55 protein-coding genes and 1 pseudogene (2 of these 56 running past the window's edge) are annotated in these 56,138 nt (G+C 71.4%); 22 read left to right on the forward strand and 34 right to left on the reverse strand.

All coding sequences use genetic code 11. The features are described 5' to 3' along the window. The 3 genes from AB0O48_RS31775 to AB0O48_RS31785 all read right to left on the reverse strand — a co-directional run. Window positions 1-430, reverse strand: partial view of a glutaredoxin domain-containing protein gene (locus AB0O48_RS31775; protein WP_365069596.1) — the 5' portion only. 17 nt of this gene lie to the left of the window's left edge; the window shows 430 of its 447 coding nt (coding positions 1-430); the start codon lies at window positions 428-430; its stop codon lies off the left edge, out of view. A 6-nt stretch (window positions 431-436) separates the two neighbouring features. Beyond that, a complete protein-coding gene (locus AB0O48_RS31780; RefSeq protein WP_365069598.1) occupies window positions 437-1,732 on the reverse strand; it encodes a GAF domain-containing protein in 1,296 nt (431 codons plus the stop codon). A gap of 146 nt (window positions 1,733-1,878) precedes the next feature. Then, complete coding sequence (locus AB0O48_RS31785; protein WP_365069600.1) at window positions 1,879-2,343, reverse strand: hypothetical protein; 465 nt, start codon at window positions 2,341-2,343, stop codon at window positions 1,879-1,881. A 239-nt stretch (window positions 2,344-2,582) separates the two neighbouring features. Between AB0O48_RS31785 and AB0O48_RS31790 the strand changes: the two genes are divergently transcribed. The 3 genes from AB0O48_RS31790 to AB0O48_RS31800 all read left to right on the forward strand — a co-directional run bounded on the left by AB0O48_RS31790 (window position 2,583) and on the right by AB0O48_RS31800 (window position 5,504). Continuing rightward, a complete protein-coding gene (locus tag AB0O48_RS31790; RefSeq protein WP_365069602.1) occupies window positions 2,583-3,995 on the forward strand; it encodes a hypothetical protein in 1,413 nt (470 codons plus the stop codon). A 201-nt stretch (window positions 3,996-4,196) separates the two neighbouring features. Next, window positions 4,197-4,802, forward strand: coding sequence for a response regulator transcription factor (locus tag AB0O48_RS31795; protein WP_357255462.1), 606 nt, complete (start codon window positions 4,197-4,199; stop codon window positions 4,800-4,802). Between the two features lie 117 nt (window positions 4,803-4,919). After that, window positions 4,920-5,504 (forward strand): response regulator transcription factor, encoded by a 585-nt coding sequence (locus AB0O48_RS31800; RefSeq protein WP_357255464.1) that lies wholly within the window; start codon window positions 4,920-4,922, stop codon window positions 5,502-5,504. Between the two features lie 26 nt (window positions 5,505-5,530). Here AB0O48_RS31800 and AB0O48_RS31805 read toward each other — a convergent pair whose 3' ends face one another. The 4 genes from AB0O48_RS31805 to lanKC all read right to left on the reverse strand — a co-directional run bounded on the left by AB0O48_RS31805 (window position 5,531) and on the right by lanKC (window position 11,801). Next, window positions 5,531-7,306 (reverse strand): ATP-binding cassette domain-containing protein, encoded by a 1,776-nt coding sequence (locus AB0O48_RS31805; protein ID WP_365069605.1) that lies wholly within the window; start codon window positions 7,304-7,306, stop codon window positions 5,531-5,533. Next, a complete protein-coding gene (locus AB0O48_RS31810; protein WP_365069606.1) occupies window positions 7,303-9,027 on the reverse strand; it encodes an ABC transporter ATP-binding protein in 1,725 nt (574 codons plus the stop codon). Before AB0O48_RS31810 ends, AB0O48_RS31805 begins: the two co-directional genes overlap by 4 nt. A gap of 72 nt (window positions 9,028-9,099) precedes the next feature. Next, window positions 9,100-9,219: a SapB/AmfS family lanthipeptide gene (locus AB0O48_RS31815; protein ID WP_013734295.1), complete on the reverse strand. Its 120-nt coding sequence runs from the start codon at window positions 9,217-9,219 to the stop codon at window positions 9,100-9,102. A 5-nt stretch (window positions 9,220-9,224) separates the two neighbouring features. Further along, window positions 9,225-11,801: a class III lanthionine synthetase LanKC gene (gene lanKC, locus AB0O48_RS31820; protein ID WP_365069608.1), complete on the reverse strand. Its 2,577-nt coding sequence runs from the start codon at window positions 11,799-11,801 to the stop codon at window positions 9,225-9,227. A gap of 240 nt (window positions 11,802-12,041) precedes the next feature. Here lanKC and AB0O48_RS31825 point away from each other — a divergent pair, with 240 nt between their 5' ends. The 3 genes from AB0O48_RS31825 to AB0O48_RS31835 all read left to right on the forward strand — a co-directional run bounded on the left by AB0O48_RS31825 (window position 12,042) and on the right by AB0O48_RS31835 (window position 15,573). Next, complete coding sequence (locus AB0O48_RS31825; RefSeq protein WP_357571192.1) at window positions 12,042-12,362, forward strand: helix-turn-helix domain-containing protein; 321 nt, start codon at window positions 12,042-12,044, stop codon at window positions 12,360-12,362. A 122-nt stretch (window positions 12,363-12,484) separates the two neighbouring features. Further along, window positions 12,485-13,492, forward strand: coding sequence for a zinc-dependent alcohol dehydrogenase family protein (locus tag AB0O48_RS31830; RefSeq protein WP_365069611.1), 1,008 nt, complete (start codon window positions 12,485-12,487; stop codon window positions 13,490-13,492). Window positions 13,493-13,827: 335 nt separating this feature from the next. Continuing rightward, window positions 13,828-15,573 (forward strand): RICIN domain-containing protein, encoded by a 1,746-nt coding sequence (locus tag AB0O48_RS31835; protein WP_365069613.1) that lies wholly within the window; start codon window positions 13,828-13,830, stop codon window positions 15,571-15,573. 68 nt (window positions 15,574-15,641) lie between these two features. Here AB0O48_RS31835 and AB0O48_RS31840 read toward each other — a convergent pair whose 3' ends face one another. The 4 genes from AB0O48_RS31840 to AB0O48_RS31855 all read right to left on the reverse strand — a co-directional run bounded on the left by AB0O48_RS31840 (window position 15,642) and on the right by AB0O48_RS31855 (window position 19,883). Then, window positions 15,642-17,096 carry an alkaline phosphatase PhoX gene (locus tag AB0O48_RS31840; RefSeq protein ID WP_357255128.1) on the reverse strand — a complete coding sequence of 485 codons (1,455 nt, stop codon included), beginning with the start codon at window positions 17,094-17,096 and terminating at the stop codon, window positions 15,642-15,644. Window positions 17,097-17,227: 131 nt separating this feature from the next. Continuing rightward, window positions 17,228-18,346: a Gfo/Idh/MocA family oxidoreductase gene (locus AB0O48_RS31845; RefSeq protein WP_357571196.1), complete on the reverse strand. Its 1,119-nt coding sequence runs from the start codon at window positions 18,344-18,346 to the stop codon at window positions 17,228-17,230. Further along, on the reverse strand, window positions 18,316-19,026 hold the full coding sequence (locus tag AB0O48_RS31850; RefSeq protein ID WP_357571336.1) for a ThuA domain-containing protein: 711 nt from the start codon (window positions 19,024-19,026) through the stop codon (window positions 18,316-18,318). The genes AB0O48_RS31845 and AB0O48_RS31850 overlap by 31 nt, the downstream gene beginning before the upstream one ends. 170 nt (window positions 19,027-19,196) lie before the next feature. Beyond that, window positions 19,197-19,883 carry a class I SAM-dependent methyltransferase gene (locus tag AB0O48_RS31855; protein WP_357571197.1) on the reverse strand — a complete coding sequence of 229 codons (687 nt, stop codon included), beginning with the start codon at window positions 19,881-19,883 and terminating at the stop codon, window positions 19,197-19,199. A gap of 162 nt (window positions 19,884-20,045) precedes the next feature. Here AB0O48_RS31855 and AB0O48_RS31860 point away from each other — a divergent pair, with 162 nt between their 5' ends. Further along, complete coding sequence (locus AB0O48_RS31860; RefSeq protein ID WP_357255136.1) at window positions 20,046-20,675, forward strand: TetR/AcrR family transcriptional regulator; 630 nt, start codon at window positions 20,046-20,048, stop codon at window positions 20,673-20,675. A 27-nt stretch (window positions 20,676-20,702) separates the two neighbouring features. Here AB0O48_RS31860 and AB0O48_RS31865 read toward each other — a convergent pair whose 3' ends face one another. Next, window positions 20,703-22,295 (reverse strand): mucoidy inhibitor MuiA family protein, encoded by a 1,593-nt coding sequence (locus AB0O48_RS31865; RefSeq protein ID WP_357255139.1) that lies wholly within the window; start codon window positions 22,293-22,295, stop codon window positions 20,703-20,705. Window positions 22,296-22,422: 127 nt separating this feature from the next. On the opposite strand from AB0O48_RS31865, the gene AB0O48_RS31870 reads away from it, so the two are divergent. Both AB0O48_RS31870 and AB0O48_RS31875 read left to right on the forward strand, forming a co-directional pair. Then, the gene (locus AB0O48_RS31870; protein ID WP_365069617.1) at window positions 22,423-23,106 is read left to right on the forward strand and encodes a GAD-like domain-containing protein; all 684 of its coding nucleotides are present in this window, start codon (window positions 22,423-22,425) and stop codon (window positions 23,104-23,106) included. Further along, window positions 23,103-23,387, forward strand: a complete 285-nt coding sequence (locus AB0O48_RS31875) for a hypothetical protein (protein WP_357255145.1) — start codon at window positions 23,103-23,105, stop codon at window positions 23,385-23,387. The genes AB0O48_RS31870 and AB0O48_RS31875 overlap by 4 nt, the downstream gene beginning before the upstream one ends. 84 nt (window positions 23,388-23,471) lie before the next feature. Here AB0O48_RS31875 and AB0O48_RS31880 read toward each other — a convergent pair whose 3' ends face one another. Genes AB0O48_RS31880 through AB0O48_RS31890 form a run of 3 tightly spaced genes read right to left on the reverse strand, consistent with a single transcriptional unit; the run spans window position 23,472 to window position 28,022 of the window. After that, window positions 23,472-24,965, reverse strand: a complete 1,494-nt coding sequence (locus AB0O48_RS31880) for an RICIN domain-containing protein (RefSeq protein WP_357571198.1) — start codon at window positions 24,963-24,965, stop codon at window positions 23,472-23,474. Window positions 24,966-25,016: 51 nt separating this feature from the next. Next, on the reverse strand, window positions 25,017-26,456 hold the full coding sequence (locus tag AB0O48_RS31885; protein ID WP_357571199.1) for a glycoside hydrolase family 43 protein: 1,440 nt from the start codon (window positions 26,454-26,456) through the stop codon (window positions 25,017-25,019). Window positions 26,457-26,492: 36 nt separating this feature from the next. Further along, window positions 26,493-28,022, reverse strand: coding sequence for a family 43 glycosylhydrolase (locus AB0O48_RS31890; RefSeq protein ID WP_357255155.1), 1,530 nt, complete (start codon window positions 28,020-28,022; stop codon window positions 26,493-26,495). A 197-nt stretch (window positions 28,023-28,219) separates the two neighbouring features. On the opposite strand from AB0O48_RS31890, the gene AB0O48_RS31895 reads away from it, so the two are divergent. Beyond that, window positions 28,220-28,702, forward strand: coding sequence for a hypothetical protein (locus AB0O48_RS31895; RefSeq protein WP_357255158.1), 483 nt, complete (start codon window positions 28,220-28,222; stop codon window positions 28,700-28,702). Between the two features lie 60 nt (window positions 28,703-28,762). Here AB0O48_RS31895 and AB0O48_RS31900 read toward each other — a convergent pair whose 3' ends face one another. The 3 genes from AB0O48_RS31900 to AB0O48_RS31910 all read right to left on the reverse strand — a co-directional run bounded on the left by AB0O48_RS31900 (window position 28,763) and on the right by AB0O48_RS31910 (window position 31,428). Next, window positions 28,763-29,638 (reverse strand): endonuclease/exonuclease/phosphatase family protein, encoded by an 876-nt coding sequence (locus tag AB0O48_RS31900; protein WP_365069622.1) that lies wholly within the window; start codon window positions 29,636-29,638, stop codon window positions 28,763-28,765. Window positions 29,639-29,818: 180 nt separating this feature from the next. Then, complete coding sequence (locus AB0O48_RS31905) at window positions 29,819-30,364, reverse strand: SUKH-4 family immunity protein (RefSeq protein WP_357255164.1); 546 nt, start codon at window positions 30,362-30,364, stop codon at window positions 29,819-29,821. Between the two features lie 149 nt (window positions 30,365-30,513). After that, on the reverse strand, window positions 30,514-31,428 hold the full coding sequence (locus AB0O48_RS31910) for a phosphotransferase (protein WP_357255167.1): 915 nt from the start codon (window positions 31,426-31,428) through the stop codon (window positions 30,514-30,516). Between the two features lie 180 nt (window positions 31,429-31,608). Here AB0O48_RS31910 and AB0O48_RS31915 point away from each other — a divergent pair, with 180 nt between their 5' ends. After that, the gene (locus AB0O48_RS31915; RefSeq protein ID WP_357255170.1) at window positions 31,609-32,361 is read left to right on the forward strand and encodes a hypothetical protein; all 753 of its coding nucleotides are present in this window, start codon (window positions 31,609-31,611) and stop codon (window positions 32,359-32,361) included. A 9-nt stretch (window positions 32,362-32,370) separates the two neighbouring features. Here AB0O48_RS31915 and AB0O48_RS31920 read toward each other — a convergent pair whose 3' ends face one another. Next, window positions 32,371-33,387 (reverse strand): ATP-binding protein, encoded by a 1,017-nt coding sequence (locus AB0O48_RS31920; protein ID WP_357255173.1) that lies wholly within the window; start codon window positions 33,385-33,387, stop codon window positions 32,371-32,373. After that, complete coding sequence (locus AB0O48_RS31925) at window positions 33,380-34,075, reverse strand: response regulator transcription factor (RefSeq protein ID WP_357255311.1); 696 nt, start codon at window positions 34,073-34,075, stop codon at window positions 33,380-33,382. Before AB0O48_RS31925 ends, AB0O48_RS31920 begins: the two co-directional genes overlap by 8 nt. A gap of 149 nt (window positions 34,076-34,224) precedes the next feature. Between AB0O48_RS31925 and AB0O48_RS31930 the strand changes: the two genes are divergently transcribed. Next, window positions 34,225-35,304: an NAD-dependent epimerase/dehydratase family protein gene (locus tag AB0O48_RS31930; protein ID WP_357255176.1), complete on the forward strand. Its 1,080-nt coding sequence runs from the start codon at window positions 34,225-34,227 to the stop codon at window positions 35,302-35,304. Here AB0O48_RS31930 and AB0O48_RS31935 read toward each other — a convergent pair. Then, window positions 35,276-36,631, reverse strand: a complete 1,356-nt coding sequence (locus AB0O48_RS31935) for a hypothetical protein (protein ID WP_357255179.1) — start codon at window positions 36,629-36,631, stop codon at window positions 35,276-35,278. The two genes, AB0O48_RS31930 and AB0O48_RS31935, sit on opposite strands and share 29 nt — an antisense overlap. 147 nt (window positions 36,632-36,778) lie before the next feature. Between AB0O48_RS31935 and AB0O48_RS31940 the strand changes: the two genes are divergently transcribed. From AB0O48_RS31940 to AB0O48_RS31970, 7 genes are all read left to right on the forward strand, one after another. Next, entirely contained in the window at window positions 36,779-37,456 is a 678-nt protein-coding gene (locus AB0O48_RS31940) for a glycosyltransferase family 2 protein (protein ID WP_357255181.1), read from the forward strand. Next, entirely contained in the window at window positions 37,453-38,133 is a 681-nt protein-coding gene (locus AB0O48_RS31945) for a DUF2064 domain-containing protein (protein WP_357255183.1), read from the forward strand. The genes AB0O48_RS31940 and AB0O48_RS31945 overlap by 4 nt, the downstream gene beginning before the upstream one ends. 95 nt (window positions 38,134-38,228) lie before the next feature. Then, window positions 38,229-38,843 carry a methyltransferase domain-containing protein gene (locus AB0O48_RS31950; RefSeq protein ID WP_365069689.1) on the forward strand — a complete coding sequence of 205 codons (615 nt, stop codon included), beginning with the start codon at window positions 38,229-38,231 and terminating at the stop codon, window positions 38,841-38,843. Then, entirely contained in the window at window positions 38,840-39,988 is a 1,149-nt protein-coding gene (locus AB0O48_RS31955; protein WP_357255186.1) for a molybdopterin-dependent oxidoreductase, read from the forward strand. The genes AB0O48_RS31950 and AB0O48_RS31955 overlap by 4 nt, the downstream gene beginning before the upstream one ends. Continuing rightward, complete coding sequence (locus AB0O48_RS31960; RefSeq protein WP_357255190.1) at window positions 39,985-40,398, forward strand: hypothetical protein; 414 nt, start codon at window positions 39,985-39,987, stop codon at window positions 40,396-40,398. Before AB0O48_RS31955 ends, AB0O48_RS31960 begins: the two co-directional genes overlap by 4 nt. A gap of 31 nt (window positions 40,399-40,429) precedes the next feature. After that, entirely contained in the window at window positions 40,430-41,272 is an 843-nt protein-coding gene (locus tag AB0O48_RS31965) for an S-methyl-5'-thioadenosine phosphorylase (protein WP_357255192.1), read from the forward strand. Between the two features lie 95 nt (window positions 41,273-41,367). Beyond that, entirely contained in the window at window positions 41,368-41,979 is a 612-nt protein-coding gene (locus AB0O48_RS31970; RefSeq protein ID WP_357255194.1) for a DM13 domain-containing protein, read from the forward strand. Window positions 41,980-41,988: 9 nt separating this feature from the next. On the opposite strand, the gene AB0O48_RS31975 is transcribed toward AB0O48_RS31970, so the two are convergent. Beyond that, window positions 41,989-42,591, reverse strand: a complete 603-nt coding sequence (locus AB0O48_RS31975; protein ID WP_357255197.1) for a histidine phosphatase family protein — start codon at window positions 42,589-42,591, stop codon at window positions 41,989-41,991. Window positions 42,592-42,600: 9 nt separating this feature from the next. After that, a complete protein-coding gene (locus AB0O48_RS31980) occupies window positions 42,601-43,245 on the reverse strand; it encodes a transcriptional regulator (RefSeq protein WP_357255198.1) in 645 nt (214 codons plus the stop codon). Window positions 43,246-43,332: 87 nt separating this feature from the next. On the opposite strand from AB0O48_RS31980, the gene AB0O48_RS31985 reads away from it, so the two are divergent. Then, complete coding sequence (locus AB0O48_RS31985; protein ID WP_365069628.1) at window positions 43,333-44,463, forward strand: PEP/pyruvate-binding domain-containing protein; 1,131 nt, start codon at window positions 43,333-43,335, stop codon at window positions 44,461-44,463. Between the two features lie 41 nt (window positions 44,464-44,504). On the opposite strand, the gene AB0O48_RS31990 is transcribed toward AB0O48_RS31985, so the two are convergent. The 9 genes from AB0O48_RS31990 to AB0O48_RS32030 form a co-directional block, all read right to left on the reverse strand. Next, entirely contained in the window at window positions 44,505-44,882 is a 378-nt protein-coding gene (locus tag AB0O48_RS31990; protein WP_365069630.1) for an AtzH-like domain-containing protein, read from the reverse strand. Window positions 44,883-44,962: 80 nt separating this feature from the next. Further along, entirely contained in the window at window positions 44,963-46,591 is a 1,629-nt protein-coding gene (locus tag AB0O48_RS31995) for a regulator (RefSeq protein WP_365069632.1), read from the reverse strand. A 12-nt stretch (window positions 46,592-46,603) separates the two neighbouring features. Then, entirely contained in the window at window positions 46,604-47,296 is a 693-nt protein-coding gene (locus AB0O48_RS32000) for a cysteine hydrolase (protein WP_365069634.1), read from the reverse strand. A 9-nt stretch (window positions 47,297-47,305) separates the two neighbouring features. Then, a complete protein-coding gene (locus tag AB0O48_RS32005) occupies window positions 47,306-47,995 on the reverse strand; it encodes an isochorismatase family cysteine hydrolase (protein ID WP_365069636.1) in 690 nt (229 codons plus the stop codon). A 39-nt stretch (window positions 47,996-48,034) separates the two neighbouring features. After that, window positions 48,035-49,837: an allophanate hydrolase gene (gene atzF, locus AB0O48_RS32010; protein ID WP_365069638.1), complete on the reverse strand. Its 1,803-nt coding sequence runs from the start codon at window positions 49,835-49,837 to the stop codon at window positions 48,035-48,037. Window positions 49,838-49,918: 81 nt separating this feature from the next. Next, window positions 49,919-50,584, reverse strand: coding sequence for a GntR family transcriptional regulator (locus tag AB0O48_RS32015; protein ID WP_365069640.1), 666 nt, complete (start codon window positions 50,582-50,584; stop codon window positions 49,919-49,921). A 153-nt stretch (window positions 50,585-50,737) separates the two neighbouring features. Continuing rightward, window positions 50,738-51,997 (reverse strand): SpoIIE family protein phosphatase, encoded by a 1,260-nt coding sequence (locus AB0O48_RS32020; protein WP_357255220.1) that lies wholly within the window; start codon window positions 51,995-51,997, stop codon window positions 50,738-50,740. Next, the gene (locus tag AB0O48_RS32025) at window positions 51,994-52,824 is read right to left on the reverse strand and encodes an alpha/beta hydrolase (RefSeq protein ID WP_357571213.1); all 831 of its coding nucleotides are present in this window, start codon (window positions 52,822-52,824) and stop codon (window positions 51,994-51,996) included. Before AB0O48_RS32025 ends, AB0O48_RS32020 begins: the two co-directional genes overlap by 4 nt. Window positions 52,825-53,059: 235 nt before the next feature. Next, window positions 53,060-53,296: a hypothetical protein gene (locus AB0O48_RS32030; RefSeq protein ID WP_357255225.1), complete on the reverse strand. Its 237-nt coding sequence runs from the start codon at window positions 53,294-53,296 to the stop codon at window positions 53,060-53,062. 631 nt (window positions 53,297-53,927) lie between these two features. Between AB0O48_RS32030 and AB0O48_RS32035 the strand changes: the two genes are divergently transcribed. After that, complete coding sequence (locus AB0O48_RS32035; RefSeq protein ID WP_357255317.1) at window positions 53,928-55,235, forward strand: ricin-type beta-trefoil lectin domain protein; 1,308 nt, start codon at window positions 53,928-53,930, stop codon at window positions 55,233-55,235. Between the two features lie 92 nt (window positions 55,236-55,327). Continuing rightward, window positions 55,328-55,858 carry a GNAT family N-acetyltransferase gene (locus AB0O48_RS32040; RefSeq protein WP_365069643.1) on the forward strand — a complete coding sequence of 177 codons (531 nt, stop codon included), beginning with the start codon at window positions 55,328-55,330 and terminating at the stop codon, window positions 55,856-55,858. A 38-nt stretch (window positions 55,859-55,896) separates the two neighbouring features. Here AB0O48_RS32040 and AB0O48_RS32045 read toward each other — a convergent pair. Next, a pseudogene (locus tag AB0O48_RS32045) lies at window positions 55,897-56,031 on the reverse strand (class I SAM-dependent methyltransferase); the annotation flags it as partial. Between the two features lie 73 nt (window positions 56,032-56,104). Then, a protein-coding gene (locus AB0O48_RS32050) for a class I SAM-dependent methyltransferase (RefSeq protein WP_365069645.1) crosses the window boundary here: on the reverse strand, window positions 56,105-56,138 show its end. Its footprint extends 761 nt past the window's final position; only the last 34 of its 795 coding nucleotides appear in the window; the start codon falls outside the window, past its right edge — the gene reads right to left on this strand; its stop codon occupies window positions 56,105-56,107.

A 56,138-nucleotide genomic window follows, 5' to 3' on the forward strand; every position in this document is an offset into this window, starting at 1 on the left:
GCTCGCGGAGCCAGGCCCGGTCGGGGTTCACCACAGCCTGATCACCGAGTACGACAGTGGGCACCGTCTCGTTGCCACCGGCTACCGCCCGGACCGCGGCAGCACCCGCCGGGTACCGCCAGATGTCCACCCAGTGCGCCCGCCCGGCGAGCCGGCCAAGCGCGAACCGGAGCTGGAGGCAGTAACGACACCCGGGGCGCCAGTACACGATCGGCCGCCCGTCCGCCGCGCTGGCCCGTTGCGCCTCGGCGGCATCCACCGAGCGGGGAAAGGCCCACGGCGACAGCACCAGTGCCAACGCCAGGAAGATCACCAGCTCGACGCCGCCGACGGCGGGCAGACCGTCGGCCAGTTGTGTCACCAGGACCAGCACGCCGCACGCCGCCATCACGATCGCCAGGATCCACCGCCGCAGCCAGGGTGAGAACATACTCGTCTAGCGCTTGAGGTACGCCGCCAGGCCGCCGAGCTCCTCGCTGGCGATGAACACCGACCGTACGTTGAGGATGGCCTCCTCGACGTGGGCGGAGCAGCCCCACGCCGCGTCGCCCCACGAATCGGCGATTTTGATCTCGGCCGGGGCGGTGCATCCCAGGGCGCCACCGAGCTCGCAGTGCTCTGGGTGCGGCATGGCCGCCTGCGTGGCCGCCGCCGCGCGCATCCGGGCGGCGAGTTCCGCGGCGACGCTCGCGCGCTGCTCGGCCTCGGCGCGCAGCTCCCGTTCCACGCGTACCACCTTGGCCAGCTCGTCATGGGCGGACCTGGCACGTGCTTCGGCGGCTCGGCGCGCCTGCTCGCTGTGGTGACACTCGATGGCCAGGGCGGCGGTGCCGGCGAAGACCCGGGCAAGGGCGAGGTCGGAGTCCTGCGGGGCGCGCGGGGTGCGGTGGTACATGGCGAAGGTGCCCAGGAGGCCGCCGTCGCGGGCCAGGATCGGCGTGGACCAGCAGGCCGACAGACCAGCCTGCTCGGCCAGGTGCCGGAAGTCGTCCCAGAACGGGTCGGTGCTGATGTCGGTGACGATCACCGGCTCCCGCCGGTGGGCGGCCGTGCCACAGGACCCGACGCCCTCGCCGGTGGCGATCCCGTCGATGGCCTCGTTGTAGAAGTCGGGAAGGCTGGGTGCGGCACCGTGGCGCAGGTGCCGGCCGTCGGGATCGGCGAGGAGAACCGAGACGAGCACCTCCTGCGGTGCGAGATTCTCGATACAGCGGGCCATCCCGTCGAGCACCTCGGTCAGGGGTGCCTGCCGGGCGATCTGCTCCACCAGGGCGCGGTGTTCGGCCATCAACCGCTGGGCCTGCTTGACCTGGGTGGTCTCCACGCCGAGCACCCGGATCCCGGAGACCTGACCGGAGACGTCCCGGCGCGGCTCGTAGGTGAAGTCGAAGAACGCCTCCCGCGCCTGCGGGCCGGTGCCCAGCAGGATCCGGGCGTCACTGCCGGTGTAGGGCTCACCCGTGCGGTAGACCTGGTCCAGCAGCCCGATGAAGCCCTGACCGGCCAGCTCGGGCATCAGGTCCACGAGCGCGACGCCGGTGCGAGCCCGTTCCTCGCCGATGGCCGCGAAGAACGCCGGGTTCGCCGTCTCCACCAGATGCTCCGGCCCCGCCAGCGAGGCGAAGACGGCGGTGGACTGCCCGAACAACGCCCGCAGATCCTCGTCCGCCCCTCCCTGCTCGGAACCCGCCGGATCCGCAGCCCTGGGCAGTTGGCCTGGTACCGCCGTCACGTCGTGGTCCGCCTCTCGTCCGGGTTACGGGAATGACTCGGTGGTGCGTCGCTCGGTGTACCTGTGCTGACCGTACGCGCGGAGGGTGGCTGAGGCCGCCGACGCAGCGTACCGGCGGGACGGACCGGCGGCGAACGCACGCAGGTTCAGGACCTCCGGCGGCCGTAGGAGACGGTTGTCCCCACCAGCAGCACGGCCCCCAGGAAGAAGTAGGTGTTGATTCCGAGGCCGGCCCAGAACTCGCCGGTGGAGATGTCGTCGGCGCCGACGAAGCCGCCGCGACGGATACCGGTGACCATCAGCAGGTTCTCGACCATCCCGGGAACACCCCGGAGCACGAGCAGGATGCTGCCGGCCAGGAGCGGCGGCAGGAGGAGCCACCGGGGAAGGTGGCGAGCCCAGGGACGGACGGTGGCGTGGACGACGACCGCCCCGACGGCCGACACCGAGATGAGTACGACGTTGAAGATCACGTAGGCCCGCAGACTCCACGGTCCGCCACCGGTCGGATCGTCACCGGGATAGAACACCAGGACCACATGGGACACGACGAAGAAGATCAACCAGGCGAGGGCGCCGTACGCCCAACGCGGATCCTTGCAGGCGGGCATACCAGCACCATCGTCGCGCCGGCCCGACGACGCCTCCCTCCTTCGGGGGGCATTCCTCCCACGGCTGAGTGAGGCGCGGCAGTGTCCACACGCCCAACGTCCACGCGCTCAACTCGGTTCCGAGGCGAGGCACTCGGTGCGGAGACGCATGGCCGACAGAACGAGAATCAGCGGATGCAGATACGTGAGCGCATCGCTACCATGGGTCAGCAATCCAGAGGGAAGGGGGTCGTGGCCGCGTGCGAAGTCCCGTCAACGGAACCGCACCGACGTCCGCGCCGGGCGGCCCGTCCGCGCCGCCTACGGCCGACCGACTGCGCCGGCTCGTCCGCCGGACGGTGCTGTTCGCGGCTGCCGTCGGGGCCGGTTTCCTCCTGGCCGCGCTGTTCCAGGGGCCGGCCGCCGCCGACGGGATGCGCAGCGGCTCCGGCGCCGAGCCTCGTCTGGAGATCGGCGGTCTGGTCGAGCCGGTCACGCGGCTCACGGAGGCGGCACGCCCCGACCAGGACCGCCAGCGGGCCGCGGGTGCCGACCACCGCCGCAGCGGTGCCCCCGACGCCCCGGTGACCAGAGCCATCGGTGATCTCGTCGCCCCCCGCGACACGACACCCGCGCCGAGGGCTCCACGGTCGACGGTGTCCGTGCCGCTCCCCCGGGTCGACACCTCCGGCGCAGCGGAGCGCGAAAGCCTCCGGCCCGCCTCCTCGGCTCGCGCGGATCATCGTCCCGCTCGCCGCGTTCCGGCGGCGCGGCCACCCGCTGACCCAGTACGGCAGGCGGCCCGCGCCGTGCCCGAACTGCCCGCGATGCCCAGACCAGCCGACACGCCGGCGGCGGACCTGACCACCGCCCCGCTACCGCACGTCGCGGACACCGTGCACGGTGCGGTGCCGCGCGTCGCGGAGATCGTGCACGCCCCACTGCCGCACGTCGCGGACACCGTGCACGACGCGGTGCCGCGCGTCGCGGAGATCGTGCACGCTCCGATCCCGCACGTCACCGACGTCGTGCACGACACGCTGCCGCGCGTCACGGGCATCGTGCACGCCCCCCTCCCGCACGTCGCGGACCTCGTGACCGCCGCGCTGCCGCACGTCATCGGAGTGGTGAGCGCAGTGCCGATTCCGCCCGTCGTCACGGCGCTCTGCCAGGTCACGGATGCCGCCCTGGCGCCCGCTCGCGACGCGATGGTCGTTCCGGCGGCGCCTCCGCCGCCCAGTCCCCCACGGCTCGGGCCGGCCGCCGAGCCGCTGGCCGCCCCGGCACCCGCGCCGGCCGTACCGACGCCACCGGCGCAACAGGCGGAACCGGCGGCGTCGGCGGAACCGGCGTTGGCACCGGCACACGCCGCCGCGGCGGCGGCCACGGCCGCGTCACCGTGGCTGTCCGTCGTCGAGCCCGCGCACGCCAGGGCCTCGACGGGACATCCCGCCGCGCGCCCGGATCCGGTGACCGTGGACGTCGACCTTCCGGGTCGACCCGTCACGCCCGCTGACCAGGACGCCGCCGGTGCCGACGACGGATCGCCGCCCGGGCCGGGACTGGTCCGACCGGCCGACCGGCAGGCGTACCCGCGCGCCGGGCAACTCCGCGACCTCGTGCCACTTCTCGTCGAGAGCCGCGCTCCGGCACCGATCGCCCGCCCCGGCTGAGGCGGGTCGACCGACCCGGGGTGGCTGGCCCGCACGGCCGTCACACCCTCCGGTCTGGTCGACCAGTGCCCGTGCCCGTCCGTCGTACGGGTGCCACGGGCCATGCCTATCCGTCCGTCGCCCACGACCGCCCTGACCCAACCCGTGCATGTTCCGGGATCGGTGGCCGGTGTGACGCGTACCTGAGATCGGAGAAACGTGGTGATCCACGTTGTCGTCGCCGAGGACATGGGTTTGCTGCGCGGTGCGCTCTGCGCCGCGCTGTCAGGTGAGGAGGACATGAAGGTGGTGGCCGACGTCGACGGCGTCGGCGAACTGTTGACCGTGGTGCGGCGGTGCCAGCCCCAGGTGGTGGTGCTGGCGCTGACGCCGGAGCTGTCCGACCCGGTGGAGGTGGTGGCGCGGATCTGCGCCGATGTGCCGCATGCCGCAGTGCTGGCGATGAGCCCCCGGTGGAGCCCGACGCTTGTGGAGGCGGCGCTGGCGGCAGGCGCGCGCGGCCTGGTCGGGAAGGACAGCTCCCTGGCGGAGCTGGTACGGGCGATCCGTGCGCTGGCGGCCGGGGAACGGGCGATCGACCCGGCCGCGGCGGTGGCGGTGCTGAGCCCACCGGAGATTCCGTTGACACCCCGGGAGATGGACGTGCTGCGGATGGCCGCCGAGGGGCTGCCCCTGAAGGAGATCGCCGCCCGCCTCTACCTGGCCCACGGAACGGTGCGCAACCACCTGTCGGTGATCCTGCGCAAGACGGGGACCCGCAACCGGTTGGAGGCGGTGTGGCGCGCACGGTGTAACGGCTGGTTGTAGCCGTACGGGCGGGTCCGGCGGAAAGGTCCGGGCCCGCCCCCTCGCCGTGCGGACCCACCGGATGCGTGTTTGAATATTGACGTTGAGTGATCACCATCGGAGTGCGGGAAGGTCATCGTGATCCGTACCCTGCTCGCCTTGGACGGTGCCCTGGTGCTGGGCGCGCTGTCGTTCGTCCTCGCCGCCGAGGACGACATCGATGTCGTGGCGGAGGTCGGCCGGGGCGACGCGGTCTCCGCGGCCGTCCACGCCCAACGCCCAGACGTGGTGGTGGCCGACCTCGACGTCGTCGAGGCGGTCGAGCCGAGCCGACTCGGCCCGTGCCCCGTCCTGGTGCTTGCCCACCCACAGCGGGCGCGGCGGCTGCGCGGCATGCTCTGCCCCAGCCGGACGGTCGGCATCCTGCCCAGCGACGCCGGCCCGCAGCGGGTCATCGACGGGATCCGCCGGCTGGCCCGCCGCGAGCCGGTGCTCGACGCTGATCTCGTCGTCGCGGCGCTGCGCTCGGACGGCCCGCTGACCAGCCGTGAGACCGAGGTGCTCACGCTGACGGCGGCGGGGGCGCCGGTCGCGGAGGTGGCGGTGTCGCTCGGGCTCAGCCGGGGCACCGTCCGCAACCATCTCGGTCGGATCGCCCGCAAGGTGGGCGCGCGCACCCGGGTGGAGGCCGTGCGGATGGCCGGCGAGGCGGGCTGGATCTGAGCGGTGCCGTCGGCTCGGCCGGGGCTTCAGCCCCGCCGTGCCGGTGCCGTCCGGGGCGGCAGCACCGGATCGTCCCAGCAGCCGACGAGCGCCCGGTAGGTGGCCGAACGGGCCAGCAACTCCCGGTGCGTCCCGAGCACGGGCTCGTCGCCGTCGAGGACCAACACCCGGTCGGCCCGCAGCGCGGAACTGATCCGGTGCGCGATCACCACGAGGCTGCCGGGCCGCCGGGCGAAGGCACTCTCGACCGTCGCCTCCAACGCCGGGTCCAGGTGGCCGGTCGCCTCGTCGAGGATCACCAGCGGGGCGGGTGCCAGCCAGGCCCGGACCGCCGCGATGAGCTGCCGCTCCCCGGCGGAGAGCACGGCCGGCGTGACCGGCCCGCCCAGCCCGCCCAGGCGGGTCGCCAGCGGGCGCGCGCCGAGGGCGTCGAGGGTGACCTCCAGCGTCCGGTCGTCGACGTCTGGCCGTAGGTAGCGGAGGTTGTCGGCGAGACTGCCGGTGAAGACGTACGCCTCCTGGGGCACCAGCACCCGCAGGCCGGCCAGCACGTCCGGCTCAGCGTCGGTGACCGCCACACCGGCCAGGTGGATGGTGCCGGTGTGCGGCGGTACCAGTCCCGCCACCAGGGCGGCCAGTGTGGACTTTCCCGCGCCGCTCGGTCCCACCACGGCGAGGTGCTCCCCGTCGGCCACCGTCAGCGAGAAGTCGCGGACGACCGGACGGGCGCGCGGGCCGTAGCCGAAGGTCAGCCCCCGGACCTCGACGGCCGGCGAGCAGCCGACCGGGCCGGTGGACGGGCAGCGGGGCGTCCGGCTGGCGGGGCCGGGCCGGCGGGGGCCGGCGGGGGCCGGACCGGCGCGCAGGATGTTCTCCAGGGTGACCACGTACCGCAGCCCGCCGCCGCCGAGGCCCTGCACGAGGGTGTGCAGGGCCGGTTGCAGCCCGGTGGAGACGTAGATCAGCGCACCCAGCACCGCGCCCGCGGTCAACCCGCGCTCGACCAGCCACGGAGCAGCCGCGAGCAGCACCACGAGCGGCACCCACCCGCCGATGCCGAGGCTGAGGCTGCGGATCGCGGCCATCCGGGCGAGGGTGCGTTCGGCCGCGGCCTGCGCCGACACCAGGCGTTCCACATCGGCCGTCACGCGTGTCTGAGCGCCACAGGCCAGCACGTCGCGGTGACCGGCAAGCGCCGTCGCGGCCGACTGGCCGAGCTGCTCGCCGGCGCGGACGTACGCGCGCTGGTGCGCGGCCATCGCCGGCAGCGCGGCGAGGAACACGGCCAGTCCGGCGACCATCGGCGCGGCGGCCAGCACCGCCACCACCGGTGCCAGGGCGAGGAGGCCGAGCAGGGCCGCGCCGGCGGAGAAGAGAAAGCCACGGGTCACCATCAGCAGACCGGCGAAGGTGTCGCGGACGATTTCCATCTGGTGGGTCAGTCGGGTCACGGCGGCGCTGTCCGGGCGACCACCCGCCCGGGTGGCGTCGCGAATCGATCCCCGGACCACCTGGGCGGCCACCTCGTCGCGGAAGGGCTCGACCACGGCGCCGAGGAACCGGTACGTCCGACCGGTCGCCACCGCGCCGACCAGCACGGCCACGGCGAGGGCCGCCAACCACGCCAGGCCGTCGAGGAGACGTCCGGCCAGGAAGCCGTCGTCGACGGCGCGGGCGACCAGGAGGCCGGCGAGCAGGGCGGGCAGCGACTCGACGAGCGACCAGCCGCAGAGCCGGGCGAGATCGCGCCGGCGGGCCCGCAGCGCGAGCCAGGTCACCCGCCGTACGCCGGGTCGGTTCACGAGACACCGCCGGCCGGTTGGAAGACAGCCCGGTAGTCCGGGTCGGCCCAGAGCCGCAGGTGCGGCGCCAGTCCGCGCAGCCGACCGCCGTCCAGCCAGGCGACGAGGTCGGCCGCCGCGGCCACCGCCGGCCGGTGGGTGACGACCAGTCGGGTACGCGAGCCGACCCACCCGATCACCGCCTCGGTGATCAGGTGTTCGGTCGCGGTGTCCAGGCTGGACGTCGCGTCGTCCAGGATGAGCAGCCGCTCGGCGGCGAACGCCCGAGCCAGGCCGAGGCGCTGGGCCTCACCGCCGGAGAGCGGTGTGTCCACGAGCGGGGTGCGGTAGCCGTCGGGCAGCCGTTCGATCACGTCGGCGACCGCCGCCAGGTGGGTCGCCCGGAGGACCGCCGGTGTGGCCGGGCTCCGGTCGGGCGGCACCGCCGAGTCGGCGGGCAGCGCCAACCCGATCGCGTCGTGGACTGTCGTGCCGACGAGCACCGGCCGGTCGAAGGCGTAGCCGACGGCTCGGCGCAGCGCCGAGGGGTCGAGGTCGCGCAGCGGCACCCCGTCGAGTTGTACTTCACCTCCGTCGGGGTCGTGCAGCCGTCCCGCCACGGCGGCCAGGGTCGACTTGCCGGCGCCGGACGCGCCGACGACGGCCACCGTCGCGCCGGCCGGTACGTCCAGGTCGATGCCGTCCAGGATCGGTCGGCCGTCGTCGGCGTACACGCGCACCCCGCGCAGTCTCAGGGCGCCGCCGCCGGGTGGTAGGGGCCGGTCGCCGGCCGGCGCGATCGGCTGTTGCAGCAGCTCGGCGACCCGGTGTGCTCCCGCACGGCTGCGCACCAGGTGGTTCAGGGTGGCGAGCACTCCGCCGAGCCCGGCGCCCATGGCCGCGTAGCGGACGGCGGCGACCAGTTGGCCCGGGGTGAGCCAGCCGGCGGTCAGGGCGTACCCGCCGACCGCGACGACGCTCAGGTGCACCAGCGGTGCCACGGCGGAGGTGCGCGCACTGGCCCGGGCCAGCAGGTCCCAACCGCGCCGGCCGTGCCGGCCCAGCTCCGGCAGGGCCGCGAGCACCCGGTCCTCCTCGCGGTGGGTGGTGGCGGCGGCGGCGATGGTCCGGGCACCGGTCAGCGACTCCAGCAGTCGGCCGGCGATGCTCCCGAGAACCCGTTGGTACCCGGCGGTCGCGGCCGAGGCGTCGGTCACGAAGGCGCGCATGAGGACGGCGAGCAGCACGAGACCGGCGAGCAGGGTGATCCCGAGGACCGGTTCCATGATGGCGAGCGCGACGACGCTGCCGAGCGGTGGAAGCACCGCCACGACGGCCAGCACCAGGGCGTTGCCGGCCTGCCCCGCGTCGGCGGCCTGGCCGACCAGCCGGCCGACGAGATCACCCACCGGGTGGCGGCGGGTGGCGCGGACGTCCAACGCGAACACGTGCCGCAGCAGCTGCCGGCGCAGCCCGGCGGTGGCGCGTGCCGCGCCGAATCCGCTGGCCAGATCCGTGAGGGTGTCGACGCCGATGAGGACGACAACCAGGCCACCGGCGGTCACCGCCCACCAGCCGGAGCCCCCGCCGAGGGCGGCGTCGACGGCGTGGCCGAGGACCGCGGGTAACGCCAGTTCGGCAGCCGCGCCGAGCAGCGCGACCGCCGCGAGTGCGCCGGTCCAGCCGCCGCCGGCCCCGGCCGTCCGCCGGAGCAGTCGATCCCCCGAGGCGAACGTCGGCATCGGACCTCCCCGGGTACGCGGTTGCCCTGGGTGGGCACGTCTGCCCACCCAGGGCCTCGCTTGTGCGGCGGATCAGTTGCAGGTCGTGACGGAGAGCGAGCTGTCGCCGCAGAGCAGCAGGCTCGCCCGGCTACCGCCACCCGTGCGGTCGGCCGGAGCCATCTCCAGGCCCTGGAGGTCCAGAAGCGCCATGTCGTTCACCTCCCTTCCTTCTGTTCGCCGATCAGGTCGCCCCCGCTGTTGCGGGGGAGTCTCGTCGCGCCCGGTAGGGGCGCGAGGAAGGGCAGCACCGGCCGCCGGTCGTGCTGTGCGCAGGCCAGCGCGAAGAGCACGCCGGTGGTGCCGGTGCCGAAGTCCATGGAGAGCCGCAGCAACTGCTCACCGGGGAACGCGATCCCGTCCCGGTACGGCAGCGCGTGCCAGGTCAGCCGATCCAGTTGCGCGCCGAGTTCCCGGCGGTCGGCGTCGTCGGTCGAGGCGGCGAGGTAGGCGATGATGCCGGCGCGACCGGCGAAGAGCCCGGACTGCGCGTAGAACGGTGAGCGCGCCGCGCGGCGGATCCCCGCGCTCGCCTCGGCGAACCGGTCGTCGGCGCGGTGCCGCAGGTACTGATCGAGGACCAGCCCGATACCGACGCTGCCGTGCGCCAGGTACGGCATGGTCCGCCAGCCCTCGTTGACCTCCAGGGCACCGTCCGGGCGCAGCACACACCGACGCAGGTCCTGGCGCAGCGCCGTGGCGGCGTGCTCCAGCAGCTCCTCGTCGCCGCTGAGTTCGTAGAGCCGCACCAGCATCAGGGCCGGTCCGGTCCGGCCGCGCAGCAGCCCGGCGTACGGGTTGCGTCCGCCGCTGATGTCGGGTCCCGGGTCGTCGGCCAGTTGCCCGATCACCCGTTCGGCGACCCGCCACGCGGCGTCGCGCACCGACACCTCCCCGGTCCGCGCGGCCGCGTCGGCCAGGTTGAGCGCGATCCCGGACAGTCCGCTCGCCAGGCTGTGGTCGAGCCCGTCCAGGGGCTCGCGTAGACAGATGTCGAGCACGTCCAGCGCGTCCTGCCGGCGCCCGAGGTGTTCGAGCGCGTAGGCGACGCCGTGCAGTCCGTCGTAGAAGCCGCAGCGGGTGCCGGACGGCGGCGCCGTCGCCCGCCGCACCAGCCAGTTCTCGTGCTCGGGCCACCGCCCGGCACCGCTGTGGTCCAGCGCGTAGAGCACTCCCGCCGCCCCGTGGGCGAGGTTGAGGCCGCCACTGCGGAACTGTTCGATGTCACCGGGGAAGAGCCGGTCGTCGCGCTCGGGAGTGGCGCTGGCCAGGATGGCCGTCGCCAGCTTCTCCCGCGGGACGGACGCGTGGTGTGCATCCGCGGCCCGGGGACCACCGGTGATCTCCTCGACCGCGGGGTCGAGGAAGGACCTCGGCACCGGGAAGTTCGCGGTGATGATGTCGGCCAGGTGCGTCACCTTCGCCGGTGCGAGCCGGACCAACTGGGTCAGGGGCAGGAACAGCGCCAGCCGTAGGCACGCCAGGGCGTACCTGTCGACCGCCGGCCCGGTCCGGTCCCGGGGGGCCGCGAAGCCCTGGTTGCGCAGCCCGGGTCGGCTGTGCCCGGCGATCGGGGCCGCCACCTCGAAGTCGACGAGGGCGACCCGGTCGTCCGGGCGGATCATGATGTTGAACAGGTGCAGGTCCCCGTAGACCAGGCCGCGCTCGTGGATGGCCGCGACGACCGACTCGACCTGTTCGTAGGTCTGCCGGGCCCAATCCGCGTACGCCGCCCGGTCGTCGTCGGTCGCGTCGGCGTCGATGAGCGGGTACCTGTCGACGAGCACCTTGTTCAGCGGTCGGCCCTCGATGAACTCGAGTGCGAGGAACCGGTGCTCGCCCAGGACGAACTCGTCGTGCACCCGGGGCACCTGCGGGAGGTCCGCGAGGTGCCGCAGGGCGTCCGCCTCGCGGGCCAGCCGGGCGACGGCGTCGGTGCCGTCCGCGTCCAGGCCGGCGTGCGGCCGAGCCTCCTTCAGCACCACCTCGGTGTCGGTACGCAGGTCCCGGCCCACGTACAGCCCACCGCCGTTGGAAAAGTGGATCACACGCTCGATCCGGTACGGCACCTGGTCGGTGCTGGTGCCGCTGCGGGCCGCCAGGTGCGGGCCGAGGAAGTCGGGCAGGGTGACCCAGGACGGCACGTGGAAGACCGGATCCCGGCGGTCCGGCACCAGCGTGCCGGACTCGTCCTCGATCGCCGGCACCACCTGACCGTCGGGCGAGTGGCAGTAGCGGGCGGCGAAGCCGCCGTAGCGCACGTGGACCGGGCCGTTGCCGTAGCGGAGGTCACTGAGGATGTACGGCCCGGTCTCGCCGGTGAGCAGTTCGTCGAGTTCCTTGCAGGTCAGCTCCAGCTCCGCGTCGTCGCGGGGGTAGACCGTGACGAACTTGCCACTGGCGGCCCGGGCGGCGTACTTGGAGTTGCGCAGCAGCAGCGTGCGGGGTCCACGCAGGAACTTGAAGGACAGGCCCCGGGGGACGCAGTAGTCCCAGACGGTGTCCAGCACCCGCTCGGCGTTCGCCAGACCCGCCGACACGTGGATCTTCCAACCCTGCTGCGGCAGCGAGCCGCCGTCCGGCGCGTAGATCAGCCAGTCGTCGAGCGGCTCGCGGCGCCAGCCGGTGGGCAGCGGCCGTTCGGCGGCCGGGAAGACGGGCTGCGCGACGGCGCTGCCGAGCGAGTCGTAGAACAGCGGATCCGCGGCGCAGTAGCTGTCGTAGCGTTCGTCCACTGTCCCCACCGTCCCTTCGACTCGGCCGGCTGATGTTCCGGCGTTGCATCGAGTCTCGTCCACGGGACGTGGTGGATCCCAGTGCGCATAGTCACGACGTTCGATGTGGGGTGCACGGGTACCCAGTGACAATAGTCAGGGTCACCGGGACTACTTTGATCAGCGTCGTACGATGGGTGGATTGCGATACACCCGTTGCAAGGAGCTGCCGTGCCCCGCCCTCGTAGTGCCGTCCGGACCGTGGCGCACCCCGACGTGTCCGAGGTCTCCTTGCAGCAGGTCATGGAGGCGCTGGCGGATCCGGTGCGGCGAGCCGTGGTGTCCCAGCTGGCCGACCGGGGTGCGGACATGACCTGCGGGTCGTTCGAGACGCCCGTGTCGGTTTCGACGCTGACGCACCATTTCAACACCCTGCGCGAGGCCGGCGTGATCCGCCAGTACTACGTGGGGACGGCCAAGATGAACGCGCTGCGAGCGGACGAGATCGAGCGCCGCTTCCCCGGCCTGCTTGCCGCGGTGGTGGCCGCCGCCGGCAGCGAGGCGCGGACCGATCCGGCCTGAGCCACGACGTCTACTCCGACGATGGTCGAAGTTTGACCATCATCGAACCTCGGAGTAGCGTACGGGACGCCATCGAGGCTCGGTGGCGTTTCCGTGACCCCTAGCGCAAGGACTCCTGCACCGTGGCGAAACTCGTACAGTTCGACCGGCTCGGCGGTCCCGAGGCTCTGACCCTGCGCGACGTCGAGGTGGCCGCTCCGGGCACGGGCGAGGTCCGGATCCGCGTCGACGCCATCGGTCTGAACCGGGCCGAGATCATGTACCGCGAGGGCGTCTACTTCGACAAGCCCGTGTTCCCCTCCACGCTCGGCTACGAGGCCGCCGGGGTGATCGAGGCGGTCGGCGCGGACGTGGACCACCTCGCCGAGGGCGACACGGTCGCGGTCGTACCGGCGTTCCTGCAGAGCAGGTACGGCACGTACGGCACCCACGTCATCGTCCCGGCCTCGGCTGTCGTACCCCGCTCCGCCCACGTCGACCCGGTCCATGCGGCAGCCACGTGGATGGCCTACATCACCGCCTACGGGGCCCTCGTCGAGTCCGGCAAGGTGCGCCCCGGCGACCACGTGCTGATCACCGCCGCCTCCAGCAGCGTCGGCCTGGCCGCCATCCAGATCACCCGCCACCTCGGTGCGATCCCGGTCGCCACCACGCGTCGCTCCGACAAGAAGCAGCGCCTGCTGGACGCCGGTGCGGTCCACGTCATCGTCACCGACGACGAGGACCTCCCCGCCCGGCTCAAGGAGATCACCGGCGGCGAGGGCGTCCGCCTGGCCTTCGACCCGATCGCCGGCCCCGGCGTCGAGACCATCGCCCTGGGCATCGCTCCCGGCGGCTTCCTGGTGGTCTACGGAGCACTCGACCAGCGCCCCACGCCGCTGCCCAACGCACAGTCCTACCCCGCGCTGACCAGCAGCACCTACACCCTCTTCGAGATCACCATGAACCCGGAGCGCCTGCGTCGGGCCGTCGCGTTCGTCAACGCCGGCATCGCCTCGGGTTCCCTCACCCCGGTCGTCGACCGCACGTTCGACCTCGGCGACATCGCCGAGGCCCACCGCTACCTGGAGGCCAACGGCCAGGTCGGCAAGGTCGTCGTCACCGTCACGCACGACGACGTAACCGGCTGAGGCCGCCGGCAAGCGAGAGTACGCGCCGCCGCGCCACCACCCGCCGAACCCGAGGATGCCCGCCAACCTCGTCGGCACCGGTGGCGCGGCGGCACTGTTCTATCCGCCACGCAGAGTGCCCATCCGCTCACTGAGCTGCTCGTTCTTGACCCTTGGCGACGACAGAACTTAGACTCCCGTGATTGTTAACGTTAACAGTTACGTCACTCGATCGTAATCGACAGGTCATCGCCACCGGGGTCCCCGTCAACCCCGGTGACGACGCGACAGACCGGTGCCGACCGGGCCGAGGGGACCGCGAAGGCGCGTACCACCACCAGCCAGGAGGACGAGACATGACGCACGAGCAGAACGAGCCGGTGAGCGGCGAACGGAAATTGCTGAGCCGCCGAACCGTCCTGACGACGATGGGGGCCGTACCGGTCGCCGCGGTCGCCGCGGTCGCGGTGCCCACGGCGGCCTTCGCCGCACCGGCGAGCATCAATCCGTCCGCCACCCGGCAGACGATCCGGGGCTTCGGCGCCATGGCCCACGCCGCCTGGATCGGCGACCTGACGGCCGCCCAGCGGGACACGGCCTTCGGCACCGGCCAGGGTCAGTTGGGGTTCTCCCTGCTGCGGATCCCCGTCAACGAGAACCAGGCGGACTGGAGCGCCGATCTGGCGACGGCGCAACGCGCGGTCGCGCTCGGAGCAACGGTCTTCGCCTCCCCGTGGAACCCCCCGGCCAGCATGATCGAGACCTTCACCCGCGGCAGCCAGACCAACGCCCGGCGCCTGCGGTACAGCTCGTACGCCGCCTACGCCACGCACCTGAACAACTTCACCACGCACCTGCGCAACAACGGGGTGAACCTGTACGCCATCTCGGTCCAGAACGAGCCCGATTACGCGGCCGAGTGGACGTGGTGGACCAGCACCGAGATGCTCCGGTTCCTGCGGGAGAACGCCGGCTCGATCAGCACCAGGGTCATCGCGCCGGAGTCCTTCCAGTACGTGAAGTCCGTGTCGGACCCGATCCTCAACGACTCCACGGCGCTGGCCAACGTGGACATCATCGGCGCACACCTCTACGGCACCTCGTACTCGAACTTCGCGTACCCCCTGTTCAAGCAGAAGGGGGCGGGCAAAGAACTCTGGATGACCGAGGTCTACTACCCCAACAGCAACACGAACTCGGGCGACGCCTGGCCCGAGGCACTCGACGTGGGCGAGCACATCCACCGCGCCATGGTCGACGCCGAGTTCCAGGCGTACGTCTGGTGGTATCTGCGGCGCAGCTACGGCCCCATGCGCGAGGACGGCCAGATCAGCAAGCGCGGGGCCATGATGGCGCACTTCGCCAGGTTCGTCCGTCCCGGCTACCAGCGGATCGACGCGACGGCGAACCCGACGTCGAACGTCTATGTCTCGGCGTACCGCGGCGGTAACACCGTCGTGATCGTCGCCGTCAACAAGAACACCTCGGCGGTGAGCCAGCAGTTCACCCTGTCCAACACCACCGCGTCCGGCAGCGTCTCGAACTGGCTGACCGACGGGAGCAGGACCGTCGCGCCCCAGGGCGCGCTCACCATGTCGAACGGCTCGCTCACCGTCACACTTCCCGCCCGCAGCGTGATGACGTTCGTGACCACCGTGAGCGGCGGCACCACCCCGGTGGGAGACACCTACAAGCTGGTCAACGTCGACACCGGTGTGGTTCTCGGCGTACAGAACATGTCCACGGCCGACGGCGGTCTGGCGGTGGTGTGGGGCGACACCGGCACCGCCGACCACAACTGGGTCCGGGTCACCGACGGCAACGCGTTCCGGTTCCGCAACGTCAACAGCGGCAAGGTCCTCGGCGTGGAGAACATGTCCACCGCCGACAACGCCCGCGTCATGCAGTGGAGCGACAACGGCACCGCTGACCACCGGTGGACGCTGGTGGCCAACAGCGACGGTTCCTACCGGATCCGCAACGTCAACAGCGGCAAGGTGCTCGCCATCCTCAACGGCTCCAGCACCTGGGGCACCCAGGCCGTCCAGTACACCGACAACGGCAGCACCCGGAACAACTGGCGGCTGGTCCAGGTCGGCTGACGGTCCAGCGCTCGGCTGCGGTGGGGATCAGACTGATCACCTGATCCCCACCGGCCGGTCCCCCTCGGTCAGCCCAGGTACTTCTCCCACGGGCCGGTGATCGCCAGGGTGAGGCCCGGGTCCTGCATGTTGACGAAGAGCACCCGGCCGTCGGCCGTGAAGGTCGGCCCGCAGAACTCGGAATCGTTGAGCTGGTTGCGGGCGATCGCGTACGTCGGTCCACCCGGGGTCGTACTGAGCACGTGGGAGGCCCCGGTACCGTCCTCGGCGAGCACCAGACTGCCCCACGGGGTGACGGAGACGTTGTCCGGGCCGTCGAAGGTGAGGTCGTTGTACTTGACCGGGGTGCCCTCCTCCGACGCCGTCTGGTGCGGGAAGTACGTCACCAGCTGGATGGTCTGGGCCTTGAAGTTGTAGAACCAGACCATGCCGTCGTGCGGCGCGGCGTCGGCCGGCAGGTCACCCTCGTCCCAGGCGTAGGAGTTGACCACGTACACGCCCTCGTCGGTGCTCCACACACCCTCGAACTTGCGTCCCCGGGTGACCTGACCGTCGGCGAACTGCTCGCGCACGGACGTGTGCCGCGCGTCGCGGTCCGGCACCTCGATCCACCGTACGGGGAAGGGGCGGCCCAACTGGGCGGAGGTCAGGTAGGCGACGTCCGGCAGCACCGAGCCGTCGTCCAGGATGATCTGCATGGCGGCGAGGACACCCGCGTTCGGTGCGAGGCGGGTGAGCACGCCAGGACCGAGCTTGACGCCTCGTGGCGCCGACCAGCGGTAGAAGAGGCCGTTGGGCTCGTCGGCGTCCTCGGAGAGGTAGATGGCGGTGCGGTCCTTGTCGACAGCCAGGGCCTCGTGCGAGTAGCGACCCAGACACTTGATCGGCTTCGGGTCCGCGCTGCCGTCGGCCCAGACCTCGAAGACGTACCCGTGGTCCTTCTGGTAGACGCCGGACCGGTCGCCCTCTTCCCACTCGTCGCCGGCCCGGTCCTCGGTCTCCTCGCAGGTGAGCCAGGTGCCCCAGGGGGTCGGCCCGCCGGCGCAGTTGGAGATGGTGCCGGAGAGGGCGACGAACTCACCCAGGTTGCGGCCCGCACGGTCCGTCCTGATCACGGTGCAGCCGCCGGCGTCGACGGCGCCCGCGTCGTACACCGTGCCCTTGACGTGCGGTACGCCGAACTCGGCGCCCGGGTCGATCTCGTGGTTCTGGATCAGGGTGTACCGGCCCTGGCCGGCGTCGTAGACGGCCATGCCGTCATGGTCCGACGGCGTCACGCCCTGACCACGGTCGAGCCGGGTGACGCCGGTCCGGGTCACCACGGTGTAGCTGAAGCCCTTCGGCAGGGCCAGGATCCCCTTCGGGTCGTCCACGAGCGGCGGGAAGGGCGTCGGAACGCCCTTGACCGGCGGGTGCGGCCGCCCCGGGCTGGCCTGCGCGAGGGACGGCAGCCCACCGGCGACGGCAAGGCCCACGCCGGCGGCGGCGCCGCCCGCGAGGAAGGTACGACGGGAGGAAGGCACTCGAATCAGCTCCTGGTCAGGGTACGTGCGACGGCTGACAGCACACTCCGACGGGCGGTCACCGACACGTCGCCTGAGGGTTCGAGAGGTGACATCGAAGTGAAGAATCAGGTCCGTTCACCGTCGCGCCGTCAGTGCGTGGTTGCGTGGTACCCCTTCCAGTCCTCGACGAGGGTGAGCGGAACGGGTGTGGGCCGCTCCACCGCCGTCGTCAACTCGATCCGGCGGCCCTCGGCTGCCGCCCGGAGCAGGGCGGTCATCGTCTCCAGCACGTGTAGTGCCATGTCGCCGCCGGCCCGTGCCGGGCGTTTCCCGTCGGCCGTGATCAGGTCGATCAGGCCGATGCCCCGGGACGACTCCAGGTAACCGGCCCGCGGTGGGAGGACCCGCCAGTCGTCGTCGCCGAGCGCGCGGAGGCGGACCTCTCCGTCGAAGTAGTTCGGGTCGGGTACGGCGAGCGTGCCGGTCTCCCCCCGTACCTCGATCGGTGCGGCGGTCGTCGCGACCCCGTCGAAGCTCGTGGTGATGGTGGAGAGAGCGCCGTTGGCGTGTTCGAGCACGCCGGTGACATGGGTGTCCACCTCCACCGGAATTCGCTGGCCGGTCCGTGGACCCGAGCCGATGACGCGCTCGGCGCGTAGGCGGCTGGCGGCTCCGACCACCGCGCGCACCGGTCCGAGCAGGTGGATGAGCGCCGAGAGGTAGTACGGACCCATGTCCAGCAACGGTCCGCCGCCCGGGGCGTAGTAGAAGTCGGGGTTGGGATGCCAGCGCTCGTGCCCCGCGGTGACCATGACGGCCGATGCGGACATCGGGCGTCCGATGAGTCCGTCGTCGATCGCCGCCCGCGCCGTCTGCGTGCCCGTGCCCAGGACGGTGTCCGGCGCGCACCCGACCCGCACGCCAGCCGACGCGGCCCGGTCGATGATCGTGCGGCCGTCCGGGAACGTCACGGCGAGTGGCTTCTCGACGTAGACGTTCTTGCCGGCGTCGATGGCGCCCAGCGAGATGTCGGCGTGCGCCGCGGGGATCGTCAGGTTGAGCACCGTCCGCACGTCCGGGCGGGCGAGCAGGCGTTCGACGCTCATCGCCTCGGCCCCGGGGATCGTGGCGGCCACCGCGGCCGACCGGGAGGCGTCGAGGTCGGCAAGGGCGGCGATCCGCACCGCGGGGTGGTGGGCGAGGGTGTCCAGGTAGGCGCGGGAGATGACCCCGAGACCTACGATGCCGACGCCGTGCGGGTCGCCCACACCATCCCCCTCTCGATGACGGTACGCACACTCGCGTGCTCCAGCACGTCCAGGCTGTGTCCGGGGGTCGTCACGACAATGCGCCCGGCACCCCAGCGCCGGGTCCAGATCGCCGGTGACGTGACCGGTCGGTGCCACGGATGCCACGCCTGCGTGGGGTGGGTCGTGACGGCCAGGACGTCGATCAGGTCGTCGTGCAGCACCCAGTACTGTTCGGTGACCAGGTCGAAGTCCTCGACACCCGCGGTGATCGGATGCTCCCGGCCGAGGTCGGTGACGCGCACCGTGTGCGGTAGGAAGTTGTCCTCCGCGCCACCCTGCCGCTCGCACGGCTCCTTGCCCGGATGCGTCGCGAACTGGCCACCCACCAGGTGCAGGTATTCCGAGGACGCGCGGAACGAGTCCACGATGCCGCCGTGCCAGCCGGTGAAACCCGTACCGGCGCTGACCGCCGCGCTCAGGCCCGCCGCCTCGGCCGAGGTGATCTGCGACATCGTCATGCACTGCACGACGAGGTCGGTGTCGGCCATCTCGGCGGCATCGGCGTAGATCTCCGTCGACTCCTCGACGCGGACGGCATAGCCGCTACGCTCGAGGAACGGGATGAACAACTCGGTCGCCTCGACCGGCTGGTGTCCCTCCCACCCGCCCCGAACCACAAGTGCCCTGCGCTGCGCCACCCTCGCTCCCTCCCACGGTCCGCCGCCACCGGGCTGGCCGGTCCCGACCCCGGCGACGTACCGCCGATACCCGTGCTTGTCGGGCACCGAAACCGTACTCCTGGTGGAGTCTACGGATTGACAGGTGACGAACCGTCCTACCGCGACGGTGGAGGCGAGGCCTGCCGTGGTCAGCCCAGGGCGGCGGCTGGCCTGGTCGCGACGTAGTGGAGGCCCGTGGCCCGGATCCCGTCGGCGTTGATGGCCGCCTGTTCGTCGGCTTCGCTGACGGGGTGCAGGTCGGGGAAGAAGTACGGTGCGTGGGTGCGCAGCCTGGTGTGGAAGCGGGCCTGGAGCGCCCGGCAGATCGCGTCGCCGCGGTGCAGGCCCTCTCGCCCGGCCCAGCCTTCCAGGTAGTCGTCCCAGGGTTGCCCGGAGGCGAGCCACTGCTCGTGGTGGCTGTGCAGCCAGCCGCGCTCGCCGCTGTCGGGCAGCCGGTCGAAGCTCCAGCGCGCGGTCGCCTCGTCGAACCTCTCGTAGGCCCACTCGACGACGATGAGTACGCCGCCCGGCGTGAGCGCCTCGGCGGCCCGAGCCAGGACCTCGTCCAGGTCGGTGACGTGGTGCAGCGAGGTACAGGCGACGATCACGTCGACCGGCTCGCTCAGCTGGTGCTTCTCGAATTCCGTCCGGTGGTATCCGGGTCCGGACGGCGCCACCGGGTCCACGCCCACGGCGGCGAAACCGTGCTCCCGCATCGCGGGGACGAAGCCACCTTCCGGGCCGCATCCGATCTCCAGCACCCGGGCTGGTGCCGGTGGCAGGTGGGCGCGTACGAACGCCCAGCGGGCATCGAGCCAACGCTGCTTGGCGGTCATCGGGTCAGCCGTCCTCGGCGATCAGCTCGCCCTGTTCCGCGGTGACATCGCGGGCGACGGCGAAGGCGACGGCGGTGAACCGGGTGGTCCGGATGAGAGACATTGCTGCACCCTTCGATAGAGTTCGTTATTAGAGTCAGGCTCTAGTGATACAGTGCAGTCATGCCACTGGTCAAGAGCGCCGGCAAGAAGGGCGAGAAGTCCCGGCAGACTCGGCGACGCATCCTGCAGGCTGCGTACGAGCTGTTCGTCGATCAGGGCTACGGGGCCACCACGCTCCAGGGCATCGCGGAGCGGGCCGGTGTCGCCGTGCAGACCATCTACTTCGCGTTCGGCAACAAGCCGTCGCTGCTCAAGGAGCTGGTCGACGTCACCATCGCCGGTGACGACGAGCCGATTCCCACGATGCAGCGGGCCTGGTTCCGCGACGCTCTGGCGGCTGACACCGCCGAGGCGCAGTTGCGGGCACATGTGAGCGGCACCTGCGAGGTGCTTCAGCGGGTGGCACCGATCATGGATGTGCTGCGCGCTGCCGGAGCACAGGACCCAAGCCTGGCCGGGATGTGGCAGCAGGACACCGATCCGCGCCTCGAAGTCCAAACCGCAGCCGCGCGCAGCCTCATCGCCAAGCCCGGCGCCACGGCAGACCTGACCGTCGAACACGCCGCCGACCTGCTCTACGGCCTGCTGAGCCCAGAGCTGTACCTGCTGTTCATCCGCGACCGAGGCTGGACCCCCGACCGCTGGGAGCAGTGGGTGTACGACACCCTGCACGTGCAGCTCTGCCGTTGACGCGGCAGCGGAGGCACCACGCGGCGCCTACTCGCGCCAGCCGGTCAGCTCCACGCCCTTGGCCAGCTCCACCCGGAAGCCGATGGTGATCTCACCACTGGCGCCGGGCGCGAGCGACAGCCGCCAGGCCAACTCCCCCAGCTCCGTACGCTCCGCCGGCGGCGGCACCAGGTTCGTCTCCCGCACCACCACCGCCTCGTCGCGGGACACCGGCAACTGGTCGCGCACCTCGACCGTCGCCGTCCGCGGTGTGTGGTTGGCGACGGTGATCCGGTAGTCCACCTCCCGCCGCCGCGTCGACCCGAGCGTGGCCTTGGTCTCCGAGCGCCGGTGCAGCTTGCGCTCCACCCGCAGCCGGTCGTCGACCCCGAGCCCCAGCTCGATCTCCTCGCCCGGCGCCCACATCGGCAGCGGGGTGGCCGAGACGAAATCGGCGCCGTGGAACACCGCCGCCGCACCGGGCAGCATCGTGTGCTCGGAGGTGTTGCGTACCGTGGCCCGCAGGTGCGCCTCGGCGACGCGGACCGGCACGGTCACGTGGTCCAGCCGGGCGGGCATGTCCAGCACGGCGATGGTGGCTCGGTGCGCGCTGCCGTCGGCCGGCACCGCTGCCGGCCGGGCCGGCCGATAGGTGGCCGCGCTGACGCCCTGCTCGACCTGGGCGACGCTCTCCTTCAGGCGGGGCGGGAGCGCCCCGGGCCGGGCCGGGCCTCCGCCCGGTACCGGCACCGGCATCCCGACCGGCGCCGGGGGCGGCGCCCCGACCGGCCCGGCCGCCGTCACGGGCCAGGCTGGCGCCGGCTGGAGCCGGTCGAGATACCAGGGCGACAGTTCGGGTACGACTGTCGTCGCGGCCGGCCGGGCGGTCGAGAGCTGGAGCTCGCACTCCGGCCAGTCCTCTCCGGTGTTCTGGCTGACCAGCCCGAACCAGGTGACGGTCACGGTGTCCTCGACCAGCCGCAGGTCATAGGAGGGCCGCCACACCGCACCGTCGACCAGGTAGGTCAGCTCCAACTCCACCTCCGCGTCGTCGGCCGTCACCAGGACCGTCACCTCGGCGGCCAACCGGTCCGGCGTCCGCTTGCCGCGCGCGCCGTTCAGATCGCGCTCGACCGCGGCCACCTCCGCGGCCAGGTCGGTGCGCCGCCGGGACAGCCCGCGCCGCCGGCCGCGTGACTCGGCGAGCTGACCGGCCACCGAGTCGGTGAAGGCCGCCACGTCGGTCGGCGCCGCGTCGCCGGAGGCCAACGCCCGGGCGTACGTGCCACCGGCGCGCTCGGCCAACCGGATGAGGAACTCCCCGCGCTGCTCTTCGATGCCGGCCGCGTCCTCGACCTCGGCCAACTGGTCGGTCAGCTCGCGCTGTCGTTGTTCGAGGGTGACGATCTGCGCGTCGGCGCTACGGGCCTGCCGCCAGGTTTTCAGGTCCACACCGAGTACCGTGGCCGCGCCCCGACCACCGACCCGAATGGAGTCGCGCCGCAGGCCGATTGGGAGTGGCGCGACGCGTACACGGTGCTCTCCGGCGGTCAGCCGATGGCTGCCCCGACGGGTGACCCGGGCCCGGTCGGGGTAGACGGTGACGCCGACGATGGGTGCGTCGATCTCGGTGCTTTCCACGTCGCGAGGGTAGTCCACGCGTACCGCGCAGGCGCTCCCTCGCAGCACCGACGGCGGCAGCGGCGGACCTCTAGGCTGCCGTTGTGCTCATGGACGATCGGGTGGCGGCGGCCCGCATCAACGTCCAATGGTGAAGGGCGAAGCGATGGCGCAGCATGAAGTGGCGGAGTTGGCGGGGAATTGGGGACGTCCCACCTACTCCGCTCCGGTCCCCGCTGGTCGGCTGGCTCAGTTCGCAGGCGTTGTGCCCGACCTGCTGCTGGCATGTTGGCGCCACTACGGATTCGCCGGCTTCGGTAACGGATTGTTCTGGTTGTGTGATCCCGAGGTGTGGCAGCCGGCGATCGACGCGTGGACAGACGACCTCGTCCTGCCGAGAGAAGACCGATGGATCGCGGTGAGCCGCAGCGCGTTCGGCGATGTGCAGGTGTGGGGTCAGCAGACGGGTTCGCGGTTGACGATCACCGCCCAGCACGGGTGGGTGATCCATACGGATCGGTCGGGCCGCGTGCTGTCAGACGATGGCCGCGATGACCGGCTCTACGCTCTGTTGATGTGCCAGGACCGCCGCAGTGTTGACCTGCACGGTGCCGATGGGAAGCCGCTGTTCGATCGGATCCTCGCACTGCGTGGCCCGGTGGGACCCGACACCATCTACGGCTTTGTCCCGGCCCTGGGTCTCGGCGGGGCGCTGCGTCCCGACCGGGCGGAGATCGTCGACGGACCCGTGCATCTGGAGCTGCTCGCCGAGCTCTCCGAGCGTCGCGTCGTCGACAACGACGACCTCCTGCAGATGTGGATCGGCCAGTGACCGACCCGGGCGCTGCCGGCGATGCGGCGGTGTGGCGGGCGGTGCGGGCCACCGACACGGGCCTGAATGGACGTGCCGCGCGCCTGCTGACCAGTGAGCCGACCGACGACGCGGGATGGCCGGCCGACCTGCCAGCCGGTGTGACGGAAGTGGTCATCGTCGAGGACACTCCCAGCCCGACAGCCACCCTGAAGGTGCAGACCAGCGGGGACGCCACGCCGAAGATCGCGCGGATCAGGTTCGACCAGCTCGCCGTACGCGCCACACCCGTGCAACGGTGACCGCGACGCCGATGCGGCCCGTACACCTCGTGTTCCGAGGTGTACGGGCCGCACCGTGGGTTCGTGACGACGTCGGGCCGACCGTCAGACGGCCGTGCGGGACCACTGCTGGTTGGTGCCGGTGTTGCAGGTGTACTGCTTGAGGACGACACCGTCCGCGGTCGACGCGGCCGGCACGTCCACGCACTTGTTGCTGTGTCGTGCCCGGAGCTGGAAGTAGTTGCCGTTCGTCACCATCTGGAACTGCTGGTTGGTGCCGTTGCCGCAGGTGTACTGGACCAGTTCGGCACCGTCGGCGGTCGACGCGCTCACCACGTCGAGGCACTTTCCGCTGAGCCGGCTGACGATGCGCCAGTAACCGCTGCCGGCGTCCTGGAACTGCCACTGCTGCCAGGCGTTGCCACCGTAGGTGTTCTGACTGACGCGCGCGCCGTTGTCGGTGTTCGGTGACTGGACGTTCAGGGCCTTGCCGCTGTGCCGCACGTCGACCCGGTAGAACGTCCCCGTCGACGGCGGAGGCGTCGTCGGGTCGCCGCCACCGATGGTGTCGCCCCACGCGTACCGGATCCGGTCCGCGCCGGAGGTGTTGCGGACGGTCAGGTTGAGGTCGGTGCCGCTGCCGGTGAGGGCGAACATCGAGTACCAGTCGTAGCCGATGGTGCCGGTCTTGCCGCCGAGGGCGGGCCAGTAGGTGCCGCCCATCTGGTTGTCCCGCATGACCTGGGCCATGGCGCGGATGTAGCGCACGAAGTTGTCGGTGCTGCCCGCGTCGGCGTAGTTGCGACCGTCGTTCATGGGGCCACCGAACTCGGTCGCGACCGCGCGCGAGGCGCAGTTGCCGAGGCGGGCCTGGATGTGGCTGCGGAAGCCGTCGTAGGTCATCGCGCCGTAGAAGAAGGTGTAGTAGTGGAAGGACAGCAGCGTCGAGTTGAAGCGGCTGTCGTTGCAGATGTCGCGCAGGTCCTGGCTGAAGCCGGTGCCGCCGATCAGCACCCGGCCGGGCACCGCCGACGTGTGGTAGCTGAGCCAGTTCGCGGCGACGTTGCGCCACTCCGTCGAGCTGTAACCGTGCGGCTCGTTCATCGGCTCGAAGTAGACGTTGGCGTTCGAGCCGTACGTGTTGGTCACCGTGGACCACATGGTGTTCCAGGCGGCGAGATTCGTGATCCTGCCGCCGGAGGCGGCGGCGTCCTCCCAGTAGGCGAGGATGACCTTGAAGCCGCGGGCGGTGGCGGCGTCGATGGCGCCTCGGTAGGCCTCCCACCAGGCAGTACCCACCGTATGGGTGTTGATGGGCAGCCGGACGGTGTTGACGCCCATGGTGGACGCCATGTCGTCGTAGATGGCATTGGCCTTGGCCCGCACCGTCGCGTTGCTGTCGGACATGCTCAGACCCTGCACGACGAGCGGGCTGGTCTTGAAGTTGTCACCCAACATGGCCCAGTTCATGCCGCGGAACTGGTTGGTGGCGGCGGCAGCGGGCGACGACGCGACGACGACCACGCCGCCGACCATCGCCGTCACGGCGGCCACCAGGGCGATCAACGTCCGGCGCATCGACCGGCTGATCCGTTTCATGTGTTGTCCAATCACTAGATCGTGCCTCTCCAGGCTCGACAGCTCGAGGGGTTAGCTGGTCACGCGGAAGGTCGCGTCGGCACGGCTCTGCGCGTCGGAGATCGGGTCGAGCCGGAGCAGGTAGGCGTAGTGCCGGAGGTAGCGGTCCGGGTGGCTGTAGGACTGGAACGACGTCCACGAGGAGTTGGCCAGACCGGCGACCTGCCGGAAGGTGGCGTCGGCGGCGAAGGTGGCGGTGCCGTCGTTGGCTTCCAGTCGGAAGTCGAACCCGTAGTGGCGCAGGTAGTAGCCCGGGTAGTTGACCGACTGGATGGAGACCGTGCCGGAGCCGGCCAGGCCGGGCACGACCCGCCACTGGCCGTCCTGGGCCGGGCTGACGTTCGGGTCGATGCGGACGTCGTAGTCGTAGTGCCGCACGTACCGGTCCTGGAAGTTGTACGACTGGATCCGGTTGACGGCGGTGACGGGCCAACGGGCGAGCACCCGGTTCTGTTCGGCGGCGGTCAGGTTGAGGATCGTGCCGTGCCGCTTCTTGGTGCCACCCATGGCGTACGAGCCGGACGCGGGCAGCCGGTAACTGCTCGGGCTCGACGGGTTGGTGGTCAGGACGGGCAGGTAGCCGCGCCCGGAGGAGTACTGGTCGAGGTAGAGCACCCACTCGTCGCGGTTGTTGTACTTCAGCCACATCGGGCCCTCGACCTGGGCGCCGGTCAGCCCGATGCCGGACAGGTTCCCGAGGTTCGTCCAGGTGCCGAGGATGGAGTTGCTGCCCTCGATGGCGATCTGGCCGTCCCGCGAGGCCCGCACGTACCGGTAGGCGCCGACGCCGGCCGGCACCTCGACGATCTGGGTGTCGATGATCTCCTGGTTGCCGGGTCGGTTGATGTAGACCTGCGGCGTGGTGATGCTGCGGAAGTTCGTCGTGCGCGCGGCGTAGATGCGGTGCTTGGTCGCCCCGTTGATCGGGACGTTCGTCGCCCAGTAGAGGACGTAGTCGCCGGTCTCCGGGTTCCAGATCGCCTCCGGCGCCCAGGCGTTGCGTCCGTCCGGGATCGCGCCGGCCACGTTCAGCAACCACGGCGTGGACCAGTTGACCAGATCGGTGGACTCCCACACGACGAGGTTGCGGCTGCCGTTGTTGATCGCGGCCGACCAGTCCTGACCACAGCCGATGCACAGGTCGGTGGCGATGATCCAGTACCGGTCACCGTTGGGTGAGCGGACCAGGGCGGGATCGCGGACGCCGCGGGTGCCGACTGTGGAACGCAGGACGAGCCCGCCGTTGTTGAGGTCGGTCCAGCGCAGGCCATCGGTGCTGTGGGCGAGGTAGATCTGCTGGGCGGTCGACGACTCGCCGGTGAAGTGCGCCATCAGGTAACCGACGGTCGGGTCGAGTGCGGACGCCTCCTTCGGTGTCGCCGCCGACCAGGTGGTGAACAGCAGGCACGCGGCCACCGCGACCGCGCCGAGCCGCGCGAGGACTCTCGACATGTGTCTTTCTCCTTCGCGGAGGGGCATCCGGGTCAGCTAGAGGGTCGGTACGACGGGACGGATGGTGCCGTCGGCGTTGAACTCCATCCGGTCGATGGCAGTCTCCCGGTTGGTGCCGTTGCCGGCCGGAACAGCGAACCGGTGGTAGGCGATGTACCAGGTGTCGCTACCGGGCGCCCGGACCACGGAGTGGTGGCCGGTGCCCTTGATGCCGACGTCGAGCCGCTTCTGCAACACCACGCCGCGCCTGGTCCACGGGCCGAGGGGCGACGGGCCGGTGGCGTACGCGACCCGGTAGTCCTCACTGCGCGTGTCGTTCTCCGACCACATGAAGTAGTACTGGCCGTTGCGCTTGAACACGAACGGCGCCTCGTTGTAGCCCGACGGCGTGCTGACCCGTACCTGCGCGGCGTCGAAGGAGGTCAGGTCCGTGTTCAGCCGCACGGCCCGCGCGACGCCCTGACCCCAGTACAGGTAGGACTGCCCGTCGTCGTCGGTGAACACCATCGGGTCGATCGCCTGCCCACCGGAGAACTGGTCGCTGCGGACGAGCGGCCGACCCAGCGCGTCGCGGAACGGCCCGGTGGGGCTGTCGGCCACGGCCACACCGAGGTGTTTGGCGGTGTTGCCGCTGGCCGCGCCGCCGCTGAAGTACAGGTAGTAGCGGCCGTTGGCGCTGGCCACCGCCGGCGCCCAGGCCGAGTTGTCCGCCCAGGACACGTCCGGGCCGTGGTCCAGGACCACGCCGTGGTCGGTCCAGTTGACCAGGTCGGTGGAGGAGAACGCCTTGTGGTAGGTGCCGGCCCAGCTCGCGTAGCCGTCGGTGGTCGGGTAGAGGTAGTAGCGGCCGTTGAAGACGGCGAGGTGCGGGTCGGCGAAGAGGCCCGGGATGACCGGTCCCTTGGTGGTCCTGGGCGCCCACGGCGCGACGAGACGGAAGGAACTGTCCGCCCGGAACGCGGCCGTGTCCTGGTAGGCGTCGAGCCAGAGTGCGAAGTCACGGTGCCGGATCCGCCGGGTCGGATAGTTGTACGAGGCGAGCGCCACCGAGCCGGAGACCGAGCCGTCGACCGCGCAGAAGGTGGCGTCGGCCCGGAACCCCGCGTCACCGGCGTTGGGGTCGATCCGGAGACGGTAGTCGCGGTGTCGCAGGAACAGGCCCGTCTTGGTCTGGAACGAGTAGCAGGCAGGCGAGGCCAGGCCGTTGACCACGGTGAAGGTGGCATCGAGCTTGACCTGGTTGGCGCTGCTGGAGGTCACCGGATCGAGCTGCCCGAGGTAGTCGATGTGCCGCACGTACCGTCCGGTCTGGTTGACCGCCTCCAGCGAGACGGCGCCGGTCGGCAACGTGGCGGCCTGCGCCGGTCCGTCGGCGACCACCACGAGAGTGGCGGCGGCCACGGCGGCGAGCGCCAGGAACCGGAGGCGGACGTAGCCGTTGGCCCCGTAGCGCAGCCGCCACCGGTGGTCGGCTCTGCCGGTGTCGGCCCAGCGCGGGGTGGCCGCACCGTCCGGCGCCGACGCCGGCCCGCTGGTCGATGCCGCGGACGTTCGCCTGGGAATCACGGTGACGACTCCTCCTCCGGGCGGCCATCGATGTTAGCGTTAACAAGATCAACTCGCCACGCGGTACAGGAGCAATGTGTTCTGCTCGTTAAGTTCGCGTTGCGGACCAGTGTTAGCGATCGCATCAACGGGTGTCAAGGATCGAAGAAGTTCGCTCACCTTGATCGCGCCGCCACGGCCGGCGCTATCGTTCTGGCATGGTGCTCACGTCATCCGATGCCATCGGTGCCGCCTTCCTCGCCGCCGAGCCGGCCCACGGCGTCGACCTCAGCCTGTTCGGACAGTTCACCGGCTCCTGGGCGCTGGACTGCACCGAGTACGACCCCGACGGGTCCTCCACCGTTCGACGAGGCGAGTGGCACTTCGGGTACGCCTTGGGCGGCCGGGCCACCACCGATGTCTGGATCCTGCCGGGTGTCGAACACGGCGTCAGCGTGCGATTCCCCGACCCCGCTGCCGGCGCGGGGGTCTGGCGCTCGACGTGGGTGGGACCGGGACGGCGGCGGACGCACACCTTCCTCGCCTCTCGCGTCGGCGAGCAGATCGTGCTCGACGGCGGCGACCTGCGCTGGACCTTCTCCGACATCGAGTCAGACGAGTTCCGCTGGCGCAACGAGGCACGCCAGCCCGACGGCACGTGGCGGCTCGACCAGACGTTCCGGGTGTGGCGGCAGGCCTGACCTGACCAACAGTAGGCACAGACCGCTGCGGAGGCCGATGGTCGGCCGAAGGCGGACGCGTCAGTTCTGGATGGAGAACGTCGCGACGACGCCGTTGTGGTCGGACCTGGTGGCACCGACGATGTCGTAATCGGTCATCCACATCACCTGGTGACCGGGTAGCCGCTTCCAGAAGTAGACGTGGTCGATGTGCCGATTGCCGTGTGTCCCGGTGCCCTTCTCGCCGTAGAGGTTGTAGTTGGAGCGCAGATTCGGCAGCTCGTTGGCCTCGAAGACCTGCCACGGGAACTTCGCGTACCCGTAGCTCCGGTCGGCGCTGAAGTCGACGTTGAGGTCACCGCTCACGATGACCTGGCCCTCGTCCTGCTTGTCCACCGCCAGGTCCTTGAGGCCTTGGAACTGCGCCTCGGCGCACCTGGTGCGCGGCAGGTCCTCCGGTCGGCCAGCGTTCTCGATGCTGGCCACCGCGTGGGCGTTGATGTGGGTCACGTTGCGGCCACTGGCCTTGTGCCGGTATTTGACCCAGTTGTTGTACCGCGCGGGCGGCACCTCGCCCGGGCCGTTGGTGTCACAGACGAAAATCGACCCCTTGTCGAGTACGTCGAACACGCTCTTCCTGGCGATCAACGCCTCGCCAGCCTGGTTGGTCCCGCCCGGCGCGTACAACCACCAGCCGTTGTCGGCGGCCCAGCTCTCCAGGAACGCCGTGCGGGCACCGACCTCGTTGAGACCGACGAGGTCCGCCTTGGACGCGATCAGGTTCAGGTCGTACACGAAGTCGGCCTGGCTCAGCCCGTAGTAGATGTTCAGCGTCGCCGCCTTGAAGCCCACGCTCGCGGCAACCGCAGGGGTTGCCGGCAGCAGAGCCGCCACCAACGCGACCGCAACCGCGAGAGCGCCCAGTGCGCGGGCCGGCCAGTCCGTTGTCCTGCGCATCGATGTCCCTCCGCACAAGCCGCCGTCGGTGGCGGCCAACGAACCCTATCGACCCAAGTCGACGCGGTGCCGAACGTCCGGTAACGAAGGATCGACAGACCTGGGTCGATCGACGACCATGCTCCGCAGCGATGTCGAGTCGACCCGGCCGCGCGGGAAGCAGATCACCTCGTGCCGCGGTCAGTCGTCCGTGTCCTCGTCCTCGTCGTCGCCGGGCGTGGTCAGGCCCTGCTCGTCGAGGAAGCCCCACCAATCGTCGTTGTCGGAGCCGACCTCGCCGTACCCGGCCCCGAAGACGTAGTAGGCGAGGAACGAGTCGAGGTCCGGCGCGACTTCGAGGAACGTCTCACGCATGAACCACTCGTCGGTGGTCTCCGCCGGCAAGTACCAGACCGCGCCGGTATCGCGTCGGATCAGCAGCGGCTCGTCACTCAGCGTGCCGAAGACCAGCCACTCGCCCGGTTCGTCCGCGACGCCGGTGAACTCGGGCATCAGCTCGATGTAGTACTGGACGTCGCCGAGCAGGTCAGTTCCGCGAAGGTCGAACGAGCCGGCCCGGAGGCCGTTGGTGGTCTCCAACAGCTCCCGGACCGACCGCGGCAGAGCTGCGGGAATCTGGTCGGCCGGAGCGCCGTCGTAGATCTCGGCCCACACCAGCGTCGCCGGCTGGTCCGCCTCCAGGTCGGTGCGCAGCTCCGCGATGAGCTCCCGCAGGTCGGGGTTCAAGCCATTACCTCCATTCGGATCGGCGCGCCATCGGGCAGCTTCTTGATCTGTTGCCAGCTTTGCCGGCCGACATCCCGTGTGTTCCACCGAGAGGGTGGTCAGATCCGGCATCCGGTCCGGCTGAACCTGGTTAGCGTTCAGAGCTGGGGTCAGCGGCTCTGCTGGAACCAGGCGGCGACCAACTCCAGCGGGCGGCGGCGGCCGGTGAAGATGGTGACCGTGTCACGGAGGTCGTAGGTCTGGCGGGCATCCGTGGGCGTGGTTACGAGGCGGTTGAGCATCGCGGGGGCTAACCAGAAGTACTTCGCGGCGCCGGTGAGTTGGATGGCGCGGCGGACGGTGGCGGCGTCCACCGCGCCAGCGAGGCCGCGAAGGTAACCGGTGGTGACCAGTTCGACGACCTCGTCGATCAGGACCAGGTCGACCAGGCCGTCGAAGAACGTGTCGAGGATGAGGTTGGCGGCGTCCTCGCCGAGTGGACCGGGACCGACGAAGCTCCAGTCCAGCAGCACCGGCCCCGAGTCGTCGACGATCAGGTTCGTCGGCCACACGTCGTGGTGGCAGAGGGTGCGGGGCAGCTCATCCGTGGCCCGCAGCACGTCGTACCGGCGTAGCCAAAGCTCTCGGAGGCTGGCCCGGAGGTCGTGCGGCCAGGCGGAGGCCGCGGTGGGATGGTCCCAGGGAATCGGTTCGGTGACGGGGCGGGTCGTGGTGTAGTCGCGCAGCCAGTCGCGGGACAACCATGGCTCGGTGGGGCGCCGGCCCAGCCAGAACGCGTGCCCAGCGCCGAGCCGCTCGGCGAAGTCGCCCAGCGTCGCGGGCGTTGCCGCGGTGCCGGGCACACCGTCGACGTGCTCCAGCCACAGCGCGACCGACCCGTCGGGCCGGTCCGTCCACTCCAGCAGGGCCGGAGCGCGGATGCCCGCCGCCGAATAGGCAGTCTTCGCCAGCCCATCGCGGTAGGCCAGGGCTTCTCGCTGCCAGTAGTTCCAGTGGCCCTGGTCGGTGCTCGCCGCCCAGTGCGCGGGCACCCCGTTCCGGCCCGGCGGTGCCGCGATCTTCAAGATTGTTCTCCGGCCATCGCGGTTCACCCGCCAAATACCACCGGTCGCCCCGTTGAGCGAGTTATGGGTCAGCAGTTCGGCCTCCGACTGCCGCCCTATGAGGTCACCAGGCGGGTTCATCGGCCCATCCTAGGTACCGCCCGTTCATCGGCGGTGAGCACGGACGGCTACGGTGCTGCGATGGCGGTGTGGGAGCTGTGGCGGCAGGATGACAACGGTAACCGGGTCCAGATAAGCGCTTTCGCTGATCGGGTTGAGGCGCTGGCCAACGCCCTGGCGTTGGAATCTGGGGTGGTGCACAAGCAGACCTACTGGCTCCACGGGCCGCCCGAGCCGGTCTGCCGCACGAACCGCGACCTCTATCGACGCCTTGTCCGAGAAGGCGAGGGGATGAACGCCGCCGGACACGGTTTGGACAGGTTCCTGCGCGGCTGGTGGCAGGTTGCCCGGCCGCTGTCAGGTCAGGTCCGGCTGGACCTGGACACGGTTGCCGCGATGGTCACGGCGGCCGGCATGGTCGAGCCGGCGCCGTTGCAGGCCTCCTGGCGATCCGCCGAGTTCCGCTACACACACGAGCCGACCACGTATGCCCACTGGGAAGCCATCGTCCTGTCGCAGATCGCGGACCTGGCCGACTTCGCCGACCAAGGTCCCCTCGACAAGTACGCCTATTTCGGCATTGCCGCGCCCCGTCCCGCCGGATGTGTACGAGCCCTGAGCACCACCTGGTACAACTTCGATCCGAAGGGTTACCTGGAATGCGGGATGGCCGGGGCGCTGGGCGGCTGGAGCGAGGACGACGGCATACGACAGCCGCTTCCTGGCCCACACCCGGAGTTCGTGGACGAACGGGAGCCAGGCGATCAGGCCATCGATTTCCTCGGCTGGGACGATCTGGCAGAGCTGGCCCGATGTGGGCAGCAGTACGAGTAGCAAACCACGTCAGGCGGTGGCCAGGCGAACCATGAACTGGCAGCCCTCCGGGGTGTTGCGCACCTCCACCCGACCGCCGTGCGCCTCCACCAGGCCGTGGACGATGGCCAGGCCGAGCCCTCCGGACGCCCCACCGTCGCCGGGGCCGGGCGTGCGGGCCGGCTCGCCACGGAACGCGATGTCGAACAGTCGGGGAAGGTCGGCCGGGGGGATGCCGCCGCAGGTGTCGGCGACCGACAGCCAGGCGTGGTCCTCGTCGTGGCCGGCCTCGATGCGTACGGTGCCGTCCTCCGGGGTGTAACGGACCGCGTTGAGCAGCAGGTTGGCGACGACCCGGGCCAGCTCCGGCTCGCTCGCGGCCACCGTCGGCCAGCCCGACTCGCTGGCGATCAGCTTGATCCGGCGGGCGTCGGCCAACGGGGTGGTACTGGCCAGCGCGTCCGACACCACCTCGCCGAGCGGCACCGCGGTCAGCGACAACCGCAGCGCTCCCGCGTTGATCCGGGACAACTCGAACAGGTCGTCGACGAGTCGGGTCATCCGGTCGGTCTCCAGGCGGATCCGGCGGTGGTACTCGTCGACGGTGTCCGGATCGCGGACCACCCGGTCCTCCAGCGCCTCCGCCATGGCCCGCAACCCGGCGAGCGGGGTACGCAGGTCGTGGGAGACCCAGGCGACCAGGTCGCGTCGCCCCTTCTCCAGGTGCCGTTCCCGTTCCCGCGCCTGGTCGCGCCAGACCGCCGCGCGGGCCAGTCGACGGCCGAAGTGCCCGCCGACGGCGAGGCTGACCACCCCTGCCGCCGAGACGGTGATCAGCACCACCTCGAGGTCGTGTGCGGAGAGGAACATCGCCTCCGCGACCGCCAGCACCCCCACGGCGACGGCAACCACCGTGGTGGCGAGCAGCACGCTGAGGTGCACGGTGATCGAGCTGCGCCGAAGCGCACGCAGCAGCAGCGCGCCGGCGAGCCCGATGCCCAGTGCCGCGCCGAGGGCGATCGCGAAGATCAGCAGTAGGTCACGCATCGGCTGGCTCGTACCGGTAGCCGACGCCCCAGACGGTCACGATCCGCCGCGGATCGGCCGGGTTGTCCTCGATCTTCTCGCGCAGCCGGCGTACGTGCACGGTCACCGTGGAGTGGTCCCCGAAGTTCCAGCCCCAGACCTGCTCCAGGAGTTCGGCCCGGCTGAACACCCGGGACGGATGCCGCATGAGGTGGACGAGCAGGTCGAATTCGCGCAACGTCAGCACCAGGTCGGCATCGGCGAGGCGGGCGGTCCGGGAGGTGGTCTGCACCACCAGGCTGCCGTCGAGAAGCGCCTCCGGCCGCTCGGGTGGCGGCCCGCTGGCGGCGCGCCGGAGCACCGACCGGACCCGGAGCACCAGTTCCCGGGGGGAGAAGGGCTTGGTCAGGTAGTCGTCCGCGCCGAGTTGCAGCCCGAGGATCCGGTCGGACTCGTCACCCCGCGCGGTCAGCATGATGATCGGGATGCCGTCCGGCCGGGCGCGCAGCTCCCGGCACACCTGTAGGCCGTTGATCCGGGGCAGCATCAGGTCGAGCACGACCAGGTGCGGCACCTGGCGCGCCACCGCCGCCAGCGCCGCTGCCCCGTCCGCGGCGTGGCTGACCTGGAATCCGTCGTGTTCGAGGTAGCGACAGATGACGTCACTGACGGTCTGGTCGTCGTCGACCACCAGCACCCGCTGTGTCACGAACGTCCCCCGCTCCGGCCCGTCGACCTGTCCATCCGCCCAGCGTAGCCAGGCGGTGGGCGCCGACCGCACCGGCGAAACCTAACGAGGTTCTTACGGCTGCGCGGGCCGGCCGGTACGGGCGTACGCGGGGTCCTACGGTGACCGGAATGCGGATACTTGTCACCGGTGCTGCCGGGTTCATCGGCTCCCACGTCGCCGACCTGCTCGGCGAGGAGGGGCACGAGGTGGTGGCCGTCGACGCGCTCCTGCCGGAGGCGCACGGTGCGACGGCACCGCCCTGGGCGCAGCGACACGACCTCGTGGTCGGCGACGTGCGCGACCATGAGCTGCTGACCCGGCTGCTCGCCGGGGTCGACGCGGTCTGCCATCAGGCGGCCATGGTCGGCCACGGCGTCGACCCGGCCGACGCCCCCCGCTACGCCGCCCACAACGACCTCGGCACGGCCACCCTCCTCGCGGCGATGCACGCCACCGGCGTACGCCGGCTGGTGTTGGCCAGCTCGATGGTGGTCTACGGCGAGGGCCGCTACCACTGCCCGGTCCACGGAATCGTCCGGCCGGCCGGTCGCCGTGCCGCCGACCTGGCCGAGGGCCGGTACGAGCCGATCTGCCCCCGGTGCGACCTGACGCTCTCCCCCGGTCTCGTGCCCGAGGACGCGCCGCTGGAACCGCACAGCACGTACGCCGCCACGAAGCTGGCCCAGGAACACCTCGCCGGCGCCTGGGCCCGGCAGACCGGCGGATCGGTCTGGGCGCTGCGGTACCACAACGTCTACGGGCCGAGGATGCCCCGCGACACTCCGTACGCCGGGGTGGCGTCGATCTTCCGGTCGGCGCTGGCCGCCGGACAACCGCCGCGGGTCCTGGAGGACGGTCGGCAGCGGCGCGACTTCGTCCACGTGACCGACGTCGCCGCGGCCAACCTGCTGGCCCTGACGACACCGGCGCCGGAGCCTCTGGTCCCGGTCAACGTCTGCTCGGGTGAACCGCACACCGTCGGTGAGCTGGCCCACGAGCTGGCTTCGGCGATGGGCGGACCCCTGCCGGTCATCGTCGGCGGCGGGCGGGTGGCCGACGTCCGGCACGTCGTGGCCGATCCGGCCCGCGCCGCCCGGCTGCTGGGTTTCACCGCCCGAGTCGGTTTCGCCGCCGGCGTCACCGACTTCACCACCGCGGTGATGCGGGAGCCGGCGTCGGTCAGGACACCGTCCACAGTAGGTGGTTGACGGCGAGAGCCGTGCCGGCCTGGGCCGCCAGCCACCACCGTCGGTGTCCGGGGGGCAGGTGCGCGGTGGCGACCAGCAGCCAGACGGCGAACGGTAACCAGATCCGCTCCACCTCGGCCTTGCTGAGCCCGGACAGGTCCGCCGCGAGCACGGCCACCGCCGCCGCGACGGGCAACCACACGGTGGGGCCGGCGCTGACGATCCGCTGGCGCAGGGCCGTCGGGAGCGGTGGTCGGATCGACACGGCGGCCACCGCCCGGCGCAGCGCCGGCCCGAGCACCGGCCCGGCCGAGAGCAGCAGGGCGGCGAGGTTCGCCCAGATCCAGTAGCCGTACGGGCGTTCCGCCGCCCAGCCCTGGTAGTAACGACGCGCCACCAGGTGGTAGCCGTCCAGCCACCAGAAACCGGCGACGCTGAACCCGGCGACAACGACCGCCACCGCCGTCGCCGCGACCAGGAGCACGCCGAGGCGGTCCCGCGCCCGCAGCAGCACCACGGTCACCACGAGGACCCCGACCAGGACGAACCCGTACGACAGGTAGAGCGCGAATCCGAGCAGCAGCCCGCCGAGTACGGCCCCGGGTCGGCCACCCACCACCAGCAGCGCCAGTCCGGCGGCGATCACCGCCGCGAAGATCCCGTCGGCGGACGCGCCCACCCAGACCGCCCCCGGGAAGAGGACCAGGAACGGCCACACCGCCCGAGCGGCATCCTCGGCCCCGAGCGCCCGCAGCGTCACCGGCACCGACACGGCGACCGTGGCGCCGAGCACCACACACGCGAGCCCGGCGGCGGTACCGCCGCCCAGGCCGATCCGCTCCAGGACGACGAAGAACAGCAACGCTCCCGGTGGATGACCGGCGGCGTGGGTGGACCACGAGTCGGGCTGGAAATCGAGGATCCGATCGGCGTAGCCGGCCACCATCGCACCGACATCCGTCACCCGGGGTACCTCGTGCAGGTACTCGGCCTGCACGGTGAGCCGCTCGGTCAACCCGGCGGACCAGCCGTCCACCAGGGCCAGCGACAACGTCCAGAGCACCGCGCCGAGGTAGCCGACGACCAGCAGCAGTGGCCACCGCGCGGTGGCCCCCCAGCGGGTACCCCGCCAGACGAACAGCGCCGCGACGAGGAGTGCGGCGGGAGTGCCGGGACCCAGATGGGGCTGCCACGCGGCGTAGAGCGGGGCGGCGTCCGCGTGGAGCTGCACGCCCCGATGGTTGAGCAGTGCGCCGACGGTGACGGCGACGACGAGCAGGGCAATCTCGGCGCCGATGACGATCAGGTCGGCGGACCGGGGTCGTCCCGGCCGGGTCATCATGGTCATGGTGACGGCCGACGATACGACCTCCGGCCAGGGATCCGACGGCGCGACGGCGCGACGTCAGGGACTCGTAAGATCCCCTGCCGCGTAAGCGATTCGTAAGGAGCGACGGCGGTCCGGACGGACCGTGGCGGGCCTAGCGTCGCCGGTATGCACACAACGATCGACGTGGTGCTGCCCTGCCTGGACGAGGCGGCCGCACTGCCTGCCGTCCTGAGCGGGCTGCCACCCGGCTACCGGGCCATCGTGGTCGACAACGGCTCGACCGACGGTTCGCCTGCCGTCGCGGCCGAGTACGGGGCGCGTGTCGTCCACGAGCCGAGACGCGGGTACGGCGCGGCGGTGCACACCGGCCTGCTGGCGGCGGACGCGGAGCTGGTCTGCGTCCTCGACGCGGACGGCTCGTTCGACCCGGCCGAGTTGCCCAGGCTCGTCGCGGCGGTGCTCGACGGTCGGGCGGATCTCGCCGTCGGGAGGCGTCGACCGGTCTCGGCGCAGGCCTGGCCGTGGCACGCCCGGATGGGAAACGCGCTGGTGGCCGCGCTGCTGCGGCGGCGCGGCGTGCCGGTGTACGACATCAGCCCGATCCGGGTGGCCCGGCACGCGGCGCTCCTGGGACTCGGCGTTGAGGACCGCGCGTTCGGTTACCCCCTGGAGTTGCTGCTGCGCGCCACCGAGGCGGGCTGGCGGATCCTCGAGCTGGACGTCGCGTACGCGCCCCGGGCCGCCGGCACCAGGTCGAAGGTCTCCGGTTCGGTCCGGGGCACGGTACGGGCGAGCCGGGACTTCGCCGGAGTCCTGCGCGCCGGCGTCGGCGGTGGCCGGTGAACGTCCTGCTCCTGGTCGCGAAGGCACCGGTCGCGGGACTGGCCAAGACGCGCCTGTGTCCTCCGGCGAGTCCCGCCCAGGCGGCCCGGGTCGCGGCGGCGGCGCTGTTGGACACCCTCGCGGCGGTACGCGCCACCGCCGCGACGATTCCCGTGCTGGCCCACACCGGTCGGTTCGCCGATGCCGAGTGCGGCGCGGAGCTGACCGCAGCGCTGGCGGGCTGGCACCTCGTCGCACAGCGCGGCGCCACGTTCGCCGACCGTCTCGCGAACGCGCACGCCGACACCGCCACGGCCTTCCCCGGCCGACCGGTGCTACAGATCGGCATGGACACCCCGCAGGTCCGGCCGGCCCTGCTCACCACCGCCCTGGAATTGCTCGCCGCGCACGGAGCCGTGTTCGGGCCGGCGCTCGACGGCGGCTGGTGGGCACTCGGGTTACGCGACCCGGCGTACGCGGGCGTGTTGCGCGACGTGCCCATGTCCACCGACGACACCGGTCGCCGTACCCTCGCCGCTCTCCGGGAGCACGGCGTACGCCCGGCGATCCTGCCCGGGCAACAGGATGTCGACGACTGGCCCAGCGCGCTGGCGGTCGCGGCCGACCTGCCCGGCACGCGTTTCGCGGCTGCCGTCGAGTCGGTGGGCGGCCACCTGGTGAACGGACGCCTCCGGTGAGTTCGACGATGATCCTCGACGGTTTCGCCGTGGCGCTGGGCGGGCTCGGCGGGTGGTCCGCCGACCAGGATGCCCGCGGTACGCCGGTCGCCCCGATGCCTCCGGCCCCGTCCGAGCACTGGCTGGTGCACACCGACGGACGACGCGACCTGTTGCCGGTTCGGCGCTGGCACGGTCCTCCCGAACCGGCGATCGAGTCGCTCGCCGCGCGCTGCGACGGGCCGACGATCGACCTCGGCTGCGGCCCCGGCCGACTGACCAGGGCACTCGCCCAGCGCGGTCTCGTCGCCCTGGGGGTGGACATCTCCGCCGAGGCGGTACGGCTGACCCAGGGCCGGGGTGTGGTCGCCCTGCGACGCGACGTCTTCGACCCCCTGCCCGGCGAGGGGCGGTGGGCTCACGCCCTGCTCGTCGACGGCAACATCGGCATCGGCGGTGACCCGGTCCGGCTGCTGCGTCGGTGCGCGGCCCTGCTCGCGGCCGACGGGACGCTGCTGGTCGAGGTGGAACCCCCGGGAGCCGGGCTGTGGCAGGGACAGGCGTACGTGCTGTCCGGGGCGTCCGGCGACGGGGTACGTCAGGGGCCGACGTTTCCCTGGGCGCGGGTCGGTGCGGACGTGCTGGCCGGTACCGCCGCCGCTGCCGGCCTACGGGTGGCGGACCGTCTCCGGTTCGGCACACGCTGGTTCGCCGAGTTGGTCCGCCAATGATCCGCCAGCCCCGCGTCCCCACCCCCGAGGACTTCACCGCGCCGTCGCACTCACCGCTGGTCGCCGCCCGGCTCGGCCTCTGGCTCGGGGTGGCGTTCGGGCTGTGTTTCGGCACCGGGCTGCTCAGCCACTACCTCCAGCACCCGCCCGGTTGGTTCACCTGGCCGACCCGACCGGTCAACCTCTACCGGATCACCCAGGGCGTCCATGTGCTCTCCGGCATCGCGGCGATCCCGTTGCTGCTGGCCAAACTGTGGAGCGTCTACCCGCGGCTGTTCGTCCGGCCGCCCCTGCGCCAGCCGATCCGGTTGTCCGCCCACGCCCTCGAACGGATCTCCGTCCTCGTCCTGGTCTGCGCGGCGTTCTTCGAACTGGTCACCGGCCTGTTCAACGTCGCCCAGTCGTACCCCTGGGGGTTCTTCTTCCCGACCGCGCACTACGCGGTCGCCTGGCTGGTGGTGGGCGCGTTGCTGCTGCACGTCGCGGTGAAGCTCCCGATCGCCCGCGCGGCACTGGGCACGCCGCTGCGGCCCAGCGCCGGTGGGCGAGACGATCGGGACTCGTCCGGACGTCGCGCGTTCCTGCGTACCTCGGCGGGTGTCGCCGGAATCGCCGTGCTGGCCACCGCCGGCGTCACCGTCCCGTGGTTGCGTCGGGTGTCCCCGCTGGCGTGGCGGTCCGCGTCCGGACCGCAGGGCGTGCCGATCAACCGGACGGCCGCCGCCGCGCGCATCGCCGTTCCACCCGACTGGCGGCTGGAGATCGTCTGGCCGGGCGGGCGGTACGCCCTGTCCCTGGCCGACCTGGCGGCCCTGCCGCAGCGCACGGCCGAACTGCCGATCGCCTGCGTCGAGGGCTGGAGCGCCTCCGCCCACTGGACCGGTGTGCCCGTCGTCCACCTGCTCCGCCGGGCCGGCGCACCCACCGGCCGACCGGTTCGCGTCACCTCCCTGGAGACCGACGGCCTGTACGCCGCGAGCACCCTCCCCGCGGCCCACGCCAGCGACCCGCTGACCCTGCTCGCACTGCGGATCAACGGCGAGGAGCTGTCGCCGGACCACGGGTACCCCTGCCGTCTCATCGCGCCGAGCCGACCGGGTGTGCTCCAGACCAAGTGGGTGGCCCGGCTGGAGGTGTTGCGGTGAGAACCGTCCGACTGCTCCTGCTCGTGCTCGGCACCGCCGCGGCGGCGTACGGCGGTTGGCTGCTCCTCCCCCAGCTCGCCACCACCCTGCCGTGGCTGCTCGGCGGTCCGCTGCTGCACGACATCCTGGTGGCACCACTTGTCGGACTTGTCGGGCTGGCCCTGGGCCGACTGGTGACCGACCGGTTCCGCCGGGCCTGGATCGGCGCGGGCCTGCTGGCCAGCGCCACGTTGCTGCTGATCGCGGTGCCCCTGCTGTGGCGACCGCCATCGGCGCCTCCGAACCCCGGCCTGCCGGACCGTGACTACCCACTGGGGCTCGCGGCCGGGCTGGCCGTCGTCTGGGGCGTCATCGTGCTCGTGCTGGTCGTCACCACGATCGTCGGCCGGCGCGGCGCCAACCGTTCCTGAGTCCCCCACCCGCCTCCGAGGAGACGTGCACATGTCAGAAGGCAACGCCCGCCCGCCGATCGGCGTGATCGGCGGGTCGGGTTTCTACGAGTTCCTCGACGACGTCAGCGAGGTCACGGTCGACACACCGTACGGACCGCCGAGCGACTCGCTGTCCGTCGGGAGCGTCGCCGGGCGACCCGTGGTGTTCCTGCCCCGCCACGGACGTCGGCACACCCTCCCCCCGCACCTCATCAACTACCGGGCCAACCTGTGGGCGCTGCGGGCAGCGGGCGTCCGGCAGGTGCTCGCACCGGGGGCCGTGGGCGGTCTGCGACCGGATCTGGGTCCCGGCACCCTCGTCGTGCCGGACCAACTGGTCGACCGGACCGCCGGCCGCGAGCAGACCTACTACGACGGGCGGCCCCGCGGGGACGGGCAACTTCCCGGGGTCGTCCACGTGCCGTTCGCCGACCCCTACTGTCCGGTGGGGCGCGCCATCGTCCTCGACGCCGCCCGCAACGCTGATTGGCAGCCGGTCGACGGCGGCACCATTGTCGTCATCGGAGGGCCGCGCTTCTCCACCCGCGCCGAATCACAGTGGTACGGCCAGCAGGGCTGGTCGGTCGTCGGCATGACCGGTCACCCCGAAGCGGTGCTGGCCCGCGAACTGGCCCTGTGTTACACCGCGCTGTCGCTGGTGACCGACCTCGACTCCGGCGTCGAGGTCGGGCACGGCGTCACCCAACAGGAGGTGTTCACGGTCTTCGCGCGAAACGTCGAACGCCTGCGCGTCCTGCTCGGCGACGCGATCCAGACGTTGCCGGCGGACCAGGCGGGCTGCCCGTGCGCAGAGGCCCTGTCCGGCACGGACACCGGCATCACGCTCCCCTGAGAATCGGGGCGGGGTTGTCGACAGCTGCCGATTCGTAAGGGTTCCGCAAGGGTTCGCGACGGGTTCGACGGTTGCCGCGGCCGTACGCTGCGGTGATGGGAAAGCCGATCTTCCGGTCGCCGGTGGCCTGGGCCGCCCTCGTCTCCGCCGTCGTCGTGACGGCCCTGGCCCTCTCCTGGTTTCAGCCGTGGAAGCTGTTCACCGACACCTACGTCGACGAGGCGCTCCCGGGCGCGGGGACGACGTCGACCGTCCCCGCGCCGACCTCCACGACCCCGGCCCCCACGACCCCGACCCGCACGACCCTGGCCCCCGCGACCCCGGCCCCCGCGTCGAAGGCCACACCGGCGGCTAACGAGATCCTTGCCGCCGGGACGTTCGTCACCCACGAGCACCAGACGACGGGCAGTGCCGAGATCCACCGGCTCGCCAACGGACGCCACCAGCTCGTCCTGCGCGACCTCAAGACGTCGAACGGGCCGGATCTGCGGGTGTGGCTGACCGACCAACCGGTCATCCGGGGCACGGCCGGCTGGCACGTGTTCGACGACGGCGAATGGGTCGAGCTGGCACGACTCAAGGGCAACAAGGGCAACCAGGTGTACGACCTACCGACCTCGGTGGACCCCCGTGACTTCCGGAGTGTCTCCATCTGGTGCAAGCGATTCTCGGTCTCCTTCGGCGCGGCCGACATCAAGACCACCTGACCCGGCCCCTCACGGGCGTGCGGCCGAGCGGAACCCCGTCCAGCGCAGCTCACCCGACAGGTGGCTCTGGTCGTTGAACATGACGAGCGTGGGCGACAGGCCGGCCCGGTATTCGAGCACGGTGAGGCCGGTGTTCGCGCTGTCCAGGCCGAGCCACCGGGTGGGCGGGGCCGCCAGCGCGTGCCGTACCAGCCACGCGATCGGGTACGCGTGCGTGATGAGCACCTCGTGCGAGTCCGGCTCGGTGCGCTCCGGGGCCGTGGTGAACCTCGCCACCAGGGCCTCCGCGATGCGTGTGCCGGCTGCCGCCTCGGCCTCGTCGTAGCCGTCGAAGAAGCCGGCCCAGGAGCGGGGCATCTCGTCCGCGTTCGGCACGTACGGCACGTGGTCGACGAGTTCGGCCGCCTCGGCGACCGGCACGTCCGGCAGGTGCTTGGCGATCTCCCGCGCGCTCGCGGCGGCACGCGGCAGCATCGAGTGCCACACCGCGTCGATCGGCAGGCCGGCGAGACGCCGACCGAGCAGGTCTGCCTGCCGGTGTCCCACGTCGGTGAGCTGGCCGAAGGCGTCCGCCGCACCGTGTCGGGCCAGGTAGAGGTATCGGACAGCCACGGCGGGAACCTATCGGCTTTCCGGTGCGGCGTCGCGGGCGATCCCGAGTGTCGACAGGAGGTCCTCGTGCAGCTCCATCCACACGGCGTGGCACGATGCGACCCCCACCCCGGTCACCCACCGCCCGTCCCCGGCGCGAGCCCGGGTGAGCGCCGCGTCGAACCGGTCGGCGTAACCGTCGAACCGCCTCAGCACGCTGACGAGCGCGCCGATCAGCCGGGTCAGCTCCACGCCGATCGCGGTGAGCTCGTCCAGCACCCGGCCGTCCCACTGCGGGTCGGTGTGGTCGTTGGACGTCAACCGGTCACCCTCGACCGGCCGCAGCTGCCAGTCGGTGCAGGCCCGGACCAGTCGCCCGTTGAGGGTCTCGAACTCCTTGTGGGCCTGCTCGACGGTGGCTCGCGCGCCCGCCTGGTCCAGCTCCTCGCCAAGCTTCCGGGAGTCCTGCTCGCGGCCGCGCTCGGTGAGCGTCCACCCGCCGGTGCCACCGAACTCGACGTGGGTCACCCACCCGTACGCCTCGAAGTCCAACAGCAGCTCGGCGGCCGTCTCCAGGTCGACGCCGGTGCGGCCGGAGACGGCCGCGTCGTTGGCCACCCCGGCGACCCGCACGGCGTGCAGAACCGACAGGTCCGGTGCTGAGGCATGCGTCATGGTGATCAGCATTCCGACTCCCGCATCGGACGTCAACGTGGCGCTTCGGGTCCGGGTAGGCTCGCCCAGCAGTTGAAAGGGGGCCTGTTGCTGATCGACCTGAGCGACGCCGAACCGGCGACGTCCGGCGGCAAGGCCGCCGCGCTCGCCCGGCTTCTCCGCGCGGGCATGCCGGTCCCACCCGGGTTCGTGGTACCGACCACCGCCTACCGGGAGACCGACGACGGTCTCCCGGCGGAGCTGATCGACGAGATCGCTCAGGCGCTCCCGCGGATCGGGGACGGCTACCTTGCCGTGCGGTCGTCGGCGACGAGCGAGGACACCGCCCACGCCACCGCGGCGGGGCAGCACGACACCTTCCTGGGCGTGCGCGGCCCCGAACAGGTGGCGGACGCCGTCCGCGGATGCTGGTTGTCGCTGTGGTCCGAGCGTGCCGTGGAATATCGGCGTCGGCAGGGCGACACACCGTCGCCGTCGATCGCCGTGCTGGTGCAGCGCATGGTGGACGCGGACGTCGCCGGGGTGATGTTCACCGGCGACGACATCCGGATCGAGGCGTCCTGGGGGTTGGGGGAAAGCGTGGTCAGCGGCCACGTCACCCCGGACTCGTGGACGCTCTCCGGCGGTGACATCACCCACCGGTCGCTCGGCACGAAGGAGACCCGGGTCGACCGCACGGTCACCCGCGAGGTGGCACCGGCCGACCGGGAGCGCTTCTGCCTCACCGACGACCAGCTCACCCGGCTTGCGCAGCTCGGCCGGCGGGCAGCCGACCTGCTGGGTGGCCCGCAGGATGTCGAGTGGGCGATCGCCGGCTCCCGGATCTGGATCCTCCAGTCGCGCCCGGTCACCAGCGCCCTCCCTCCCGCGCCAACGGTCGGCGGCGAGGGCGGTCAGGCCCGCACCGGTACGCCCGGCAGCCCCGGCCGCGCCACCGGGCCGGTGCGCGTCGTGCGTGGCCCCGCCGACTTCGCTCGGGTCCGGCCCGGTGACGTCCTCGTGTGCCGCACCACGGATCCGGCGTGGACCCCGCTGTTCGGCGTGGTCGCCGCGGTCGTCACCGAGATCGGCGGTCTCCTCTCGCATGCCGCGATCGTCGCCCGCGAGCAGGGCCTCCCGGCCGTCCTGGCGGTCGCGGACGCGACGACGGCCCTGCCCGACGGCGCGCTGGTGCGGGTGGACGGGAGCACCGGCCGGGTCGCACTCCTCGATCCCTGATCGCGAGTGGCGCCCGGCAGCACGCTGCGTCGGCCACGAAGCTAGCCCGCCGAGACGGAGACGTGCGCGGTGACGATCCGCCAGCCGACGGGCAGGCGTACCCAGGTCTGGGTCTGCCGCCCGGTGGCGGCGGTGCCGGCGTACCCGAATCGGGTCGTCACGACCGCCAGGTCCGGGCCGAACGTGGTGACCACCGGATCGACCAGCCGGCGGCCGGCCGGCAGTGGTGGCTGCGCGGCCCGCCACTTGCGCTGCTCGTCCAACCCGTACTGATGGTCGGCGAGGCCGAAACGCACGGTCTGTTCGGAGTCCCAGAAGTACCCGCAGATCTCCTCGGCGTCGCCGTCGGCCAGCGCCCGCTCGTAGGCGGCGAAGGCCGCCGTCACCTCGGCGACCACGTCCGTCCGGTCGATCTCCATGCGGTGCGTCCCTTCGATCCGGTGGTCGGGAACTGGCCGGCCCGGTCGGTGGCTTGCCGCCCCCGACCGGGCCCGCCGGCTCAGCCGCTCAGCGCCGACGTCCGCCGCTCGCCGTCGGCCCGATCGGTGTCGAGGTCGGCCGGACCATGCTCCCGCTCCAGTGCGGCCTCCTCCGGGTCGGGCTCGCGGGGTGTGGGGCGACCCAGCGCGAAGACCACGCAGATCACCGCGACGAAGAGGTAGCCGAGTGCCACCTGGCCGTTGGCGTTCCACTCGACGCGCTCGCCGTGGATCAGCCCGATGAACGACAGCGCAGCGCCGGTGCCGGCGAAGATCGCGGCCCGGACGAACCGTTTGTCGATGATGAAGACCACCACCGCGCCGAGCACCAGGCCGGCGAGGATCGCGCCCTGACCGAGCACCAGCAGCCCGTCGTAGACCACGCCCGCGCCGTTGAGCGCATCGTCGCCGACCGCCGCGGCGGTGGTGCCGGCCGCCGCCAACGCGTTGTCGATCTGCCCGGTCGCCCAGGCCGCGATGTTCGGGATCAGCGCGGCGACCACCGCGGCGGCGTGCGCCCGAGGGGTCGCCTGGAACGCCTGTGCGCCGATCAGCAATCCGATGTAGAGCAGGATCGGCACGATGGCCGCCGTCGGGAAGATCGCGCCGAGCAGCCCGAACATGCCGAGGAAGCACAGGACGGCGATCACCACACCGGTCGCCATCGAGTAGCCGCTGCGACCACCGGCCGCCTTCCACCCCGGGTGCCCGACGTAGACGGCCGGCGGGAAGGGCGAGCCGAGCGCGGCCCCGATCACCGCGCCCGCGCCGTCGGCCAGCAGCACACTGCGCAGGTTGTAGTTGTCCCCCGCGGTGGCGGCGCTCTCCACGTTCGTCATGCCCTCGGTGAAGTTGTAGACGCCGAGCGGGATCGCCGTCGCCAGCAGCGGCGCCATGTCGGCCAGCCCGGTGAGGAGCAGGTCCAGCTTGAACGAGGGTACGGCGATCGCGATGTCCCGGGCCGCGGCCGTGACGTCCGGCACCGACATCGCCCCGCCGACCCAGCCGATCGCGGTGCCGAGCAGCAGCGCGGCGAGCCCGATCGGGAAGTTGAACGGCAGCTTGACGTCGGTGAGCAGGCCGATCAGCAGCAACGCGAAGACCGGTAGGGCCACCCAGGCCATCCGCCACATCTGCCCGGCCGGGTTCATCGAGATGAACGTGATGGAGATTCCGGCTAGGGTGCCGAGCAGCGCGGCCCGGGGCGCGTACCGGCGGATGTACGGCCCGACGAACGCGCCGATCAGCACGATCACGCCGATGATGAAGGCCCACGCCAGCCCGGCCTCCCAGGCCCGCACGGGGTCCTGGGTACGCAGGTAGATCGGCAGCATGATGACGAAGATGACGATGAACATGTGCGGCACGCTCGGCCCGTACGGCAGGGCCGTCACGTCGGTGCGGTTCTCCCGTCGCGCCAGCCGGCGGGCCAGCCAGGTGTAGTAGATGTTGCCGGCGACCAGGGCGATGCCCAGCGCCGGCAGGATGGTGCCGAACACCTCCCCCTCGGGAAGGTTCACCACGGCGAGGCAGAGCCCGGTCAGGGTGAGCACGTTGACCAGGACGTTGACGCCGAAGCCGAAGAACGCGTTGGTGTCGCCGCGCACCCAGTACGGGAGCGGGGCGACGGTGGGCTTGGTCGAGACCATGGCTGCTCCCGGTCAGGAAGAGGGTTGCAACACGGTGGTGGTGGGCAGCGCGGCGCGGACCTGCGCCGAGTCGGCGACCCACCCGAAGATCCCGCCCTGGGCGGCGATCATGTCGAGCCCGACCCGCTGGAACTCGGGGAAGTAGGACCCGACGCAGTCGGCGAGTACGAGGCACTCGTACCCGCGGTCGTTGGCCTCCCGGACGGTCGTGTGCACGCACACCTCGGTGGTGACCCCGGTGACCAGGAGACTGCGGACGCCCCGCTCGGCGAGTAGGCCGTCCAGTTCGGTGGCGTAGAAGGCGCCCTTGCCGGGCTTGTCGATGACCGGCTCGTCAGGCAGCGGTGTCAGCTCGTCGACGATGTCGTGGCCGTACTCGCCGCGGACCAGGATCCGGCCCTTGGGTCCGAGGTCACCGATCCGCATGCTGGGCGCTCCGCGGCTGAGTTTGGCCGGCGGACAGTCGGACAGGTCGGGCAGGTGCCCCTCGCGGGTGTGCACGATGGTCAGGCCGACGGTGCGGGCGTCGGCCAGCAGCGCCGCGAGTGGCGGGATGGTGCGGCGCAACTGGCCGACGTCGTTGCCCAGGCTCGCACCGAACCCGCCGGGTTCCAGGAAGTCGCGCTGCATGTCGATGACGAGCAGCGCCGTGGCCGAGAGGTCGAAGGTGTACGGGCCGGGCCGTGCGGCGGGGATGGTCAACATGGGCGCACCTCACTGGGCCGTGGCGGCGATGACGTCGTCGGATGTGGTGACGCAGCCGAAGACGCCGCCCTGCATGGTGACCATGTGCAGTGCCGCGTCGTGGTTGGCCTTGTCGGTGGCGCCGGTGCAGTCGGAGAGAATCAGGCACTCGTACCCCCGGTCGTTCGCCTCGCGCATCGTGGTGTGCACGCAGACGTCGGTGGTGATGCCGGTGAGGATCAGGTGGGTGATGCCCCGGGTGCGCAGCACCAGGTCGAGGTTGGTGGCGTAGAAGGCGCCCTTGCCGGGCTTGTCGATGATCACCTCGCCGGTCACCGGGGCGACCTCGGGCACGATCTCCCAGCCCGGCTCGCCCCTGATCAGGATCCGGCCGGCCGGGCCGGGCGTGCCGATCTCGGCGCCGATGCGGGCCGACCGCCACCGCTTGTTCGCCGGCAGGTCCGACAGTTGCGGGTCGTGCCCCTCCCTGGTGTGGACGACGAGCATTCCAACTGACCGGGCGTGCTCCAGCAGCCGGGCGGTGGCCGGCAGGCCGGCCCGGGTGAGGCCGATGTCGTAACCCATCGCGTCGACGTAGCCGCCCGGCCCGCAGAAGTCGGTCTGCCAGTCGATACAGAGCAGTGCGGTTCGCGCGGTGTCCGCCGCGCCGTCGTACGGCCACGGGTAGGGGTTGGCCGGTACCGGCCCGATGCTGCCCATCCTCTCGCCTCCTGTCGTCGTCGCTGGTGCCTGTCCGCGCTAGCGCCGGGTGGCGGCGCGGCGGTAGGCCCGCCACCCTCCGGTGGCGCTGATGTCCTCGGCCGGCGGGCCGGCGGCGTACGCCTCGCAGAGGAAACCGAGCACGTCGCGCCCGTCGTCGAGCCGAACCCAGCCGAGCGAGAGTGGGGCCGGGACCCCGGCCAGCAGACCGCCGACCGCGGAGCCGGGCAGTCGCCACAGCTCGACCTCGATCGAATGACCCGCCGGCTCGTCCGGTGCCACGCGGACCAGGCCGGGCAGTCCCTCGCCGTCGGGGGTGTCCATCCGGACGAGCCGGTAGAGCGGCGCGGTGCGGGCGGTGTCGACGAGCGCGGCACCCTGCCCGACCAGCTCACCGTTGCGGGACTCGCCCGTCAGGTGCCGGCCCACCACGGCGACCAGGAGTTCCGCCGGACGCTGCACCGGTGGTGAGCTGACCTCGACCGTTCGGGTTGGTGGGCCGCCGTCGGTGAGGGTGGCGGCCAGGCGGGACAGGGTGGTGTCGCTGAACGCCGGGCCGACCAGGGTCAGGCTCGCCGGGCGACCGGTGCTGGTGAACCCGTTGGGTACGGTCACCGCGGCCAGGTCGAGCAGGTTCGCGAACTGGGTGTAGCGGCCGAGCATGGCGTTACGCCCGATCGGGTCCTCGGCGATCTCGTCGAGCGTGAACGTGGTGCCGACGGTGGGCACGACCAGCACGTCGATGTCCTGCCAGAGCTGGTCGACCTGCGCCCGCAGCTCGCGCAGGCGGTGCTGGCCCCGAAAGGCGTCGATGGCGTCGTAGCGCCGCCCGGTCTCCAGCACGGTCCGGGTGACCGCGAGGACCGACTCGGGATGCGACCGCAGGAAGCCGTCCAGCGCGACGAGCCTCTCGGCGACCCAGGGTCCCCGGTAGAGCAGGTCGCCCGCCTCGAAGAAGTCGCCGAGCGGCACCGACCGAGGGGTCCCGACGAAGGTGCGCAGCCGTTGCACTCCCGCGACGAACCGAGCCTCCTGCCCGGCGTCGCCGAAGAACTCCAGGTCCTCTGCCCGGGGCACTCCGAGGCGGAGCGTCCCCGGCAGGCGGGCAACCACCCGCTCCGCCGGCAGCGGACGTCCCCAGGGGTCGGCCGCCGTGACGCCACGGGCCGCGTGCAACACCTCGACGGCGCCGGCGACGTCGGCGGCGAAGACCGACACGCAGTCCAGCGAGCGGCAGGCCGGCACGACACCGGCCGCGCTGAGCAGACCCCGGGTGGGTTTGAGGCCGACGATCCCGTTCAGCGCCGCCGGCACCCGACCGGAGCCGGCGGTGTCCGTACCCAGGGCGAAGCTGACCTGGCCGGCGGCGACCGCAACCGCGGAGCCGGAGCTGGAGCCGCCGGAGATCAGCCCGCCACCGAAGACGCTCTCGCAGCTGCCGTAGGGCGAGCGTGCGCCGGTCAGGCCGGTGGCGAACTGGTCGAGGTTGGTCTTGCCGACGAGCATCGCGCCGGCGTCGAGCAGTCGGCGCACCACCGGCGCGTCCTCGGCGGCGCGGTACCCGAAGTCGGGGCAGCCGGCGGTGGTGATCATGCCGGCCACGTCGATGTTGTCCTTGACCGCGAACGGGATGCCGTACAGCGGCAGCGCGGGATCACCGTGGCGGGTCAGCGACTCGGCGCGTTCGCGCAGGTGCTCAGCCGGGACGGTGCTGATCCAGACCGGCCCGCCGGCACGTCCGGCAAGCCCGTCCAGGACGCGCTCGGCCTGGGCCGCCGGGGTCAGGCCGCCATCGCGGTACGCCGACCGAAGCTCCGAAATGGACCCTACTGGTTCTGGCATACAGTCGATTGTCGACCGAACTGTTACGGGAACCAGCGCGCTGTGTAACGACGACATGACGGCACCCGGGCCGCGCCGCGCCTAACCGAGGTACGAGCGCGCCCCGTGCCCCGCGAGCACGGTGAGCACCTCCTCCGGGTCTCCCCCGGCGACCGCCTCGAACAGCCGCTCGTGCCGGTGGACCCCGTCCAGCGGCTGCGCCAGCTCGGCCTCCCGGCGCAGGTTGATCGCCATGTAGAGCTGCAACTTCACCAGGATCGAGCCGTACACGGCGGACAGTTGGCGGTTACCGGCGAGCGCCACCAGCGCGACGTGGAACTCCCGGTGCGACTCGGCGACCGCCATCCGGTCGCCGGACCGGGTCGCCTCCCTCATCTGGTCCAGGGTCGCCCGCAACCCGGCCAGGTCGCTCTCCCGGCCGACCGGGATCCCGGCCCGCACCGCGAACTGTTCCAACATGTCCCGCAGCTCGTACAGCTCCTGCACGTCGCGGTCCGACAGGGTGGCCACCCGGACTCCCCGCCGCGGCACGTGCTCGACCAGTCCCTGTTGGGCCAACAACCGCAGCGCCTCCCGCAACGGAGCCCGGCTGATCCCCAGCCGTCGGGTCAGCTGCTCCTCCACGAGGCGTTCGCCCGGGTCGCTCTTGCCGCTGAGGATCTCCCGGGTCAGCCGGGAGACGGCGAGGTCCACCAGACTGACGCTCTCCAGCTCACCATCCACCGACGAAGCGGCCACGTCGTTCACGCCGATGAGTCTGCCACCCGCCCCCGGCCGACCGGTGTGGCCTGGTCGCCTCGTACGGCCTGTCTCCGGTGCCGCCGCCTCCGACGGCATCGCCCGGCGTCGCGCCGCGCCGATCGGCGGCCGGCAACCAGCGGGTTTCTGGGGTTTGGCCGGTCAGCGTCGCATCGGTGGGGCGCCGATGGCCAGGACAGCGGTGTCGTCGGTGAGCCCGTCGCCGAACGTGTCAAGCAGATCGGTGACGGCGGCGACGGTATCGGCGGCGGTGGCGGGCGCGAGAGAGCCGGCAAATCGGGCGAGAGCCGCCGCTCCGTAGCGACCGTCGGCGGTCTCACCGCCATCGACACGAGCCTCGGTGAGTCCGTCGCTGTAGAGGAACAACGTGTCGCCGGGGTTCGCCACGATCGTGGTGTTGGTGTACCGGGACTGCGGGAAGGCCCCCACGATACGGCCCTTGGTGGGGTGGTAGTGGGTCGCGCCGTCGGCACGCAGCAGCAACGGTTCCGGGTGCCCGCCGCTGGCGATGATCGCGGTGAAACCGCCGACGGCCGGCGTGGGTGTGAGGATGCCGAACACGACGGTGCAGTAGCGCGCGTCCGAGCGGTATTCCTGCCAGAGCACGGTGTTGAGGTTGTGCAGCGCGGCAGCGGGATCGGGGTCGTAGACGGTCGCGGCGCGCAACGTGTAGCGGGCCAGGGCGGTGACGGCGGCCGCTTCGACGCCTTTGCCGCTGACGTCGCCGAGGAAGAACCCCCAGCGGCCGTCGATGAGCGGGAACAGGTCGTAGAAGTCGCCGCCGACCTGGTCGGTGGAGGCGGCCCGGTAGTACGCGGCGCTCTCCAGCCCGGGCGGGGTCTGCAGTACGGCGGGCAGGAGACTGCGTTGCAGTTGGCTGACGAGATGTCGTAGCCGTTGGTCCTCGCGCTCCGCGGCCCTGCGGGCGTGGAGAAGCTCTCGTTCGTAGGCGCGGCGCATCTTCGCGTCGAAGATGGCCGTCCGGATGAGTTGGGGTTGCCCCTCGCTGCCGGTCTTGACGACTGACGTGACGAGGACCGGCATCCGGGAGCCGTCCCTGGTGCGAAGTTCGAGGGAGACACCGGCGATCTCGCCCTGCATGGCGAGCATCGGCGCGAAGTGGGTCTCGTGGTAGATCCGGCCGCCACCGGTGAGCAGATCACTGAAGCGACGCCGGTCGACGAGCTCCTCGCGGCGGTAGCCGAGCCAGCCCAGCAACGTCTCGTTGATCTTCGCGATGGTGCCGTCCAGCAGGGTGGACAGGTACCCGCAGGGCGCATTTTCGTACAGGTCTTCGAGGTTGTCTTCAAGCAGGGCAGGAAAACCGACCCCACTCGGCTGGGCACTCCCGTCATCGCCCAGGCCCTGACCGTCCGGGTCGGGCCCCGCGGTGGCGGTCATCGGTAGGCGGCCCTGACAAACGACGTGATCGCTGCGGCCGTCGCCTCCGGCGCGCTCAACTGCGGGCAGTGCCCCGTCGCATCCAGTGTGACGAGTCGACTTCCAGGAATCTGCCGATGGACGAATGCCCCCACCTCGGGCGGTGCGATGGCGTCCTGAGCACACTGCAGGATCAGGGTCGGAACTCTCACGCTGGCGAGATCCGTGCGGTTGTCGGACAGGAACGTCGCCCGGGCGAACACCTGCGCCATGGCGGGATCCGTCCGGCAGAAGCTAGCCGTCAACTCTTCACCCAGCTCCGGCCGCTCGGGATTGCCCATGATCACGGGCGCCATGGTCGACGACCAGCCGAGGTAGTTGCTGTCGAGTGAATCGAGCAGGTCGTCGATGTCCTCGCGAGTGAAGCCGCCCCGGTAGTTCTCGTCATCGATGTAGCACGGCGACGGGGTGACCAGGACAAGTGCGGAGAAGCGGTCCGGTTCGCGGTTCGCCGCGAGGACCCCGATGCTCGAACTCACCGAGTGCCCGACGAAGATCGGCTGCTGGAGGTCGAGGTCCTGGCAGATGGTCAGCACGTCGTCGGCGTAGCCGTCCAGGGAGGCGTACCGGTCTGCGTCCCAGGCCATCGGGTCGGCCTTACCTGATCCGACATGATCAAACAACACCAACTGGGCCCATTGTCCGATTTCGGCGACCAGATGGCGCCACATCTGCTGATCGCAGCCGAAGCCGTGCGCGAGCACAAGAGTCGGGCCGCCCTCACGACCGGTCACCATCACGTTGTTGCGGTCCCGCACAAGCATCCGCCCATCTTCCATCACCCGCATCGGCGGTCCAAGCAGGGCTCACCTGCCCTGGGCTGGAGGTGGCCGCCGGCGCGGCGGATGCGGGTCCGGTCTGCTCGACCTCCGCCACGGCCGCCGTGACCTGCGCCACGCCGAGTGCCGCCAACGCCGCGTGCGGCTCGGCCACCGGCGTTGCCGGTTCCGGGTTCGACGGCGGCGTTTCCGGCCCACCCCGCCGCCAGGCAACGGCGGGGCGGGTCGGTGGCACCGCGTCGGCTCACCCGTCGCCGGCGGCACGGTGGCGGTCGGCCTCGGCGTCCGCGGCACCTGTCGGAACGCCGTCGCTGTCGCGGGCGGCGTGGGACAGGTCCACGTCCGCTCCGGTCCGGGCGGCGTCGGCCGCCGCGTCGTCCGCGCCGACGATCTCCCCGCCAGCGTCGGCACCCGCGCCGTCGTCGTCGATGAGCTGTTCGGGGGCGGCCAGTGCGATCGGTACATACCTGGGCTCGGTCATCTCGTCCTCCTCCGGGGTCCCTGCGTGCTTCCCCTACCGCTACCCCGAGGAGTGCTCGACACACCCTCGACCATGCCGGCGAGGGGGTGCACGGACACCGTCCAGATGAGAGCCAGCTGCACCGCGACGATCTGCGGGGCATCTCCGGCGCATCGGCGTCGCGCTCGGAACGGGCAGCGGACCGTCGGCCAGCATCACGCTACGTAGTGACGTCATACGTCAGACGATGATGCTAATCTATTTCGGCGCGGTAAACGGATCTCGACTGCGGAAGGATCACGATGCCATCGGATCGGCCGACAGTCAGCTCCGCCTTCACGCGTCATACCCGTGCACGGGCGGCCGGCAACATCCCCACGGCCGCGGCAGGACGCACAGTCGTCCTGCCCAGACGACGGGCGATCGCCGCCGCGACGCCCGTCCCTGCCCGTGCGGACTCCGGCATCGCCGCGTCCAGCCACGCCGTCCCCCGCTGGTCGTTGTCCCGCCAATCAGAACGGGACGTCCGCCCAGCTGCGTGTCGCCGACGCGGGTCGAATGCCGCACGTCGTCAGCAACGCATACCCAAGGAGGTTTGACTGTGCCACTTCGAAAACTCACCACCCCCTGGATAGGGGCGGCCATGGCCGCCATGATGATGGTCGCCGTCGGGGCGTACGTCATCATGACCGGCGCATCCGCATCCGCGGCCAGCACCGCCGGCTGCGGCAAGGCGCCCGGATTGAACAGCGGCACCCACACCATCCAGAGCAGCGGAAAGAGCCGCAGCTTCATCCTTCGGCTGCCCGACAACTACAACAACACCTATGCCCACCGGCTGGCCTTCGGGTTCCACTGGCTGGGCGGCACCTCCAGCCAGGTCGCGGGCGGCGGCACCGACGGAGCGTCGTGGGCCTACTACGGCATGCTCTCGCAGGCGAACAACACGACGATCTTCGTCGCCCCGCAGGGCCTCAACGGCGGCTGGGGCAACTCCAACGGTGAGGACGTCACCTTCACCGACGACATGATCCGCATGATCGACAACGCGCTCTGTGTGGACACCACCCAACGTTTCTCGGTCGGGTTCAGCTACGGCGGCGCGATGAGCTACTCGTTGGCGTGTTCCCGGCCGAACGTGTTCCGTGCGGTCGCGGCAATCGCCGCCCCCGGGGCGATCAGCGGATGCAGCGGCGGCACCCAGCCAGTGGCGTACCTGGGGATTCACGGCATCAACGACAACATCGGGAGCGGACGGTCGCTGCGCGACAGGTTCGTCCGGAACAACGGCTGTGCCGCGCAGACCCCGCCGGAACCGCGGGCGGGCAGCCTGACCCACATCACCACCGCGTACTCGTGCCAGCCCGGATACCCGGTGCTCTGGGCCGCCTTCGACGGCGGCCACCAGCAGGGACCGGTGGACGGGTGTGCCGGCTGTGAGAGCGGCGCGCGGAGCTGGGTCAAGCAGGAGGTGTGGCGGTTCTTCAGCCAGTTCGGGTCCACCGTGCCGCCCACCAGCGCACCGCCCACCACCACTCCCCCGCCGTCGAGCCCGCCGCCGGGTGGTCAGCAGAACGTGCAGATCGTGGGTAGCCAGTCCGGCCGCTGCGTCGACGTCCCCGGTTCCAGCACCACCAACGGGGCCCGCCCGGCGCTGTGGGACTGTCACGGTCGCACCAACCAGCGCTGGACCCACACCTCCAACCGCGCCCTGACCGTCTACGGCAACAAGTGCCTGGACGCCAGCGGCGCGGGCAGCAGCAACGGCACCGCTGTCATCATCTGGGACTGCAACGGCCAGGCCAACCAGCAGTGGAACCTGAACGCCAACGGCACCATCACCTCTGCCCAGTCGGGGCTCTGCCTCGACGCCGTCAACTCCGGCACGGGCAACGGAACGCAACTGCACCTCTGGGCCTGCCAAGGCAGCGCCAACCAGCAGTGGAGCACGCGCGCCTAGTGCCACATCCGGCTACTGCCGGCGACGCGCCGCCCGGGCACTTTCCCGGGCGGCGCGTCGCCGTCGGCTACCGGCCCGCCTACCATTTCGCCATGCAGGACAGCACCGACGGCGTACGGATCAGACGCGGTAGCCCGGCCGACGCACCCGCCGTACTGAAGATGCTCGACGCCGCGGTGACGTGGATGAACGATCGGGGCAATACCGAGCAGTGGGGCACCACCCCGTTCTCCGCGAAGCCCGGCGGGGCCGACCTGGTCGACCGGTACCTGACCGAGAACTTCCCGTACATCGCTGAGCTGGACGGGACACCAGCCGCGACCCTGGTGCTGGACTCCGGGCCCAGCCCGCGCGCACCGATCGCGCCCGCGGCAGAACCCGAGCGGTACGTCCGCCTCCTGGTGACCGACCGACGGTTCGCCGGTCGACACCTCGGAGCGGCCCTGTTGGCGCACGCGGTGGAGGAGACCCGACGCGCCGGCGTGCGGTTGCTCCGGGTGGACTGCTGGGCGGGCGGTGGTGGCGAGTTGGTGGCGTTCTACGAGCGCAACGGGTTCACCCCCACCGACACCTTCCGAGCTGGCTCCTGGCCGGGGCAGGTGCTGGCCCGGCGGGTCGACTGAGTCGTACCCGCTGTCTCCGCGATGGGGCGAACACGTCCTCAACGGCGGGTGGCGCGGTGCAGCGCGGCGACACCGCCACTGAGGTTGCGCCAACCCACCCGCTGCCAGCCCGACGCGGCGATCCGCTCCGCCAGGTCCCGCTGATCCGGCCAGACGCGAATGGACTCGGTCAGGGGTCGTACCGTTCGGCGACGCCGTCGAACATCGCGGCGACCGTTGACGGCTGCTTGTCCAGACCGGCCCGCGTCACGGCGTCACCGCTGCTGCCGGTACCGCCGTC

This window comes from Micromonospora sp. NPDC085948, assembly GCF_040686315.1.
Classification (GTDB): Bacteria; Actinomycetota; Actinomycetes; order Mycobacteriales; family Micromonosporaceae; genus Micromonospora.

Excerpts from the sequence above, each read along its gene's own strand:
- AB0O48_RS31900 (WP_365069622.1), bottom strand. The coding sequence starts at position 29,638 with ATGCGCAGGACAACGGACTGGCCGGCCCGCGCACTGGGCGCTCTCGCG.
- atzF (WP_365069638.1), bottom strand. The coding sequence starts at position 49,837 with ATGCCAGAACCAGTAGGGTCCATTTCGGAGCTTCGGTCGGCGTACCGC.
- AB0O48_RS32020 (WP_357255220.1), bottom strand. The coding sequence starts at position 51,997 with ATGACCGCCACCGCGGGGCCCGACCCGGACGGTCAGGGCCTGGGCGAT.
- AB0O48_RS32025 (WP_357571213.1), bottom strand. The coding sequence starts at position 52,824 with ATGCGGGTGATGGAAGATGGGCGGATGCTTGTGCGGGACCGCAACAAC.
- AB0O48_RS31880 (WP_357571198.1), bottom strand. The coding sequence starts at position 24,965 with ATGAAACGGATCAGCCGGTCGATGCGCCGGACGTTGATCGCCCTGGTG.
- AB0O48_RS31990 (WP_365069630.1), bottom strand. The coding sequence starts at position 44,882 with ATGGAGATCGACCGGACGGACGTGGTCGCCGAGGTGACGGCGGCCTTC.
- AB0O48_RS32040 (WP_365069643.1), top strand. The coding sequence starts at position 55,328 with ATGCAGGACAGCACCGACGGCGTACGGATCAGACGCGGTAGCCCGGCC.
- AB0O48_RS31940 (WP_357255181.1), top strand. The coding sequence starts at position 36,779 with ATGCACACAACGATCGACGTGGTGCTGCCCTGCCTGGACGAGGCGGCC.
- AB0O48_RS31930 (WP_357255176.1), top strand. The coding sequence starts at position 34,225 with ATGCGGATACTTGTCACCGGTGCTGCCGGGTTCATCGGCTCCCACGTC.
- AB0O48_RS31885 (WP_357571199.1), bottom strand. The coding sequence starts at position 26,456 with ATGTCGAGAGTCCTCGCGCGGCTCGGCGCGGTCGCGGTGGCCGCGTGC.
- AB0O48_RS31955 (WP_357255186.1), top strand. The coding sequence starts at position 38,840 with ATGATCCGCCAGCCCCGCGTCCCCACCCCCGAGGACTTCACCGCGCCG.
- AB0O48_RS31895 (WP_357255158.1), top strand. The coding sequence starts at position 28,220 with ATGGTGCTCACGTCATCCGATGCCATCGGTGCCGCCTTCCTCGCCGCC.
- AB0O48_RS31915 (WP_357255170.1), top strand. The coding sequence starts at position 31,609 with ATGGCGGTGTGGGAGCTGTGGCGGCAGGATGACAACGGTAACCGGGTC.
- AB0O48_RS31935 (WP_357255179.1), bottom strand. The coding sequence starts at position 36,631 with ATGACCATGATGACCCGGCCGGGACGACCCCGGTCCGCCGACCTGATC.
- AB0O48_RS32005 (WP_365069636.1), bottom strand. The coding sequence starts at position 47,995 with ATGGGCAGCATCGGGCCGGTACCGGCCAACCCCTACCCGTGGCCGTAC.
- AB0O48_RS31815 (WP_013734295.1), bottom strand. The coding sequence starts at position 9,219 with ATGGCGCTTCTGGACCTCCAGGGCCTGGAGATGGCTCCGGCCGACCGC.
- AB0O48_RS31970 (WP_357255194.1), top strand. The coding sequence starts at position 41,368 with ATGGGAAAGCCGATCTTCCGGTCGCCGGTGGCCTGGGCCGCCCTCGTC.
- AB0O48_RS32035 (WP_357255317.1), top strand. The coding sequence starts at position 53,928 with ATGATGATGGTCGCCGTCGGGGCGTACGTCATCATGACCGGCGCATCC.
- AB0O48_RS32000 (WP_365069634.1), bottom strand. The coding sequence starts at position 47,296 with ATGTTGACCATCCCCGCCGCACGGCCCGGCCCGTACACCTTCGACCTC.
- AB0O48_RS31810 (WP_365069606.1), bottom strand. The coding sequence starts at position 9,027 with ATGCCGACGTTCGCCTCGGGGGATCGACTGCTCCGGCGGACGGCCGGG.
- AB0O48_RS31950 (WP_365069689.1), top strand. The coding sequence starts at position 38,229 with ATGCCTCCGGCCCCGTCCGAGCACTGGCTGGTGCACACCGACGGACGA.
- AB0O48_RS31855 (WP_357571197.1), bottom strand. The coding sequence starts at position 19,883 with ATGACCGCCAAGCAGCGTTGGCTCGATGCCCGCTGGGCGTTCGTACGC.
- AB0O48_RS31965 (WP_357255192.1), top strand. The coding sequence starts at position 40,430 with ATGTCAGAAGGCAACGCCCGCCCGCCGATCGGCGTGATCGGCGGGTCG.
- AB0O48_RS32030 (WP_357255225.1), bottom strand. The coding sequence starts at position 53,296 with ATGACCGAGCCCAGGTATGTACCGATCGCACTGGCCGCCCCCGAACAG.
- AB0O48_RS31835 (WP_365069613.1), top strand. The coding sequence starts at position 13,828 with ATGACGCACGAGCAGAACGAGCCGGTGAGCGGCGAACGGAAATTGCTG.
- AB0O48_RS31785 (WP_365069600.1), bottom strand. The coding sequence starts at position 2,343 with ATGCCCGCCTGCAAGGATCCGCGTTGGGCGTACGGCGCCCTCGCCTGG.
- AB0O48_RS31870 (WP_365069617.1), top strand. The coding sequence starts at position 22,423 with ATGGTGAAGGGCGAAGCGATGGCGCAGCATGAAGTGGCGGAGTTGGCG.
- AB0O48_RS31995 (WP_365069632.1), bottom strand. The coding sequence starts at position 46,591 with ATGGTCTCGACCAAGCCCACCGTCGCCCCGCTCCCGTACTGGGTGCGC.
- AB0O48_RS31860 (WP_357255136.1), top strand. The coding sequence starts at position 20,046 with ATGCCACTGGTCAAGAGCGCCGGCAAGAAGGGCGAGAAGTCCCGGCAG.
- AB0O48_RS31980 (WP_357255198.1), bottom strand. The coding sequence starts at position 43,245 with ATGACGCATGCCTCAGCACCGGACCTGTCGGTTCTGCACGCCGTGCGG.
- AB0O48_RS31920 (WP_357255173.1), bottom strand. The coding sequence starts at position 33,387 with ATGCGTGACCTACTGCTGATCTTCGCGATCGCCCTCGGCGCGGCACTG.